This is a genomic window from Collinsella sp. HCP28S3_E12, assembly GCF_052065595.1.
Taxonomy (GTDB): Bacteria; Actinomycetota; Coriobacteriia; order Coriobacteriales; family Coriobacteriaceae; genus Collinsella.
The window spans coordinates 115343-160405 of sequence record NZ_JBQHTS010000004.1 but is presented as its reverse complement, the minus strand read 5'-3'; the positions used below and the strand labels follow the sequence as shown (position 1 = coordinate 160405).

37 protein-coding genes, 2 tRNA genes and 1 rRNA gene (1 of these 40 running past the window's edge) are annotated in these 45063 nt (G+C 58.0%); 11 read left to right on the top strand and 29 right to left on the bottom strand.

The annotated features are described in order from the left end of the window. Positions 1 to 81: 81 nt before the first annotated feature. The 11 genes from ACTNBY_RS02970 to ACTNBY_RS02920 all read right to left on the bottom strand — a co-directional run bounded on the left by ACTNBY_RS02970 (position 82) and on the right by ACTNBY_RS02920 (position 11083). Positions 82 to 1587 (bottom strand): 16S ribosomal RNA (locus ACTNBY_RS02970). 775 nt (positions 1588 to 2362) lie between these two features. Further along, a tRNA-Lys gene (locus ACTNBY_RS02965) sits at positions 2363 to 2438 on the bottom strand. A gap of 28 nt (positions 2439 to 2466) precedes the next feature. Then, positions 2467 to 3747 carry an aminopeptidase gene (locus ACTNBY_RS02960; RefSeq protein ID WP_441063298.1) on the bottom strand — a complete coding sequence of 427 codons (1281 nt, stop codon included), beginning with the start codon at positions 3745 to 3747 and terminating at the stop codon, positions 2467 to 2469. A 93-nt stretch (positions 3748 to 3840) separates the two neighbouring features. After that, positions 3841 to 4416, bottom strand: coding sequence for a hypothetical protein (locus ACTNBY_RS02955; RefSeq protein ID WP_427717870.1), 576 nt, complete (start codon positions 4414 to 4416; stop codon positions 3841 to 3843). Next, positions 4417 to 5295: a phosphoribosylaminoimidazolesuccinocarboxamide synthase gene (locus ACTNBY_RS02950; protein WP_154516897.1), complete on the bottom strand. Its 879-nt coding sequence runs from the start codon at positions 5293 to 5295 to the stop codon at positions 4417 to 4419. A gap of 118 nt (positions 5296 to 5413) precedes the next feature. Continuing rightward, positions 5414 to 6979: a sensor histidine kinase gene (locus ACTNBY_RS02945; protein WP_441063297.1), complete on the bottom strand. Its 1566-nt coding sequence runs from the start codon at positions 6977 to 6979 to the stop codon at positions 5414 to 5416. A gap of 11 nt (positions 6980 to 6990) precedes the next feature. Beyond that, positions 6991 to 7713, bottom strand: a complete 723-nt coding sequence (locus ACTNBY_RS02940; RefSeq protein WP_271744359.1) for a response regulator transcription factor — start codon at positions 7711 to 7713, stop codon at positions 6991 to 6993. Positions 7714 to 7865: 152 nt separating this feature from the next. After that, positions 7866 to 9077 (bottom strand): hypothetical protein, encoded by a 1212-nt coding sequence (locus ACTNBY_RS02935; RefSeq protein WP_427748135.1) that lies wholly within the window; start codon positions 9075 to 9077, stop codon positions 7866 to 7868. Beyond that, positions 9077 to 9340, bottom strand: coding sequence for a TIGR03905 family TSCPD domain-containing protein (locus ACTNBY_RS02930; RefSeq protein ID WP_427717875.1), 264 nt, complete (start codon positions 9338 to 9340; stop codon positions 9077 to 9079). The genes ACTNBY_RS02935 and ACTNBY_RS02930 overlap by 1 nt, the downstream gene beginning before the upstream one ends. A gap of 129 nt (positions 9341 to 9469) precedes the next feature. Next, entirely contained in the window at positions 9470 to 10816 is a 1347-nt protein-coding gene (gene purB / locus ACTNBY_RS02925; RefSeq protein ID WP_427729011.1) for an adenylosuccinate lyase, read from the bottom strand. A 192-nt stretch (positions 10817 to 11008) separates the two neighbouring features. Then, positions 11009 to 11083: transfer RNA gene (locus tag ACTNBY_RS02920), tRNA-Gly, on the bottom strand. A gap of 298 nt (positions 11084 to 11381) precedes the next feature. Here ACTNBY_RS02920 and ACTNBY_RS02915 point away from each other — a divergent pair. Further along, positions 11382 to 14813 (top strand): SpaA isopeptide-forming pilin-related protein, encoded by a 3432-nt coding sequence (locus ACTNBY_RS02915; protein WP_441063295.1) that lies wholly within the window; start codon positions 11382 to 11384, stop codon positions 14811 to 14813. Between the two features lie 62 nt (positions 14814 to 14875). Here ACTNBY_RS02915 and ACTNBY_RS02910 read toward each other — a convergent pair whose 3' ends face one another. Together ACTNBY_RS02910 and ACTNBY_RS02905 are read right to left on the bottom strand one after the other, a co-directional pair. Beyond that, a complete protein-coding gene (locus ACTNBY_RS02910) occupies positions 14876 to 15094 on the bottom strand; it encodes a hypothetical protein (protein ID WP_427729007.1) in 219 nt (72 codons plus the stop codon). 20 nt (positions 15095 to 15114) lie between these two features. Continuing rightward, entirely contained in the window at positions 15115 to 18225 is a 3111-nt protein-coding gene (locus ACTNBY_RS02905) for a hypothetical protein (RefSeq protein ID WP_441063294.1), read from the bottom strand. A 198-nt stretch (positions 18226 to 18423) separates the two neighbouring features. On the opposite strand from ACTNBY_RS02905, the gene ACTNBY_RS02900 reads away from it, so the two are divergent. Both ACTNBY_RS02900 and ACTNBY_RS02895 read left to right on the top strand, forming a co-directional pair. After that, positions 18424 to 19446, top strand: coding sequence for a helix-turn-helix transcriptional regulator (locus tag ACTNBY_RS02900; protein WP_441063293.1), 1023 nt, complete (start codon positions 18424 to 18426; stop codon positions 19444 to 19446). Further along, a complete protein-coding gene (locus ACTNBY_RS02895; RefSeq protein ID WP_441063290.1) occupies positions 19433 to 20350 on the top strand; it encodes a helix-turn-helix transcriptional regulator in 918 nt (305 codons plus the stop codon). Before ACTNBY_RS02900 ends, ACTNBY_RS02895 begins: the two co-directional genes overlap by 14 nt. Here ACTNBY_RS02895 and ACTNBY_RS02890 read toward each other — a convergent pair. Both ACTNBY_RS02890 and ACTNBY_RS02885 read right to left on the bottom strand, forming a co-directional pair. Continuing rightward, positions 20347 to 23241, bottom strand: a complete 2895-nt coding sequence (locus tag ACTNBY_RS02890; protein ID WP_441063289.1) for a helicase C-terminal domain-containing protein — start codon at positions 23239 to 23241, stop codon at positions 20347 to 20349. The genes ACTNBY_RS02895 and ACTNBY_RS02890 overlap by 4 nt on opposite strands. Further along, positions 23235 to 24200 (bottom strand): D-alanine--D-alanine ligase family protein, encoded by a 966-nt coding sequence (locus ACTNBY_RS02885; RefSeq protein ID WP_427748142.1) that lies wholly within the window; start codon positions 24198 to 24200, stop codon positions 23235 to 23237. Before ACTNBY_RS02885 ends, ACTNBY_RS02890 begins: the two co-directional genes overlap by 7 nt. 85 nt (positions 24201 to 24285) lie before the next feature. Here ACTNBY_RS02885 and rlmN point away from each other — a divergent pair, with 85 nt between their 5' ends. Then, positions 24286 to 25338, top strand: coding sequence for a 23S rRNA (adenine(2503)-C(2))-methyltransferase RlmN (rlmN, locus tag ACTNBY_RS02880; protein WP_154516799.1), 1053 nt, complete (start codon positions 24286 to 24288; stop codon positions 25336 to 25338). Between the two features lie 191 nt (positions 25339 to 25529). Here rlmN and ACTNBY_RS02875 read toward each other — a convergent pair whose 3' ends face one another. The 9 genes from ACTNBY_RS02875 to rpmH all read right to left on the bottom strand — a co-directional run bounded on the left by ACTNBY_RS02875 (position 25530) and on the right by rpmH (position 30565). Next, a complete protein-coding gene (locus ACTNBY_RS02875; RefSeq protein ID WP_441063287.1) occupies positions 25530 to 25784 on the bottom strand; it encodes a hypothetical protein in 255 nt (84 codons plus the stop codon). Beyond that, a complete protein-coding gene (locus ACTNBY_RS02870) occupies positions 25774 to 26652 on the bottom strand; it encodes a ParB/RepB/Spo0J family partition protein (RefSeq protein WP_441063285.1) in 879 nt (292 codons plus the stop codon). Before ACTNBY_RS02870 ends, ACTNBY_RS02875 begins: the two co-directional genes overlap by 11 nt. A 19-nt stretch (positions 26653 to 26671) precedes the next feature. Further along, the gene (locus tag ACTNBY_RS02865; RefSeq protein ID WP_427729019.1) at positions 26672 to 27472 is read right to left on the bottom strand and encodes a ParA family protein; all 801 of its coding nucleotides are present in this window, start codon (positions 27470 to 27472) and stop codon (positions 26672 to 26674) included. Between the two features lie 130 nt (positions 27473 to 27602). After that, positions 27603 to 28340 (bottom strand): 16S rRNA (guanine(527)-N(7))-methyltransferase RsmG, encoded by a 738-nt coding sequence (gene rsmG / locus ACTNBY_RS02860; RefSeq protein ID WP_441063284.1) that lies wholly within the window; start codon positions 28338 to 28340, stop codon positions 27603 to 27605. Between the two features lie 96 nt (positions 28341 to 28436). After that, a complete protein-coding gene (locus tag ACTNBY_RS02855; RefSeq protein WP_154516793.1) occupies positions 28437 to 29006 on the bottom strand; it encodes a Jag family protein in 570 nt (189 codons plus the stop codon). Positions 29007 to 29050: 44 nt separating this feature from the next. After that, positions 29051 to 29821, bottom strand: coding sequence for a YidC/Oxa1 family membrane protein insertase (locus ACTNBY_RS02850; RefSeq protein WP_441042215.1), 771 nt, complete (start codon positions 29819 to 29821; stop codon positions 29051 to 29053). 29 nt (positions 29822 to 29850) lie between these two features. After that, positions 29851 to 30075, bottom strand: coding sequence for a membrane protein insertion efficiency factor YidD (yidD, locus tag ACTNBY_RS02845; RefSeq protein WP_154516787.1), 225 nt, complete (start codon positions 30073 to 30075; stop codon positions 29851 to 29853). Then, positions 30072 to 30410 (bottom strand): ribonuclease P protein component, encoded by a 339-nt coding sequence (gene rnpA / locus ACTNBY_RS02840; RefSeq protein ID WP_441063282.1) that lies wholly within the window; start codon positions 30408 to 30410, stop codon positions 30072 to 30074. The genes yidD and rnpA overlap by 4 nt, the downstream gene beginning before the upstream one ends. A 20-nt stretch (positions 30411 to 30430) precedes the next feature. Continuing rightward, a complete protein-coding gene (gene rpmH, locus ACTNBY_RS02835) occupies positions 30431 to 30565 on the bottom strand; it encodes a 50S ribosomal protein L34 (RefSeq protein WP_019127408.1) in 135 nt (44 codons plus the stop codon). Between the two features lie 345 nt (positions 30566 to 30910). On the opposite strand from rpmH, the gene ACTNBY_RS02830 reads away from it, so the two are divergent. The 7 genes from ACTNBY_RS02830 (at position 30911) to gyrA (ending at position 42013) form a co-directional block, all read left to right on the top strand. After that, entirely contained in the window at positions 30911 to 32287 is a 1377-nt protein-coding gene (locus ACTNBY_RS02830) for an ATP-binding protein (protein WP_441063281.1), read from the top strand. Between the two features lie 15 nt (positions 32288 to 32302). Next, a complete protein-coding gene (locus ACTNBY_RS02825; protein ID WP_441063280.1) occupies positions 32303 to 34006 on the top strand; it encodes a DnaA ATPase domain-containing protein in 1704 nt (567 codons plus the stop codon). Positions 34007 to 34244: 238 nt separating this feature from the next. Then, positions 34245 to 35348 (top strand): DNA polymerase III subunit beta, encoded by a 1104-nt coding sequence (gene dnaN / locus ACTNBY_RS02820; protein WP_427748154.1) that lies wholly within the window; start codon positions 34245 to 34247, stop codon positions 35346 to 35348. A 9-nt stretch (positions 35349 to 35357) separates the two neighbouring features. Further along, entirely contained in the window at positions 35358 to 36464 is a 1107-nt protein-coding gene (gene recF / locus ACTNBY_RS02815; protein ID WP_441063278.1) for a DNA replication/repair protein RecF, read from the top strand. After that, positions 36451 to 37014, top strand: a complete 564-nt coding sequence (locus tag ACTNBY_RS02810; RefSeq protein ID WP_441063276.1) for a DciA family protein — start codon at positions 36451 to 36453, stop codon at positions 37012 to 37014. Before recF ends, ACTNBY_RS02810 begins: the two co-directional genes overlap by 14 nt. Positions 37015 to 37118: 104 nt before the next feature. Then, on the top strand, positions 37119 to 39149 hold the full coding sequence (gene gyrB / locus ACTNBY_RS02805; RefSeq protein WP_427717924.1) for a DNA topoisomerase (ATP-hydrolyzing) subunit B: 2031 nt from the start codon (positions 37119 to 37121) through the stop codon (positions 39147 to 39149). A 209-nt stretch (positions 39150 to 39358) separates the two neighbouring features. Next, on the top strand, positions 39359 to 42013 hold the full coding sequence (gene gyrA, locus ACTNBY_RS02800) for a DNA gyrase subunit A (protein ID WP_441063300.1): 2655 nt from the start codon (positions 39359 to 39361) through the stop codon (positions 42011 to 42013). Between the two features lie 148 nt (positions 42014 to 42161). Here the strand turns inward: gyrA and ACTNBY_RS02795 are convergent, their stop codons facing one another. From ACTNBY_RS02795 to ACTNBY_RS02775, 5 genes are all read right to left on the bottom strand, one after another. Beyond that, positions 42162 to 43106 (bottom strand): IS3 family transposase, encoded by a 945-nt coding sequence (locus ACTNBY_RS02795; RefSeq protein WP_441063274.1) that lies wholly within the window; start codon positions 43104 to 43106, stop codon positions 42162 to 42164. After that, positions 43034 to 43351 (bottom strand): helix-turn-helix domain-containing protein, encoded by a 318-nt coding sequence (locus ACTNBY_RS02790; protein ID WP_441063273.1) that lies wholly within the window; start codon positions 43349 to 43351, stop codon positions 43034 to 43036. Before ACTNBY_RS02790 ends, ACTNBY_RS02795 begins: the two co-directional genes overlap by 73 nt. 2 nt (positions 43352 to 43353) lie before the next feature. Next, positions 43354 to 43524: a hypothetical protein gene (locus tag ACTNBY_RS02785; protein WP_441063272.1), complete on the bottom strand. Its 171-nt coding sequence runs from the start codon at positions 43522 to 43524 to the stop codon at positions 43354 to 43356. Positions 43525 to 43608: 84 nt separating this feature from the next. Next, positions 43609 to 44682: a type IV pilus twitching motility protein PilT gene (locus ACTNBY_RS02780; RefSeq protein ID WP_441063269.1), complete on the bottom strand. Its 1074-nt coding sequence runs from the start codon at positions 44680 to 44682 to the stop codon at positions 43609 to 43611. A gap of 17 nt (positions 44683 to 44699) precedes the next feature. After that, positions 44700 to 45063: the 3' portion of a hypothetical protein gene (locus tag ACTNBY_RS02775; protein ID WP_441063268.1), read on the bottom strand. 137 nt of this gene lie beyond the right edge of the window; the window shows 364 of its 501 coding nt (coding positions 138-501); the start codon falls outside the window, past its right edge; it ends in the stop codon at positions 44700 to 44702.

Below are 45063 nucleotides of genomic sequence, written 5' to 3'. Positions count from 1 at the left end.
ATCCGGGCCAGACATCAACCGGACGGGCTCCTGCCCCTATTCGAGTTAAAGTGTTCTCTCTCTAAGAATGTGTCTCCCTAGAAAGGAGGTGATCCAGCCGCACCTTCCGGTACGGCTACCTTGTTACGACTTCACCCCCCTCACCCTCCACACCTTCGGCGCCTCCCCCCTCTCGGTTGGGCCGGCGACTTCGGGTGCAGACGACTCGGGTGGTGTGACGGGCGGTGTGTACAAGGCCCGGGAACGCATTCACCGCGGCATGCTGATCCGCGATTACTAGCAACTCCGACTTCATGGGGGCGGGTTGCAGCCCCCAATCCGAACTGGGGCCGGCTTTCCGGGATCCGCTCCCCCTCGCGGGGTGGCATCCCTCTGTACCGGCCATTGTAGCACGTGTGCAGCCCAGGGCATAAGGGGCATGATGACTTGACGTCGTCCCCGCCCTCCTCCGCCTTGACGGCGGCGGTCCCGCGTGGGTTCCCGGCATCACCCGATGGCAACACGCGGCGGGGGTTGCGCTCGTTGCGGGACTTAACCCAACATCTCACGACACGAGCTGACGACAGCCATGCACCACCTGTATGGGCTCCTCTCGGCCACGGGGTCTCCCCCGCTTCACCCATATGTCAAGCCCTGGTAAGGTTCTTCGCGTTGCTTCGAATTAAGCCACATGCTCCGCTGCTTGTGCGGGCCCCCGTCAATTCCTTTGAGTTTTAGCCTTGCGGCCGTACTCCCCAGGCGGGACGCTTAATGCGTTGGCTGCGGCACGGGGGGATCGTCCCCCCACACCTAGCGTCCATCGTTTACGGCTGGGACTACCAGGGTATCTAATCCTGTTCGCTCCCCCAGCTTTCGCGCCTCAGCGTCGGTCTCGGCCCAGAGGGCCGCCTTCGCCACCGGTGTTCCACCCGATATCTGCGCATTCCACCGCTACACCGGGTGTTCCACCCTCCCCTACCGGACCCAAGCCGCGGAGGTTCCGGGGGCTTCGGGGGGTTGAGCCCCCCGCTTCGACCCCCGGCCTGCCGGGCCGCCTACGCGCGCTTTACGCCCAATGAATCCGGATAACGCTCGCCCCCTACGTATTACCGCGGCTGCTGGCACGTAGTTAGCCGGGGCTTCTTCTGCAGGTACAGTCTCGTCTCTTCCCTGCTGAAAGCGGTTTACGACCCGAAGGCCTCCGTCCCGCACGCGGCGTCGCTGCGTCAGGGTTGCCCCCATTGCGCAAGATTCCCCACTGCTGCCTCCCGTAGGAGTCTGGGCCGTGTCTCAGTCCCAATCTGGCCGGTCGGTCTCTCAACCCGGCTACCCGTTGTCGGCACGGTGGGCCGTCACCCCGCCGTCTACCTGATGGGCCGCGGAGCCATCCCCTCCCGTCGGGGCTTTAGCCCGGGCGCCATGCGGCACCCGGGGGTATCCGGTATTACCCGTCCTTTCGGGCGGCTATCCCGGGGGAGGGGGCAGGTTCTCCACGTGTTACTCAGCCGTTCGCCACTCGCCTCTATCCGAAGATAGGTGCCGTTCGACTTGCATGTGTTAGGCGCGCCGCCAGCGTTCATCCTGAGCCAGGATCGAACTCTCCGTCCAAAGTAAATGGGCTTCGAGCCCGTCCGGTCCTCTCAGTCATTCGCTGATCGGTTCCGTTCGATTCATATGGTTCTGTTTGATAGGAAAAGGAATTCCTCGGGGCCGCCTCTCGGCGGCCTTGCGAAAAACGAATCCAAGTCAGACCATTTCAAATGGTTCGATGTCTGCCCGGATGCGACACATCATGTGTGTCCATCCTCGCAGTATCCGGTTCTCAAGGTGCACGCCTGCGCCGGTTCCCGGTTCGACCGGGCCGCGCGGCAAGGAGATATATTGCCAGACCGGAGGGGCCCGCGGGGCAGGAATCACGCACTCCATATTTTGTTCACAAATAAATTGATCCTTCAGCTGTTCCACTGAAGTCATATCTGAAGCATCGGCTTCCGGTATTGGCGATGACCAGCTGGTTTATAGGTGTTGAGGTATCGGTCATCTCTGGTGCGCTACTTTACTCTAACGGCATCTGGTTTTGGTTTCCTGTCGGTAAAAGGCTGGTTTTGGCCGCCAGGCGTCCTTATATATAGAGAAGATCGGGTTCGAACCCGTGCACCGGCAACAAAAAAGCGGCCGGCATCCGCCAGTCGCTTTTCTATTCTATGGTGGGCCGTCAGGGGTTCGGGCCCGCTGCGCGGGCGGCCGCTTCGGCGCCTCCGCGCCTCGCGCGCTGCGCTGGCAAACGCTGACGCGTTTCCTCAGCTCCGCGCCCTTTCGGGTTCGAACCCGTGCACCGGCAACAAAAAAGCGGCCGGCATCCGCCAGTCGCTTTTCTATTCTATGGTGGGCCGTCAGGGGTTCGAACCCTGGACCTTGGGATTAAAAGTCCCCTGCTCTGCCAGCTGAGCTAACGGCCCGCGGATGGCATTGTACCACGGTCTGAGACTATTCCCAACTCCATTGGCCGTTCTGGAAAATCACAATTTCACGTCCATCAGGTGTAATGCCCGTAATATCGATGTCGTCCGTGCCAATCATAAAGTCAACGTGCGTGCTCGAAACGTTGACGCCATGCTCCAGAAGTTCCTCTTTGGACATGTCATACCCGCTTTCGATGCACTCGGGAAAACCGACACCCAACGCAAGGTGACAGCTGGCGTTCTCGTCATAGAGTGTGTCGTAGAATAGAATGCCGCTTTCACGAATCGGTGTGTTCTTGGAAATAAGCGCGACCTCGCCCAGATGAGCAGCACCTTCATCGGTTTCAATAATGCTCGCAAGCGTTGCCTTACCCACGCGAGCGTCATAGTCCACTACGCGGCCGTTCTCGAACTTAATCCAAAAATCGTCAACCTTATTGCCGTGGTGAATGAGCGGCATAGCCGAGTACACGATGCCGTCGGCGCGCATACGATCGGGCGAGGTGAAGACCTCCTCGGTGGGAATGTTGGGGAAGAAAGGGTGACCGTCGGGAGTTTTTCCCTTGCCGCCGGCCCACTCATGGCCTTTCGTCATTCCAATCGTCAGATCAGTTCCATTCGAAGCGGTGTAGTGCAGGCAATCAAATTGATTATCGTTTAGGAAGCGCAGGTTCTTTTCGAATGTGGCGTCATGGAGCTCCCAGTCGCTCTCCGGGTCCTGGCCATCAGCACGAGCGGTGTGCAGAATCGCATTCCACAGCTTATAGACCGCAACCTCATCGGCGTCTCCCGGGAATACCTCGCGCGCCCAAGCAGCGACCGGAGCGCCGGCGATGCACCACGGGTTAATGTTGTAGTCCAGTCCACGGCGGAAGACCTTACACTGCATGTTCCTCGCCTTAGAAGCTGCGGCAGGCCTAGCGGGATCGATGCCCTTGAGGGCAGCAGGGTCCGTGCCCTCAATAAAGATAAAGCAGGCACCGTCCTGGGCAAACGAATCCAGCTGTATGCGCTTCCACTCGGGAGTCTGCTCAAAATAGCTTTTCTCGACATGCTCGTAGGTAAGCCTCGTCACGGCATCGTCAGCCCAGATGACCGTCACGTGACCGGCACCGGCGTCATAAGCCTCCGCAACCACCACGCGCGCAAATGACGCGCACTCGACGGGAGACTGAACGACGACCTCCTGACCGGGCTTAACGTTGACGCCCTTGCGGACAACGAGACGCGCATAATTTTTAATCTTGGGCTCCAGGGACTTCATACCCTCCAGAGCCTCTTCGACCGTCAGGGCAGCTCGAATCATGTGCCACTCCATCTATCTACAGAACAGTAAAAAGGCACGCCGCAAAAAACGACGCGCCTTATATCTTAGCGATATCTATAGGTTGTAACGCTACTACTTCTTCTTGGAGGCCTTCTTGTCCTCTTTGGCAGCCGAGCGCTCGATGATAGCGTTGAGCTTGTTATCGGACATGCCCTCGGCCTGCGCGCGATACATATTACGCAAGGGACGGATGCGCACGAAGTCGTAGATGAAGTCACCCAGAATGACGATGTAGGACAAAACAATGCCGGCCATCTGGACGGGGCTGGACACCATGCCAGCGGGAGCGAAGTACAGCGAAGACCAAATGGCCACGACGAGCACCATGCCGATAGTAAGCACGGCCCACCAGATGCGGCGGCGCTTGGTGTAGTCCTCATCCTGCTTGAGAAGGATGCTCGACACCGTGTAGATGCGGTCCTCCTTGGCGCGCCGCTTAGCCTTGCGGGCGCGCTTCTCCTCTTTAGAGAGGCCCTCAAGGCTCTCGCCCTTCTCGAGCTCCTTGCGGCGTGCCTTGGATGATGCCGGCACGACGCGAACAGAACTCGCTGCCTGACGAGCTGGCTTGGCGGATGCGGCGGACTTGCGCGCAACCCCGGTAACCTCGTGGGATTGCGTGCGCTTGTTCGTGGCGCTGCGGGTACTCACTTACGCGTTCTCCTTCATGCTTGTAAACTGGGAGCCCGTGATGATCTGGAAGGCCTCGCGATAGCGCTCGGACGTGCCATCGATGACCTCGGCGGGCAGATGCGGGGTCTCCCCCGTCATATCCCAGTTGGCCTTGAGCCAATTGCGGACGAATTGCTTGTCGTAGCTAGGCTGAATCTTACCCTCCTCGTAGCTGGCGGCAGGCCAGAAACGGCTGGAGTCGGGCGTGAGGCACTCGTCGATCAGCGTGACCTTGCCATCGATGACACCAAACTCAAACTTGGTGTCGGCAATGATGATGCCACGGGTCGCTGCATACTCGGCGGCAGCTTTGTAGATCTTAAGAGACAGATCTCGGATCTGCGTGGCGATGTCCTCGCCAACGATCTCGCAGCAACGCTCAAACGAGATATTCTCGTCGTGATCACCGATCTCGGCCTTCGTGGACGGGGTGAACAGCGGCTCGGGGAGCTTGGAGGCCTCGGTCAGGCCCTCAGGCAGCTGGATGCCGCAGACGGTGCCGTTCTCGTCGTAGGTCTTCTTGCCCGAACCGGTCAGATAGCCGCGGACGATGCACTCGATAGGAATCGTCTGGGCCTTCTTAACCAGCATGGCGCGGCCTGCGAGATAGTCACGATACTCGGCAAACTCCTTGGGGAAATCCGCCGGATCGATGGAGACGAGGTGATTGGGGACGATATCGGCAAACTTGTCGAACCAGAACGCCGAGATACGGTTGAGCACCTCTCCCTTAAACGGAATTTCGTCGGGAAGAATAAAGTCGAACGCAGAAATGCGATCGGTGGCGACCATCAACAGGTTTTCGCCGGCATCGTAGATATCACGAACCTTGCCACGGGAATCCGGACGACGCTCCATCGTTGTCACGTGAGTCACTCCTTACCTAAATACGATAGAAATGCGGGTTCTTTCCCGCACGTTTTCGCAAACTCGGAGCGGCAGGGACGCGGCCCCTCCTTCACCGAATAGCGAAAAGCTAGTGCTCCATTGTAGTAGATGCCGCGTCCGCCGTGTGCTCGCGGGACAGATGAATCGTAAAAGTCGTACCCTTTCCAAGCTCCGACTCCACGGATATGTAGCCATGGTGACGCTCGACGATCTGTTTAGTTACGGCGAGGCCGACGCCCAGGCCGCCAGCTTCGCGGGCGCGGCTGGCATCGGCGCGCCAAAATCGTCCGAAGATACGCGACAGATCGTCCTTGGCAATACCGATACCGGTATCCGAAACGGCAATACTGACATGCTTGCGGTCACTGAGCACCGACACTACGACCCAACCACCCTCGGGGGTGTAGCGCATGGCGTTGCTCATGAGGTTGATGACGCATTGCGTGATCATGTCGGGATCGGCCTCGACGACATCGTCGTGCCCCTGGGTTTCATCTGCAAAGCGAAGGCGAAGGTCACGGTCGGCAAACAGACGCTCCTGGCCGTTCACAATCGATCGCACGAACGGAACCATGTCCACCGGTTCGAGATTGAGCGGAGCCGTGCTGTTTTCCATACGCGATAGGTCGAGCATCTGCTGCACCAAACGAGCGAGGCGACGCGTCTCGGAAGCGACCGTCTCCAGATGCTCGTCGTCGGTGGGGTACACGCCGTCTTGCATGGCCTCGACCGTTGCAAGCATGGCCATGAGCGGTGTACGAAGCTCGTGTGCGACATCCGAGGTCAGGCGCTTTTCGTGCTTCATATCTTTCTCGAGCGAGGTGGCCATCTCGTCAAAGGTCTCACCCAGCTGATCGATTTCGTCATCGCCGCGCAAGCCCGTACGAGCAGACAGATCGCCGTCGCGAATTTGCTTGGCTGTGCTCGTAATACGATGAATCGGCTTGGTAAGCATGCGCGACACGAGCGATCCGATAACGACCGAGATGCAGATTGCAACAACCGCGGCAAGAGCCATGGCGTTAAAGGTCTTCTCCCTAAACGCAGAATCTGCCTTAGTGAGCAGAGCGTCGGAGCCGATAGCCCATAGCTTTACCTGTCCGACATGCTCGCCAGAGGACGTAACGATTTCGACGTTGGCAACGCTATCGGAGTCGGTGGGCGCTGACGAGACCGGGCTATGCGAGGCCTTTTTACCGCTCGAGCTGCTCGACGGCAATTCGCTCTCGCGCACATCGGCGGTCGCACTTGCCGAAGGCCATGAGTCGTCATAAACGACAACGCCCTTTTTGTTGACGACCTGCATACCCAGGTCGTCGGACACCAAGCTCGATGTCGCGACCGTGCGCAGCTCGCCCGCAGTCCAATTGCCGTTTTCCCCATACGACGTCGCAAGCTTTTCGGCAGCAGAATTGGCGATCTCGACGATATTGGAGCGCGTGTAATCTGAAAAGACGGTGCCCCACACAACGGAGACAACGCCCACCAGCACCAATACCGTCATGAGCGATGTCAGGGCAAAAGCCAAAGCCATACGCGAGGGATAGCTCATCGCCGGCCGTGAATCGGAACGAGGCGTGTTCCAACTTGCCTTGGAACCCGCCTCGTTCTCCTGCTTGTGCTTTTGTCCGATTTCAAAGCGCGCAGGTGTCATATGTGATTTACCTATTTCTCGTCCGGCTTATCGGTCTTGGCCGGAGCCTCGAAGCGATAACCGACGCCGTGAACGGTATAGAGCCACTTAGGCTTCTTGGGGTCGTCGCCCAGCTTGGCGCGAAGGTTCTTCACGTGGCTGTCGATGGTGCGCTCGTAGCCCTCAAAGTCGTAGCCGAGCACCTTCTCGACCAGTTCCATACGGTTATAGACGCGACCGGGATGGCGAGCAAGCGTGGTAAGCAGCTTAAACTCGGAAGCGGTCAAATCAACTTCCTTGCCCTCGACCAAGATCTTGTGGCCCGAGATATCGATGACCAGATCGCCAAAGTCGAGTACCTCAACGGCGGGCTCGTCTGCCTGGTGAGCACGACGGAACAGGGCGCGAACGCGGGCGACGAGCTCGCGCGGCGAGAACGGCTTGATCAGGTAGTCGTCGGCACCAAGCTCGAGGCCGATGATGCGATCCTCGATCTCGCCCTTGGCGGTAAGCATGATGATGGGCACATCCGAGGTATCGCGGATAGTGCGGCAAACGCGCTCGCCGGGGATCTTGGGGAGCATAAGGTCGAGCACAACCAAGTCGAACTGGTGCTTCTCGAACTCCTCGATCGCAGACTGGCCATCGCCAACGCCAACAACCCAGTAGCCCTCGCGCTCGAGATAGGCAGCGACAGCGTCACGGATCGCCTTCTCGTCCTCGACCAGCAGAATCTTTTTTGCATCTGAAGCCATAACACGGCCCCCCTGTCTCAATTAGCTAAGAACAAGCCCATTTTAACGCACCTGAGCCCACCGGGCATCGCATGGGCGCGACAGCTCGGCGGGCGGTACTCACGGTTACAATGGGCTTATTCCCCCGTTGGCGCCTTTTTAACCCCTCGGCGCTAAAGAGAGAACAGGCGAGCGGTAACCGTCTCGGGAATTCCTTGGCTATTACGCACCGTGGCATAGGTTAAAAACGTATTCGATTTTCCCGCCGTAGCTGGATAGTCGCCATATTCGAGAGCGCGGTCGGGCGACAGCAGCGAACCATAGGTTTTAGCGGAGGTATCGATCAGAAAATGCGACGCCTGAACCTTAACCAGATATTTGCCCTTCCTGCCGGCGGCGCACGCAAGCGGTTCGCGCGATAGAAATTGATACGGGCCGCCCTCGTTGCCAATGTAGGTACCCATATTGCCCAGGCCGCCCACGCCGGCATAGGTCGCCTCAATGGAGAACACAAACGTATCGCCCATATATACGGCCTCGAAAGGTGACACCGACGAAGGAAGGACCAGCTGAGCCCTCTTGGTATTGTTGCCGTCCGTCAGGTCGATCGCCGTCATGCCGTAGTAGACGCCCTCGTCATTGCGCACGCGGGGTGAGATAGTCAGGATGCCATCGCTCACGCGCGGTGCAGACGCAAAGCGGCCTGTCGACTTCCAGATTGCCTCCGCTTTAGATTCATCGAGCGAACGGCGGTAGCAATATGAATCGCTGCCGGTCTTATTGCCACCGGTCGAAGGCATCTTGTACCAGATGACCGACGAGTCAAAGGCGGTAAACAGCGGAGGGTCGTAGTCCTCACCGCCGCGATCAAGCTCAACGGCATTACCAGTAAGCGCCGCGCCCGACAGGGTTTGCGCATAGAGCTTCCACGACGAATTCGCGTAGTTCATCTCAACCCACGCAAACACGCTATCGGTGGCGCGAACGTCGTAAAACGCATAACCGGAACCCTCGACAGGATCGTCAATCAACGTGGTGAGTGAGCCGTCCCCCATGTTGAACACGCCAAGCGTGTTGGCATGCAGCGCAGATGCGGGCGCCATCATCGCCGCAGCGTAACCGCCATCGCAGTAGTACAGGAGCGTCCCCAATGGCAACGTCCACGACGCCGTCGGCTTAAGATCAATGTCGACGGCCTCATACTCTTCGGTAATCGAGACGATCTTGGAATCATCTTTGATAACCTGCGGCTCACCGGCAGCATCATCGCTGGTGCCCGTTTTTTTCGAGCACCCCGCAAGCAGCGTGGCAGCACTCGCGGCAGCACCACCCAACACAAATCCTCGGCGCGTTACCCCATTCTTAACGCGATCAAAAATACTCATTAGGCAATCTCGGCACGCGCGGCCTCGATGGCACGCGTAAGCTGGTCGGCACAGGAGGTCTTTTTCGTGCCGCACGTATTGCCGGCCAACACCTCAATCACACGATCGGAAGAAACACCTTCGACCAATTTAGAGATGGCCTTGAGGTTGCCGTTGCAGCCGCCGGTAAACTCAACGCCCAGCACTTTGCTGCCGTCATCGGAAAGATTGAGGTGAATATTGCGAGTACACACGCCCTGGGGCTTGTAATCAAACGAAATCATGCGATCTCCTTCTCAGAATGTCATTCGAGACGACTATTATCCCCGTCTTTCCATGAATGCAACGAGGCGCTTTACCGGCAACACACATTACCAGCAAAGCGCCCTAAAAAGCTAACGTTATGCCCGAACCTACTCGAAGCTCAGCTGCTCCAGACGATCGAAGACCGTATCGATGCGGGTGAGGAAGTCCCACGGATCAAAGATCTCGTCGAGCTTCTCCTGGCTGACGGTGCAGCGCGGATCGGCCTCGAGGCGCTCCTTGAAGGTGGGGCCGGAAACGCAGTCCTGCACCTCATGCCAGGTCGCCATGGCGTTTTCCTGCACGATTGCGTAGGCGTCCTCACGGGTAATGCCCGTATCGACGAGGGCCAACAGAACCTTGGAGGAGAAGATGAGACCGCGGGTCTTGTTGAGGTTGGCCATCATGCGAGCCGGATACAGCTGGAGGCCATCGATAACGCGGATAAGGCACTGGAACATGTGGTCAAGCGCGATAAAGCTATCGGCCTGGGCGACGCGCTCGGCAGAAGAGTGCGAAATGTCACGCTCATGCCACAGGGCAACGTTGTCGAAGGCGACCTGGGCGTTGGACTTCACGATGCGCGACAGGCCACAGACCTTCTCCATGGTGATGGGATTACGCTTGTGCGGCATGGCGGAACTGCCCTTTTGACCCTTGCGGAACGGCTCCTCGGCCTCGAGTGTATCGGTCTTCTGCAGATTGCGAACCTCGGTAGCGATGCGCTCGCAGGTGGCAGCCGTGGTGGCAAGGACGCCGGCGAGGTAGGCATGATGGTCGCGGCTGATAACCTGCGTGGACAGCGGGTCGTGAACCAAACCCAGGTGCTCGCAGACATACTCCTCGACAAACGGCTCGATGGAGCTGTAGGTGCCAACGGCACCCGAGATGGCACCGAAGGCGACGTTCTTGCGAGCGTCCTCAAGGCGATCCAGATCGCGCTTGAGCTCCCAGGCCCAAGAGCCAAACTTCATACCAAAGGTCATAGGCTCGGCGTGGATGCCGTGAGTGCGACCGGCGCAGAGCGTGTTACGCTCCTCGAAAGCGCGACGTTTGCAGATCTCGCCGAGTTTCTTGACGTCCTCGATAATTAGGTCGCAGGCCTGGGTGAGCTGATAGCACAGGGCCGTATCGCCCAAGTCAGAGCTGGTCATGCCATAGTGAACCCAACGGCTGGGTTTAGGCTCGCCCTCGGGAACATCGGCGTCGATATACTCCTTCATATTGGTCAGGAAGGCAATGACGTCATGGCGCGTGACTTCTTCGATCTCGTCGACCTTCGCCTTCTCAAAGTTGGCGTGGTCGCGGATCCACTGAGCTTCTTCTTTAGAAATACCGATCTTGCCGAGCTCCGCCTGGGCCTCGCAGGCCAGAACCTCAATCTCCTGCCAAATGGCGTACTTGTTCTCGAGGGAGAAGATGTGTCCCATCTCCGGGCGGGTATAGCGATCGATCATAGCGGCTCCTTTTTGGTTATTGGCACGTTGGTCGTAACTCAACCATTGTACCGTGCGCAGGTGCAAGTATAGGCAGCAGGTATTAACCTAACATTTTGCCATTTGCCTAACGTTCACACCCTGTCGGGTTCGAGTCCCGGCACTTTATTGAAAAAAGCACGGTACCGCAGCGGTGCCGTGCTTTTATTTTTTTGGAGCGGGCAACGGGACTCGAACCCGCGAGTGTCAGCTTGGGAAGCTGATGCCTTACCACTTGGCGATGCCCGCATATGTGGGGGATAGTATAACGCGGTTGTCTTGTTTGATACAAGGGCGCTAACCCTTGTTTTACGCATGGAAAATCATCTTCTTGTTGCTCGAATTGCGAAAACAGGGACTCGAGTAACCTGTTTTACACCGTCTTCTACCTGCTTTTTTGTTTGATTATCTAAAACCGGTCTCCATTTGTTGGGAACTTGGCAAGTTCTTGGTCAGCTCGCGGTACTTACCCGTATGACCCCCGGCGCTAATCTCATCCCACGCGCCGCAATCTCCCAGCGCGGCGCACAAAGGATAAGGAGCAGCCATGTCCAATGCACCCACGCACTCTGTCCACAGCGCAATCGCAACAGCACCGCTGCTCCTATTCCTCTTGTTGTTTCTAGCCTGCGCCACGCCTGGTACCGCCTGCGCCGTCGATGGAAACGATACGCTTAGTTTTCGCACCATCAGCGATATGTGCGGACCGTTTGGCATTGGCAAGTACGAGGCACAAGACGCCTCGATTTCTTACTGCATGAACCAAGACTGCCCCGGCCCCAGCAGCCCAGGAGGACCATGGCGGACCTACAATCAGGGTTGGACATGGCTCGACAACGAGTTTGCCGCCGTCATCTGCCATGGATACCCTTCCGCCACATCATTTGGCGGCCATAACCTAACGGCCGAACGCGCCCGCGCCGCAACCCAGATTGCCGTGTGGATGCTCAAAGGAACCACGCGCCCCGACGGCTCTTTTGCGTATACAAACAACGCCGGCGTTGCCAAAAGCGGCAAGTTCGATCAAGACGCCGAGGTTGTCGCGGCGGCGCGCTGGCTCTACGACAACGCAAAAGCCGGAAATATTAAGGCCGACCCGCATCGCGCCAGACGCTATCACGGACCCGTCTCTAACGAAGGCCGTCACCAGGATATGCTCTACGTTTTGCCCACCATCAACGTATCCTTTGAAAAAAGATCTGCAAACACTGTCATTACCAGCGGGAACGATACGTATCAGTTAGGTGGGGCGACGTTTAACATCTTTGAGAAAAACACGGACAAACACGTCGGCAGCATCAAAATGGACGGCAACGGTCGTGCACGGGCAACGCTTTTGCCCAACACGGCATATTACCTAATCGAAACCAAAGCGCCGACAGGCTATCTGTCCCGACGCGATCGCATTGACTTTACCACCGGAAAAAGCGGCGGACATGTCACAATCAACGAGCAGCCAGGTTCTATCACGCTGCGTGTCGTCAAAACCGATGCCGCCACGAATGCCGGAGCGCAGGCGGGAACCTCGCTCGCCAAAGCCGAATTTACCTGTGTCTCGCAGTCTACCCCTGGGTGGACGCGCACCTTCACGACCGAAGACGATGGCCAGGCGACCTTAAGCGGCATTCCCCTGGGAACCTTTACCCTCTACGAATCGAAAGCACCAGAGGGCTACCTGCTCCCCCATGACAGCTGGACCTATACGGTCGGCCCCAATCAACTAAACGACATGGGCGTCGTTGAGCTCGAACGCCGCATCCCCAATACTCATGTTGCGTTTGACATCGAGATTTCCAAGTTCAAGGATTACGGGAACGGCGAGCAATCGGGATTAGAACAGCCAGCGGAAGGCGTCGTCTTTGAAATCGTCAGCAACAGCTCTAAGCAGGTCGTAGGCACATTGACGACAAATATCTATGGCTTCGCATCCACCAAAGACCAGCCCAAGGCCTGGTTTGGCGCGGGCACACGACCGGACGGCGTCCACGGCGCCATCCCCTACGATCGTGAGGGGTATACCGTTCGCGAGGTCCCGGAAACTGTTCCCACAGGCTTCAAGCGGGCAGAGGATTGGACCATCACGCCCGAGCAAATCGCCGACGGAGCCAAGCTTCAGTACATAGTGGACAATCACACCCTTTCGACACATCTCCAAATCATCAAACGCGATGCCCAGACGGGAGCTTCCGTCCCCCTTGCCGGCTTTAGTTTTCAGCTGCTCAACAGCAACCGTGAACCCATCTCTCAAACATGCTGGTATCCGACGCACAACGTTATGAACACCTTTACCACCAATGCGACCGGCACCGTCACGTTGCCAGAATCGCTCAAGCCGGGCACATATTACGTACGAGAAGTCGCAGCCAAAGCGCCCTACCTTGTGGGCGACGAACTGAAGGTGACGATTCCTGCCGATGCAGATCTCACACCTATCGCCGCCGTCTCGTATTTCAACAGCGCGGCAACCGGAAGCATCGAGATCGCGAAGGCTGACGCAGTAGACGGCAGTGCCCTATCTGGTGCCAAGTTTGAAATTCGCGCTGCCGACGATATCGTTTGTCCCGATGGCCACATTGCCGCCCTTGCCGGTGAAGCCGTTGCCGCCGTCACAACTGATGAACAGGGTAAAGCTCGCGTAGACAACCTTTCGCTGGGTTGCGGAACGGCACGATACGAAGTCGTTGAAACCCAGTCTCCCGACGGCTATCTACTTGATCGGACAGCACATATCGTTGAGCTTACTTATATCGACCAGAAGGTCCCCGTGGTCGAGTCGCAGATCGAATTGCCTAATGATTACACCAAGGTCGATTTCTCCAAGGTCGATATGACAGACAAGCATGAAGTTAAAGGCGCCCGACTGGTCTTATGCGACGCCGATGGAACAGAAATTGATTCTTGGATATCATCCGAGCAGCCCCATCGCGTGGAGCACCTTGCACCCGGTTCTTATACCCTACGCGAAACAATGTCCCCGCGCTCCTATGACCTCGCTGAAGATGTATCCTTTGAAGTCGAGGATACGGGGAAGATCCAGGCCGTAACCATGACGGATGCACCGATTGAGATTAAGGGGAGCGTCGACAAGCGACAAGAAATCGCGCGGCCAACCGCAAAGGGAACAGTGGCGAACGGCGACGGTAAAAACCGGGCGGCGACGCAACCCGACAGTAAGGGCTCCTATTCCTACACCATCGACGCTCAAAACGAATCGAGCACCTGGGTCGACGAGTTCACCGTCACCGACGATCTCGAATGTGCCAAAGACGGCACGGCCAAACTTGTCGCCATTAAAACCCCGATCGCCGTCGGCGACTTAAACGGGCTCTGCAATGTTTGGTATCGAACGTCACCGGCAGACAAGTTGGGCATAAAGGAAAAGGCCAACGCCACACTTGACGATGAACACACCAACCCGTGGCTCGAGACAGCCGAGGTCGAAGAGCGGCTGGGCGAGGATGTGCGGATTGTCGATTACGACGGCTGGAGTCTTTGGAAAGCCGATGTCTCGACCACAGAGTCTTCCACCCTCGAAGTAAAGGACCTTACGCTTTCGGACGACGCTGTTATCACGGGGATTCGCTTTGAGTATGGCTCGGTTTCCGCAGACTTTACGACCCGGCGCGACAACGATTCTTGGAATCGCAATGGGCTTAAAGACGAGCATGACGACCTTGACGACGCGACGGCATCCCTCAAATCGGATTTACACGGAGCAATCATCCGGATGTGTGCAACCTCATCCTATACGCCCCAAACCGCACTCGCCAACAGTGCCCGTGTTGACCTTTGCCGCAACGGAGGAGGCGAAAAACTCGAGTCGCACGATAAAGATCGTGTTGTTCAAAAATGCGCCATTCCGCAGGATCTTCCAAATACGGGCAATGCACCCATCATCTCTTTTCTCACCGCATTATTGACCGCCGGTGGCACAGCAATTTGGCTCACTTGGCTAAGCTCGGCATCAAAAGAGGAGTAGGTAGAAATAACGGGCGAGCCGATATGCCGGCTCGCCCGTTATCTGGCGTATGTAACCAAAGGCTATTCCGTAGACGCAGACCCGCCGTCAACAAGTTCCAGATCGCCATCCGAAATGCCGTCGGCACCCAAACTCTGCTCTTGCTCCACCTCTTCGCTCATCGTGGACCTGGGCGTCGACCCCTTAGCGCCCACGATATATGCGGCCCCCAGACCCATAGCGATGGCGATCAAAAACAGAACCACATAGACGGGCCAATGGCGTTTGATGTATGAAAACACGCTAACTCCTTAGAGGTCCGCTACGAACGGCGGATGACCTCGGTGACAACCTCGGACACCGTAGCGATGTTCGTCGGGTTGACGTTGTACGGCAAATCGTCTTCGGTGCGCGCGCAGGCAAGACGCGGGCCATCGACACCGGCAATTGTGAGGGCGCGACGGCTCGCCTCGAGCGCGGCATAGGCATCGGTCTTGGCATAGGGCATCTCAAACGCGCCACAATCAACGTGGAACGACTTGCACACCTTGCTGACCAGATTCATGATGCGGCGATCACCCTTGAGCAACTGCTGCTCGCCTTCGACCGTCACGACCGAAAGCCTACCGGCTCCAATGGACTCAAGATTGATAAAGAACACACCACGCAGCTTATCGCGATGGGCTTCGAGGAACGCCTTCATACCGGCGCCGTCACAATCCGAGGCACCCGTTGCCACAAACCAGATATCGTGACCAAGCAGCTCGTCATCACCCATGGAGGCAACAGCCGAAAGCATGTCCTCGGCAGAAGCGCCGTCAGAAGAGGTGGCACCGCCCTTCCAGCCGTTATCATCGTCCTCAAAGTTATCCCAAGAGCCGATACCGCGGCCAGACTTCTTGGCATCGTAGTCATCCTCGACGCCCAGCCAGTCGCTCATGCTGTTCTGCTCATTCTTCTTTTTGCGTCCGAACAAGCCGCCCAGACCGCGCTTCTGAGGCTTTGCCTCCTTGGCGACGGGAGCCGAGATGGTTTCGATGGGCTGAGCGCCCGAAGAAACGAGCATGGAGGGGGCAACCGGTGCCGACGTGGGCTCGGGCCCCTGAGCCGTCGCGAAAGGATCGTCGGCCTGAGCCGAGGGGTCAGGGAGATCGAAGAGGGATGTGCGGGATGCGACGTTGGCCTGCTGCATCGAGGGCAGCGACGGATCGGGGACCGAGGCAAGCGGCGAAGAAGAAGGTGTGGGCACCGGAGCAGAAGCGGGATCGGGGATATTCATCTGCGGACGCGGTGCGGCCTTTGACGAAATCTGTGCCATGAGCGAATCAACCGTCTCGACCTGCGCCGATGCGGGGTTGGCAACCGTGGAGCCGGGATCGCTCGGGGCAGGCATGGTAAAGATCTGCGTAGAGTACGGCCTGGACTCATCGGCGTTAGAAATCACCGGGGTCTCTTCTTGCTCAACGACGACCGTCGCGTCGGCTTCAATCTCGTCGGCGGTGTTCGTCTCGGCGTCAACGTTCTCAACCTGCTCGGCATCGAAACTCTCAGCCGGCTCGGCTTCGGGCGCCTCGATCTCATCTGCAGCATCCTGGGACTCATCGGAAACAGAAAGGGGATCGGCGATGGCAGTACCCTGCTTCTCGAACGTTATCGTGGCATCGAACTTCGCGGCATCGAGCGTCTCGGTGGCGTCGATTGGCTGCTGGGCCTCAAAGGACGTCGTAGCCTCGGCGACCTCCGTCGCGGCAGGCTGCTCAGCCTCATGCTGTTCAAATTCCCGCGCCGCACGCTCACGCTCGGCCTCGGCAGCCTGCTGGTGGGCAATAGCCTCCTGCTCTGCCACCTCGCGCGCAGCGGCACGCTTTTCCTCAAGGTCGTCGACAAGTTTTTTACCCTTAGCGAGTGCGCCCTTAAAGAAGCTTGAAGCGCTGGCTCCAATCGAAGAGAACGCAGATGCTATATCGGCATGGGGCGTCGCGACCGGTAGATCGGCCGAAAAATCGGTATCGCTCTCATAGGAAACGCGCTGCGGATACTCATCGTAATCGCTGGCGGAATCGTCGTACACATCCTGAACCACCGGAGCGGGTGCAGCGGTGTCCGGCTCGGGTGCAGGGCTGGGCTCGGGTTCCGTCTCGGGCTCGGTATCGACGACGGGCTCGTCGGCGGGCGCGGCGACAGGTTCAACCGAAGCAGGCGCGGGATCGATCGTCGGCTCCTCGCCCTCTTCGTAATCAAGCGTGCACGACTCGGGAAGCATCCCCAAGGCACGAATGGCATCAGAACCAAAGCGAATATTACCGGCAGCATTGCGATACAGCTTGGGCTCGGGCTCGCTCGGCCCAGCGACAGCGGGCGCCCCAATCGACTCGACGACATCCTCATCCGCGACCGGCTCGGCAGCAACCTCGGCTTCGACCTGAGCCTCGGGAGCAATGACACCAATCAGGGTTTCGTCAGCTGAGGCACCCTCAAAGCCATCGATCTGCTCGTCAAAAACTTCGCCCTGCTCGGATTCGGGAGCGATCGGCTGGCCAAACTCGTCCTCGGTGTAGGAGGGCTCTTCATACTCGATCGTGTTACCGTAGTCGTTTTGCTGCTGGGCAGCGGCATACTCAGCCGCCGCGCGCGCCATCTCCTCGGCACGACGCTTTTGCTCACCAAAATAGTCATCAAACGGAATGTCGTTGGGGAACTCGTTTTCGCCCTGGTAAGGGGCAACGTTATCCATGACACCGAGCATCGCGGCTACAGAAGACTTATTGCAGACCGCACCGGACGTATAGGGAAGAACAAAACGGTTGGCAATGATATTGGCCGCGTTGGCGAGCGCCACAAGAGAGGCGAGGATCGCAACGATCCAAAGCAGAACCTTAAGAGCGCCGGGGAGCGGCAGAATGCGCAGAATGGCGACGGCAGCGGGGACAATCGTGGCGACCGGCAGCATCTTGGCGATGAGTGCGCGATACGGCGCATACGGTTCGCGAGCGAGGAGCTCGGCACGCGGAGAATCGTAATGGGCGACAACAACCACCGGACGGTTGCGCGGAGATGCAAGCGGACCTGTGGCCTTGTGATAGGCAATGACATTTTGACTCACGCCCGTCTTGCCCAGGCGAGAAATAACAGGGCGACCGGTACGCTCGAGCACATACAACACGGCACCGACGATGGCCAGCAGAACACCGATTAAGCCGATGCTGCCGCCAATACCCATAAGCAGGGCACCGGCAAAAGACAGAATGCCTGTGACGGCAAATGCCAGCCTGCTGGGTGCAGGAGCGTTAAATTCCTGGACTTCGGGATCAAAGCCATGATTGCGGAAGATCTGGGCGATATCCTCGGCAGCCAAACGCTCTTCTTCGCTGCACGCCGGCGTGATGCCCGTGCCCTGTAGCAGATGATTGATATAGTTCTGGGTGTTCGCCATGTGCGCTCCACATCCATAATCCGACAAATAGGCCCAATGCTTGCACATTAGAACCGTATATAGTCGAAAGTATACCCCGAGCGAACGCAATCGGCCGAAATCTGGGCATCTTAACGCACTGAGCGGACAAGGATATAGCCTAATCTCCATATCGGATTAAAATCATGGCATCAAATAACCTTCCCATGCGAGGATTCTATGACGGTAAGCGATATGACCGCGACAAACAAAACAAATGCGCCAGAACCCGGTTTCGACAAAACCGCCCAGCGTATCCTCAACCTTTTCTTTGTCCTCAACAGTTCCCCCGAGCCCTTAACTACCGAGCAGATCGTGCTGGATTCTGACCTAGGCTACGGATCGGGCAACGTCGACTCGGATAAGCGAAAATTTCGCCGCGACCGCGACAAGCTACTCGAGCGGGGCATTGTGATCAAGGAAGTTCGCGCCGCGGGTGCCCAGGAGACCGAGGAGAGCGCCTGGACAATCGACCGTGAGCATACGTTTGCCGCGGGCGGCTTGATCACCGCAGACGATGCCGACATTCTGCTAAACGCTATCGATCAGACCCTCACCACGGGCTCTTCGGCCTTTGCAACCCCGCTCGCCGACATACGCTCCAAAATTGCCTATCTTACCGGCGAGACGAATACGGCCGAGCACCCCGTTCTTCACTCGCCGACGGTCGATGCGGTATGGAGCGCGTTTGCCGACCGATGCGCGCTGCGTTTTTTGTATCAAAACGGACGGGGTGAGCAACGACAACGCACTGTTTGCGTCTACGGCATGTTCGAGCGTGAAGGAACAGCCTACTTTTGCGGCCTAGATGATGCCACCGGAAAAATCAGAACCTTTCGCTGCGATCGCATCGTTCGTGCGTGGCGCCCATCGCGGGCCTACGCCATTCCCGCAGACTTCAATCTCAACGATTACCTCTTCTTTGAATTCGATTTCTCCGATTGCCAACCCGTCACGGCAACTTTCTCGTTTGCTCCGCAGGCTCAATCCGACATGGTCCACGGCCTCACACGCGGGCGAGGCAGGCTCGAGCACGCCAAAGACGGCTGGACCTGGACCGTTAACGTTCGCGACCTGAATGCGGCGGCGTCATTTTGCATGGAACACAGCGTTGACGGTATGAGGCCCGTAGAGCCCAACGAACTCAAGCAGGCGTGGAACCGCCTCATCGAAAGGACAGTGAGCGCTCATGGCCGTGCGTAAGCTCACCAGCGAACAAAGGCTCTCGCGCTCCATCGACATTATGGAGGCACTCTATGCCGCCGGCGAGGCGGGCATGACGCGAGACGAAATCTGCAGTCGCTTCGATATCTCCGGAGCTTCGCTCGACCAGATCATCGGCATCATCTCGACGCTCGCAGACCGCGAATCGGGCGCGCGCATCATTTGCGAATGCCACGATGAACGTGTGGTTCTCATCGGCGATGCGGGCCGTGTGCTGCCGCTTCGCCTGAGTGCCGCCGAGGGCGCCGTACTCAATCATGAATTGGAGTCACTCGGAATCGAAGAGTGCGCGGCGGCGCGCATCCGGCGCGCACTCCTTCCGGCGGAACTCGGATACAACCAACGCGTTGACGATACCGTCGCCCGCGGATCTTATTGGCAGCAACTCTGCTGTGCAATTCAGGATGGCGTGCGATGCCTCGTCACCTACCGCTCCCTGGACGACCAGCATCCACGCAGGCGATTGATCGACCCCCTAAAGATTACGACCAACGGCGACCAAACGTACCTGATTGCCTGGGATGTCGAGGCAGACGGGCAGCGCTCCTACCGTATGGACAAGATCGAGGAGCTTCTGCTGACGGAAGACTCCGTCGTGCGTCACACGACCGAAACCACGTCCCTGCACGATTCCCTTGCACAGGCAAGCCAGAGCGTTAAGCTCCTGATGCCGCTCGATATGGCAGAACGCGTGAGGTGGGCAGGTATCAGGTCAATTAAAGCCGATGGGGAGGGTACGGCAAGCGTGACCGTTTGCTATAGCTCCGAAAACTGGCTGTTTAGCCAGATTATCGCAGCGGGCGGAGCCATCCGCATCGCAGACGACCCCGCCCTTTCAAAGCGTCTATGTGATGCCGCCGAGGCAATGGCCTTCCGTTCTTAGCGATGGCGTTCGTGCGCTTGGCGCCATAACTGAAGATAGTGGCCGATCTGCGCCGTTTCGATGCGCTGATACGAGCTCGTAGGCAGCGATGTCAGAAATTTCTTTCCGTAACCCTTCGTCACCAGACGCGGGTCGGCCAAAATCAACACGCCGCAATCGGTCGATGAACGAATCAGGCGACCGGCCGCCTGCTTGACCTCGAGAACCGCCTCGGGCAGCGAGTAGCGTACCCAGGCGCGGTCCTCGCGCAGATTGCGCTCGCACGAGAGAGGATCGGTGGGGCTCGAGAATGGCAGCTTGGGGATAATGACGCATCTCAGCGTCTCGCCGCTGGCATCGAAGCCCTCCCAAAATGCTTTGAGAGCAAAGAGCGACGAGGTCGACTCGTTGATAAAGCGATCGCGCAAGCGACGGGGAGACGAATTGCGCTGCTGACAATTGAGTTCCAGGCCGGCACGCGCCAGCTTGGGCTCAACCCGAGCGTACAGGTCTTCCATATCGCGGCGATTGGTGAACAGCGTGAGTACCGACCCGCCCATGGCAAGATGGGCATCGACCAATACGCGCTCGAGCGCGGACAGATAGCCCTCGCGGTCGCGAGGGTCGGGAATGTCCCCCGCCACGACTACGGCCATGTTCGAATCGAAGTCATAGCTCGAATCCAGGTGCAGTGACGAGGATGCCGAAGCGCCAATGCGATCGAGGCCTACGGCATGGTTAAAGTGCTCAAAGCTCTTGGACACCGTCATGGTTGCCGAGGCAAAGATGGCCGTATGCACCTCGGGCAGCCACTCGTTCGCCAGGGCCTCGCCGATGTCGATGCGCTCGGCGGTCATGGATTCTCCGCCCGCACGTAGGCGGCGGTTGACCTGCAGCGAGTACACATAATGCTCGTCGGTGCCGTCAATGATGAGCTTGAGGTTCTCGGCCAGCTCGTGCAGACGGCGCGAAATATCGCCCAGGTCGACGACGACCTCGGGTTTATCGGCAGCGAAAGCCTGCACCAGCGCGGCAACATTTTTATCCGCCTGCTCCAGGGCATCGATAGCAGCGCTGGCAGACTGCAAGAAGTCATGCCAGTCATCCGACTCGCGCAACTCGGGGCCAATCCACAGATTTGCGCTGTCATAGCCACCGCGGGCGCGACGGCCGAGCTCACGCACGCCGTCAAACACCTCGGCGAGTGCCATGCTCGCGCGTGCGACCGTAGACGTCGCCTTCGCGGTGAGCCCCAGATAAAGCGTGGAGCCTTCGGATGTCGCCAAATCACGAGATACCTGGCTCAATGCACCGGAGCTCGACCCGCCAAGGCGCTCAAATAGCACGCGAGATTCGTCTGCCGAGACCACGCGCGCCCACTGGCGGCGCGCCTCGCGCTCGATGGAATGGGCCTCGTCGATTACCCAGTGGCGGATGGGAGGCAAAATTCTCCCTTCGGCCGCAACGTTGCGAAACAGCAGGGAATGATTTGTGACCACGACATCGGCATGCGCCGCGCGACGACGGGCACCGTGGACGAGGCATTTATCGGGGAAGAACGGGCACAGGCGGCGAGCGCATTCGCGTGAGGCCGTCGTAAAGTCGGGACGGTTGACGCTGCGCCAGCGAATGCCGAGCGAATCGAGGTCACCATCGGCAGATTGGCACACATACGCCATGATCACCGCAACCGCTGTGAGCGTGTCGGCAGGATCGCGCTTGGTGGTAATCTCGGCCTGACTTCGGCTCATGCGCTCGAGTTTGCGCAGGCACGGATAGTGGTCATATCCCTTGAGCGCACAGAATGACAAGCCTCCGTCCAGCTGTTCGGCGAGTTTTGGCAGCTCGTGGTACATAAGCTGATCGGCAAGATTATTCGATTTGGTCGCAATGCCAACGGTAATGTTGTTTCGGCGGGCGGCCTCGGCAAAGGGCACGAGATACGCCATCGATTTACCGACGCCCGTACCGGCCTCTATCACGCGATGCGTATCCGTAACCAACGCGTCGCGTACCTCGAGCGCCATGGCAATCTGCTCGTCGCGCGGCTCATAAGTGGGATACATGCGATTGACTAGACCACCGGGGGCATAATCCGCCTCGATCTCTTCGCGGCTCGGCATGTTAAGAACCGGCAGCTCGTCGGCATCCACGCGATCATCGGCGCGATCGGCCTTGAGCACGTCGGCGCGGGCGGCGGCAAGCGAGAAAATCGAGCCGGGGTTTTGACCTGCCAAAAACGAGAAAATGGGACGATAGGACCAAGGAACATCCGCGTGCATATCCGCCAGACGCGCCATAAGGCCCTGCGGCAAGTCCGTAAGGGCAACCAGCAGCACGCGCCACACCCCACACAGGGCATCGACATCGGCATTTGCACGGTGCGACACGGAGTCGCAGCCAAACAGATCGGCCATAAAGGACAACTTGTGCGATGCCAGGCGCGGCAGCGCGATACGGGACAGCGCCAGCGAATCGATCCAGATGTCGCTGACGTTGACACCGCCCTTGACCGATTCGATGAATGATCGGTCAAACGTGGCATTGTGCGCGATAACCGGGCACCCGCCCACAAAATCGGCGAGCGCAGCCACGGCCTCTACAGCCGAGGGGGCATCGGCCACATCGGCGTTTGTGATGCTTGTGAGCTCAGTGATTTCGGCAGGGATCAGCTGCTTGGGATGCACAAACGTGTCAAAGCGGTCAACGACCTCGCGGCCCGAAAGACGGGCCGCGGAAATCTCGATAAGCTCGTTGTCCTGGACCGAAAGACCCGTGGTCTCGGTATCGAGGACGATAACATCCTCCTCGATAAGGCCAAACGATTGTGTGCGGGCACGCTCGGCAAGCGTTGCATAGGAATCAATGACAAACTGCGGCGTTCCAGGAGATACAGCATCCTCGATTAGCATGCAATGCCCGCTCGACGGAGACCCATGCGAATCAGACTGTCACAGACCTGCGGGAAGGTCATGTCTTTGGTATGACGAATCTCGTCCGGATACAGCGACGTATCGGTCATACCGGGAATCGTATTGGTCTCGAGGATGACGGGGCCGTCCTCGCTCACGATAAAATCGCTGCGCGAAATGCCCAGACAGCCGAGGGCTTTGTGAGCCGCACAGGCTAGTTCCTGGGCACGAGCATAGTTTTCGGGCGAAATCTGCGCCGGAATACGGTGGATATCCGTGGGATCGACGTACTTCACATCCAGGTCGTAGAACTCACAGTCCTCAGGCTTGCGAATCTCGACGATCGGCAGGGCGCGCACGTCATCCTCGCCGTAGACTCCTACGGTAATCTCGGTTCCCTCGATGCACTTTTCGACCAGCACCTTATCGCCGTACTCAAAGGCCTTGGCGATGGCGGCAGGCAGCTCAGAGGGCTCGTGTACCAGGGAGATGCCGTAGCTGGAGCCGTTGACGGCGGGCTTTACAAAGCAACGCTCGCCGCAAATCTCAACGATGCGATCGATATCAACCTCGTCGCCCGCCTCAAGCGCCAAACCGGGGGCAATGGGGATGCCTGCCTTGGCATACAGAAGCTTTGAAACCTCTTTATCGGCGCCACACGCGCTGGCGAGCACACCCGACGCCGTATAGGGGATACCCAGCGTCTCCATGGCTCCCTGCATGGCGCCATCCTCGCCGCCGGCGCCGTGCATGGCGATAAACGCCACGTCAAAATCGCCAGTTGCCATAGTCACCATAAAATCATCGGCAGCCGTATCGAGCAGCTCCACCGAAGTGTAGCCAGCCTCCTTTAGGGCCACCACGACGTTCTTTCCCGAATTGAGCGAAATCTCGCGCTCGGCGGAATGGCCGCCCGCCAAGACCGCTACGTGCATGTTCTCTAGGCTTTTACCCGGCATGGGCAGACTCCTCCTCTATGATTTCTGCAGCTGATACCATATTGTAGCGATACCCCCTACGTTTCCCCAAAATCGAAAGGCTTCCATGAATCCCAGGACTAAATCTCAGGACATTCGCGACTTGAGCCAAAACGATATTCGCGAGCTCGTGGCCGAACTCGGCCAGCCCGCTTTCCGCGCGAAGCAGCTCATTGAATGGGTTTTTGAGAAGAACGTTTGTTCGTTTGACGATATGACCAACCTTCCCAAGGCTTTCCGCGAGCAGTTAAAGGAGGCATTTGCCTTCGACACGCCGACCGAGCTCACCAAGCAGGTGTCCAAGGACGGCTCTCGTAAATACCTACTCGAGTACCACGATGGCATTTCTGTCGAGACCGTCGGCATGCCCCGTCGTAACAAGCTCTCTGTCTGCGTATCCACCCAAGCCGGCTGCGGAATGGGCTGTGCTTTTTGCGCTACCGGTCTCAACGGCCTCAGGCGCTCGCTGACCGCCCAGGAAATCGTCGACCAGGTACTTCACGTTTCCAATGACTTTGGCGAGCGCGCGACAAGCGTAGTGTTCATGGGCCAGGGCGAGCCTTTTGCCAACTACGATGAGGTTCTTAAGGCGCTGCGCATCCTTAATGACCCCGACGGTATCGGCATTGGAGCGCGCCATCTCACCGTGTCTACCAGCGGTGTTATTCCTGGCATCCGTAAGTTTGCCGACATTCCCGAGCAGTTCACCCTAGCTGTCTCGCTGCACTCCGCCATCCAGTCCACACGCAATAAGCTCATGCCCGGTGTCAAGAAATACACACTCCTGCGCCTTCACGAGGCACTGCAGCTCTACACCGAGAAGACCGGCCGCCGTCCGACGTACGAATATGCCATGATCGAGGGCGTCAACGACACCAACCCCGAAATGCAGGCGCTCTGCGACTTCTGTGAGGGCACACTGTGCCACGTCAACCTGATTCAGCTCAACGATATTGAGGGCAGCCCGCTCAAGCCGTCACCGATCCATAAGGTAGAAGACCTTCAACGCCGTCTTGAGTCCCGTGGTATCGAGACCACGATCCGCAACTCTCGTGGCAACGATATCGATGCGGCTTGTGGCCAACTCAAGCAGCGTTTCAAAGTTCAGAAGAACGCGTAGGGGAGACCAGCCTAAACGTTTCATGTGAAACATCAGAAAGCCCCGGTTGCTTAATTGCAACCGGGGCTGTTTCATATTCATCGATTATCTGCATCATACGATTGTCCAGCATTTTTTAGGACGAAATTAGGAATCCCTGTTCTAGTGATCAGACAATGGCCACTCAGAATAGGCGATTAATTGTTAGGTACCTAAAAGCCTACATTTTCCCATTGATGATTAACCCAATCTTGGTTGATCTTGGGATTCTTAGTCATCTGGGCCGTACGCATGGCAACGTCCTCGGTCATAACATCCATTTTCTTTTTTGAGGTATCAACGATATCCTGCGCTCCGCGAAGTAAACGGCCACGCAATTCATCATCTGTCGCAATCTTATAACCGGCAAAAGCGCCAACTGCAACAGTAACAGCCAAAGCGACAGCAGTCAGAACTTTATTCCTCATCCTGACCTCCTTGATCACACTGAATGATTTCGCCAAGAATGCGAGAGAGTTCCTCTTCATCCTTAAATTCAATCTCGATCTTGTTCTTGCCGCGCGAGCTCTTTACGCGAACGTTCGTGTTAAACACCTGACGCAGAACGCGTGCCGCCTTCTTAAAAGACTGAGGCGTTGCGGTTCGAGGCGTTTTTGGTGTCTCTCCGGCAGAAAACAACGGAGCAAGATTTTCTGTCGCGCGGACGGACAATCCTTCCGTAACAACCTTCTCAGCTAACTTAATGCGTGCATCTTCGTATGGAACTGCAAGAATTGCACGAGCATGGCCAGCAGTCAGCTTACCTTCAAAGATCATCTGCTGAACAACCTCTGGAAGATCAAGTAGGCGCAGCGAATTGGTGATTGCAGAGCGAGACTTGCTAACAGCCTTCGACAAGGCCTCTTGAGTCATACCACTCGTATCGATGAGCTGTCGATATCCCTTAGCCTCTTCGACGGGATTGAGATCAGAGCGTTGCAGATTTTCAATCAATGCAAGCGCAAGCATCTGTTCATCATCAACATCTTTTATGATGACAGGAACTTCCTCAAGTCCAGCGAGCTTAGAAGCCTGATAACGGCGCTCACCCGCGATAATCTCATAGCCATTACCGTGCTTGCGTACAAGAAGCGGCTGAAGAACACCATGCTCCTGAATCGACTCACTCAACTCTCGTAGCTCGGTCTCATTAAAATGAATTCTGGGTTGGTTGGGGTTTGGAACGATATCTTCGATTGGAAGTTTAGTTTTCGAAGCAGTATTGGATGCGGACGTCGCAGATCCACCGGTCTCATATTCTGCTTCGGATACCAATGCATTGAGTCCGCGACCCAAACCGCCACGCTTCCTAGGACTAGGCACGCTTGATCACCTCTTTGGCAAGGTTCATATACGCCTTTGCACCCTTATTTTGCGGCGCATATGTAATTACCGGCTCACCGAACGATGGTGCTTCTGATATTTTAACCGTACGCGGAATCAAGGTCTTAAATGCCTTATCGCCAAAGTACGACTGCACTTCTTCGACAACCTGATTTGAGAGCGATGTGCGCGAATCATACATCGTCATAAGCACACCATAGGTATCAAGGCTCTTATTTAGGCGTGTTTTGACCATTTTCATCGACTCAAGCAGCTTCGTGACACCTTCGAGTGCGTAATACTCGCACTGAATCGGAATCAGAACACTGTCCGCCGCCGTCAACGCATTAATGGTCAACAAGCCAAGTGAAGGCGGACAGTCGATAAATATGAAGTCAAACTCATCCTTAACAGGCTCAAGCAGATCCTTCAAGCGTGTTTCTCGTGCAATTGCGCTTACAAGCTCAATTTCGGCACCTGCAAGCTGGATAGTAGCCGGAATTACAAATACCTTACTGCAATTTGTATCCAGAACAAGCGATTCTGCCGGAACATCATTCAGCAATGCATCATAGATGCAGTTATCGAGTTCTTCTTTTTCGATTCCAAAGCCGCTCGTGCTATTACCCTGTGGATCAAAATCGACAATCAGCGTCTTTCGACCCTGTTCACCCAGTGCTGCTGCAAGGTTTACTGCTGTGGTGGACTTACCCACACCACCCTTTTGATTGATGATTGCAATGATACGCGTGTCTTTTGCGCTCTTTGAACGCTTAACGTCGCGAAATCCCACGGTCCCTCCTGGTGTATTTTAAGCTGTTAAACGGAGGATGTTTCACGTGAAACATTCCGATTCATCATCTGTTATGTTTCACGTGAAACATAACAAGTAATTACTATCCATTATGTTTCACGTGAAACATCTAGGCAAGCGGATTCTTCTTCGCCATGCCATTAGCACGTGGAAGCGAAATAGCTGCCGGACGAGATTTTTTTAGAATGATAAACTCGCGATGACCCAAGCCATTTGGCAAATCTAAATCATCTGTCATAAGTGTGGTGAACCCGCATATGCTAGCGGCGGTTAGACCAGACTGAAGTTCGACGTCTGACGGGTTTCCCTTCGTGATAACAAAGAGACCACTATCTATTAGAAATGGTGAAGCGTACTCGACGAGAACTGGTAACGGTGCAAGTGCACGAGCAGTGACAACAGCAAACTGTTTCTTATGGCTTCGGGCATATTCTTCAAGACGATCATGAACCGCGTAAGCATGCTTGAGACCGAGAGCCTCAACAAATGAGTTGACAGCATCAACCTTCTTGCCAACCGAATCGATATAGGTAGCCTTACGTCCGCAAGCAATTGTCAAAGGGATACCAGGAAACCCAGCACCAGTACCCATGTCTAACAAAGCGCCTTCTGGAGCTATGTCAATATAGGGAAGCAACACAAGCGAATCAAGAATATGAAGAACAGCCGCATCTTCGATATTTAGGATGCGCGTAAGATTGGTGGTCTTATTAGCCTCCAAAACAAGATCAAGATGCTCAATACAGGAGCGTAGGGCATCATGGGAGACCTTCAAAGAATAGTCTTCGCAATACGAAATTAGACGACTAAGCATCTGGCTTGTCTGCTTATCGGTTAGTACAAACAAGACAAACTCCTATCTGACAAAAATCAGTGTATCAAGAACTTTTGACAAAAAAAGGGGACGTGGAAACCACGCCCCCTTAAGATAAGCTCGTTTAGGTTATCGAGCAACAATCACAACATGACGATCGGGGTCAGAACCCTCAGAATGCGTGTCGACGGCGTCGTTGCCGCGAAGAGCAATATGAACAAGACGGCGCTCGTAGGCATTCATGGGAGGAAGTGAAACGCTTTTGTGAGTGCGAACTGCCCGCTCGGCAGCAGACTGAGCCATAGAGGCAACCTTGTCCTGGCGGCGGCTCTTATATCCCTCGACGTCGACGACAACCGGATACCTAAAGCCAAGCTTGCGGCTCACCAACAGCGAGAACATAACCTGAAGGGCATCAAGGGTGCGACCATGACGACCAATTAGGACGGCAAGGTCGGGAGCCGTTACATCAAGAATCAGTTCGCCCTCGTCGCCCTCATACTCATCGATAGGAGAGTTGGCGGCGTCGAAATGCGAAAGGATGGAACGAAGAATAGAAATCGCAACATCGGCAATGGTATCGAGCTCTTCATCCGTAAGCTCTTCACCAGCCTTGTAGCGCTGTGCAATCTCGAGATAATCGCCCGCGGCCTGCGGGGCAACCTCCTCAAGCATATCCTCGACGATCTCTTCAGACATAACGTACTCCAAAAGTTAGGTACCTAAATAAGATTACTATACCGCTACTTCTTCTTGTGCGGGCGCGGCTTCTTCTCGCGACGCGTGACCTCAACCTGCAGCGGGGCGTTCTTAAGACGCTCCTCCTCTTCGGCCTTAGCCTTCTCGATAACCTTCTGCGTCACAAAGATCTGCTGGATGACCTGCCAGGCAGAAGACACGTCGTAGTACAAAAGAACACCAACGGGCAGGCTCCAACCCATCCAGAGCATCATGACGGTCATGACGACAGCCATCATGCGCATGCTCTGGGCTTGCTGACCGGTCTGATTGCGCGACATGTACAGCTGCGGAATCAGGGTCAGGACAGCAAACAGAATCAGGCAAATCAGCGCAGGCAGTGCGACCATAAAGCCATCGGCAAAAGAGGCACTCGGCGTGGTAGTCAGATCGGGCAGAATGTTGAAGAACGAGAAGGTGCCCTCGTTAAAGTACTGCGGCAGGTTGCGCAGAAGTGTAAACAGGGCGATGAGGATAGGCATCTGAATCAGAAGCGGCAGGCAGCCGGACAGCGGATTGAACTTGTTCTCGCTGTAGAACTTCTGCATCTCCTCGGCCTGACGTTGGGGATCGTCGGCGTAGCGCTCCTGGATCTCGAGCATCTTGGGCTGCAGCACCTGCATACGGGCCGTCGACTTGGTCGACTTGAGCATGAGCGGCGTCAGCAGCAGACGGACGATGACCACTAGAATAATGATGGACAGGCCCCAGTCGACCGCAAAGGTCTGGATGAGCTTAAGCAGCTCGAAAAGGATGTTAACGATCCAATCCCACATGTAATTTTTCCTCCGATAGCGAGTGCCCGCTAGGGCACAGGGTCATAACCGCCGACGTGCAGGGGATTGCAGCGAGCGATGCGCCTCACGGCAAGCCAGCAGCCTCTACAAACACCGTATTTCTCGATAGCCTGAACGGCGTAATGAGAACACGTTGGATAATAAATGCAGGCGTCAGGCAATAAGGGCGAAATAACCTGTTGATATATGCGAATAGGAGCGATGGCAACACGTCGCAAAACGTGATTGCTCATCGCTCCTCCCCGGCAACGCCGGCGCGTATCACAAGCGAACGCAATGCCTCGTTCATCTCCTCCGGCGACGAGATCCTCGTCTTGGGGGTCGCGAACAAGATGATGTCATAACCCGCAACGGGAAATCCGCAGCTGCGGGCGGCCTCGCGCATCACACGCTTAGAACGATTGCGCACAACTGCGCAACCGAGTCGTTTAGCACCAACGAAGGCGACCCTTCCAGAGTCGCCTTCGCCAACCGATTCACATATGGTCATTCGAATCAGAGGGTGATTGAAACGACGCCCCTGACTGAACACATGCTCGAAATCTAGCCGAGACTTAATAGTCTTCATGCGAGATGTGTGTATCGCTGCTAGACAGTGAGACGCTTGCGGCCCTTGGCGCGGCGACGGGCGAGCACGGCACGACCACCCTTGGTGGCCATACGGGCACGGAAGCCATGGGTCTTGGCACGCTTACGCTTATTAGGCTGATACGTACGCTTCATCTTAAGTTCCTCCTGCTGCATTTCGAGTGTCCGCGAGGGCGCGGACGCAGATATAGACACGTGAGCTTGAAGATTGTAGGGAAATCAATGTTCAAATGTCAAGAAATCAAAGGTAAAAGGTTGCGCAGTTCACACGGTTCCGCCATAAGCCGGATGTGTTTTTGAGTATGACTCCAACTTTTCACGATATTTCACCGAGTTTTCAACAGGTCATGTTGCCAATGTTGAGAACTTTTCGCCCATTTTCCAAAGTTTTCAACATGTTTTGAAAACTTGTCGAAAGATGAGAAACATTGCGCGGTGAGCTACTATTTATCCGAAACCTTTTGAAAGATTGCGAGCGGCATGTCTGACGACTTTTACACCATGGTCGATTCCGGTGACCCGGCACCCGACAACGAGCACATCAACGGCGTACGCGAAGAGCGCAAAGAGGGCGAGCAGACATCGAAACAGACACCGAAAACCATGTATGCGGCGCGCATCGCCGTCTATGACGACATGCTTTCGACCCCGCGCGTGATCGTCATCGAGCCGCAAGACATCCGCACGTATCTGGAAGAGACGACTAACACCGTCTACCAGTGCATGAAAGAGCAGGGCGGACACATCTCACTCATGGTTATCCGCGAGATTGTCGAAAACTTTATCCACGCCCACTTTGCCGAGCCCATTATCTCGATCCTGGACGGCGGGGAAACTATCCGCTTTGCCGACCAAGGTCCGGGCATCGACGACAAAGAGCGCGCCTTCGACTTTGGCGTCACCAGCGCAAACAGCAAGATGAAGCGGTATATACGCGGCACCGGGGCAGGTTTTCCCATGGTGCAGGAATACCTGGAAAACGCCGGCGGGGCAGTCTCCATCGAAGATAACATGGGCAACGGCACCGTCGTCACGGTGAGCCTCGATCCCAAGCGCGTGCAGGAAATTGAGCGCGCGGGAGGGCGCGGGGCAGCCGTGCGCCCCGAGGCCCAGGGGTCGGAATACCCACTGCCGGGAGCATTTCCACAGCAAGCAATGATGACTCCGCAGCAAACCGTGGCCGCGTCCCCACTACAACGGCCCATGGTTTCGCAGCAGATGCATCAACCCGGCATGCCGCCCATGCAGGACCCCCAGCCCGCGGGACAGACGACAACTCAAGGCTCGGCAGAGTCCATGGTCCCGGCCGATTCGGATGCAGCCGCGATGCAGCAGGTGACGGGCATGCAAGGAGCTCGGCAGATGGGCTTCCAACCGTACCCGCAGGCATATCCGGGACAATATATGCCGCAGCAGGGATACTCCCAGCAATATATGCAGCAGTATCCCCAGGGCTATCAGCAGCCGTATCAGCAGATGCCGCAGCCGTACAATCCCTGGGCCCAGCAGATGCCGCCGCAGCCATACCAACAGTGGCCGCAAAGTTTTCAACAGCCGATGCCAACCATGCAGAGTTCTCAACAACCAGCAGCTCAAATGATGTATCCTAATGCGGCGAATCAATACGCACAGCCGCAACCGGACGTATTTGTGAGCGAGCGCGGCAACGCGGCGCTGGGATATCTGGCTCAAAACCAAGAGTGCGGCGCCACCGACCTGGCGCGAGCATTTGGAAACTCCGCGCCCACGTGGTCACGCACACTCAATGACTTGGCGCAGGCCGGCTTGGTAATCAAACACGGCCAGAAATACCATCTGACCGAACTCGGCAGCGCTCGCATGCGTGCCCAAAGTTAAGGAACGGGAGAGACAGTGGACGAGGAAGCAAGCATCATCCTGGAGGATGCCATCGCCTTTTGCCAGCGCGACGGCCAAGATGCACGCCTCATCAACATGTTGGGGCAATCGCGTGCCGTGAGCTTGACCGAGGACACCTTGACCATCGAGGCACCGTCGCGCTTTGCCATTGCGCAGCTCAAAAAGCACCAGCCGACTATCGAGCACTACCTAGAAGAGATTGCCTTTGCGCCGATCGCGCTCAACATCGTGGCCCCGCAGGGTCCCACGACAGGCGCCACAGGGGCGGCACCCGTCACTCCCCCTTTGACGACCGTCGCCCCCGTGGCGGCTCCGGAGACCAATGCGAGCGATGTTTCCCGTGAAACCATGCCCCACGCAACAGCCGTGCCGGTAGCAACCGCTCCCAGTGTTTCGCACATGCCCGTCGCGCACGACGCGACGCCGGGCGAAGAACCGGGCGTCGCGATCAAAAACACGCTGTCGGCCGACGATTTCCGCCGCATGATGAATCAGATGAAGGGCGTGGCACCCGCCAAGAGCGCAAAACCAGTCTCGACATCGCCTGTGAGCGTGCCTGCGGCTGCGGCGCCGGGCGAGCAGAACGCCGATGGCGCGCCCCTCGTGGCCAACTCAAAATTCACCTTCGAAAACTTTGTCTACGGCCCCGAAAACAGCCACGCCTATCGTTCGGCGCTTAAATTCGCCGCACTCGCAGACGAACGCGGTACTTGCACATCCCTGTTCATCTATGGCAAATCGGGCTTGGGCAAGACCCACCTGCTGCTCGCCATCAAAAACGAGCTCGCCGAGAAGTCGCCCGAGATCAAAGTGAAATACGCCAACTCACAGGCATACATCGATGATCTGATGACAGAATTCGACCGCCAAAAGAAGAGTAACGCTCCCATCATGCAGGCATACCACGGCGTGGACGTGCTCATCATCGATGACATCCAAAACATCATCGGCAAGCGCGCGAGCGTGGATTACTTTTTCCAGCTCATGGACGAGTTTATCCGCAACAACAAGAAGGTCGTGATTGCCGCAGACCGTGCGCCCAAGGACCTGAACATGGACGAGCGCCTGACCAGCCGCTTTAACGCCGGCATGCTCTGCTTGGTAGCAGAGCCCAGCTACGAGATGAAGTACAAGATTCTGCAGCGCTATTACGAGAACACGATCGCGGCGGTGCCCGAGGCGGGCGACGACTCGCTGCTGGCGGTCTACGGTGGCGACAGCGGACATCTAACTGACGAGCACTTTAAACACATGGCGGAGGTATCGGGCACCAACATCCGTGAGCTCGAGAGCTTCTGCGAGCGCTGCGCCGGGGAGGCGGGCGACCGCGAGCGCGAGGGTAGCGAGCTGAGCTTCGACGACATCGATGCCATCGCCAGCCAGTACTTCGACACGTCGGCCAAAAAGATCAACGTGCAGACAGTTCAGTCTGTTATCGAGGAGCAGTACGGCGTGACGCATGAGGAGCTCATTGGTCCGCGCCGCAATGCCAATATCGCCAAGGCGCGCCATATCGCCATCTACCTAGCGATCGAGATGTGCGAGATGACAACCACCGCCGTGGGTGCGGAGTTTGGCAACCGCAACCACTCGACCGTCAGCACGAGCTACAAAAAAGTCCAGAAGATGATCCAGGAAGACCGGACCGTGACCGAGGACCTCAAATCGCTACGAGACAAAATTACACTGCGCTCGTAGGGAAATAGGCACACCTGTTGAAAACTTGTCGAAACCGCGGGCATAAGGTGTCTAAAACCCAGCCCGCTCCGATGAAAAGTTTTGCGCAGGTTTTGAACGTGGAAAACGACCCCTGTTGCACACAGGGAACTGTCGATTCTCTTTTTGGGTTTGACCTGCATGTTTGGGAGTAATCAACAGTTTCGTCAGTACTATTACTATTATTAAGATATTTATATCTATAGAAAGGTATTAAAAGATGAAGTTCACCGTCAGCCAGAGCTCGCTTACGCAAGCAATCGGCGTCGTCATGAAGGGTGTCGCTTCGGCATCCACCCTCCCTATTCTGTCGGGCGTGCTCATCAAGGCACAAGACGGCATCTTGGAATTCCAGACCTCTAACTACACTATCTCGATTCGTCACCGCATCGCGGCACATGTGGAAGAGGAAGGTGAGATGGTAATCCCCTGCAAGATGCTCTCCAACATCACCAAGACCCTTCCCGATGCCCCAGTTACCTTTGAGCTTTCGGAGCGCCAGGTGCTGATCGGTTGCGAGAAGAGTTCCTTCCGCCTGAATACGCTCGATGCCAACGATTTCCCCGAGTTCCCGGCCTATGCCATCGAGAGCGCCGTTGAGCTCCCGACCGACATTCTGTCCGAGATGGTCAGCCGCGTGTGGCGCGTCACCTCGACCGACAAGGCCCGCCCCATCCTGGGCGGTGTGCATATGAGAGTCGAAAACAACACCGTGCGCCTGGTGGCGACCGACTCCTTCCGTCTGGCCGTGTGCGATACGCAGGTGGAGACCTCGACGCTCGAGGGCTCCTTTGAGCTCAACGTGCCGGCCGATGCCTTCAACGACGCCCTGAGCATCATGGCGAGCCAGGCGACCATTATGATCGGTGCCACCGACACCCAGGTTGTCTTTGAAGCCGGCAACACCACCTACGTGTCGCGCCGCATAGAGGGTGTGTATCCCAACTACAAGCAGCTCATCCCCGATTCGTGCGTAACGAGCGTCAAGATCGACGTGGCGGCTTTTAATGCCGCCCTCAAGCGCGTGGCGGTCATCGCGAGCGCCAACCCCGCCGTCAAGTTTGAGATCGATGTCGAGAACGGCCAGATGGGCCTGTCCTCCATCTCCAATGACCAGGATCTGGCGCAGGAGACGATCGATGTCGAGGCTGAGGGCGAGTCGGGTACCATTGCCTTTAACTACCACTACATCTTTGGCTGTCTCAACGCCCTGTCCAAGGAGAAGGAGATCACGCTGGAGCTCAAGAGCTACTCGCAGGCCGGCATCTTTAAGTCCTACGACAAGATCAACTATCTGTACCTGGTCATGCCGGTGCGCATCTAGCGGCGCCCTATGGCCATGTTCGCCCGCGATCTTTCCGTCGCGCGCTACCGCAGCTTCGATAGCTATCGCCTGGAACTGAGCGATGGCGTGACGGTGCTCGCGGGGCCCAACGCGGCGGGAAAGACCAACCTCATAGAGGCGCTGCAGCTGCTAACGAGCGGCACCTCGTTTAGGCATTCCACTGCCGTCGAGCTTGTGCACGACGGCACGGGTTTGTGCAAGGCCGAGCTTAGGCTCGAGGGCGATGGCCGCGTGCTGGACATGGGCCTATGCGTGGAGGACGGTAAGCGTTCGTTTAGCCGCAACGGCAAGCGATGTGCCGCCTCTGGTGTGCGCGGCGTGCTGCCGAGTGTTTTGTTCTGCCCCGATCATCTGGATATGGTTAAGCGCGGTGCCAGCGTGCGTCGCGCCGCGCTCGACGACTTTGGTGTGCAGCTGAGCGCCCGCTATGCCGATCTGGCAAGCGCCTACGGCCGCTGCGTGACGCAGCGCAACGCCCTGCTCAAAGAGACATGGTGCTGCCGTGAGATGCTCGGTGCGTGGAATGAGTCGATTGCCCGCGCCGGATCGGCCCTGCTGGTGCACCGCTTAGCCTTGCTCGATCGCTTGGATGCCCACGTGCGCAATGCCTACGGGCTGGTTGCGTCCGGGGAGGAGGCCGATGTGGCCTATGCGTCCACGTTGGGGGAGCTGCCCCAGACCGATGACCGCGAGGAGCTGAGGGGCTGGGCATACGAGCACATGCTCGCGGCGCTCGACGAGCGCGCCGACGAGGAAATCCGCCGCGGCGTGACACTCGTGGGTCCGCACCGCGACGAGATTGAGTTTTCGGTCGCCGGCCGCTCGGCTCGCTCGTTTGCCAGTCAGGGTCAGCAACGTACGTTGGTTCTGGCTTGGAAGGTGGCCGAGGTGGCCGTAGCCCGCGATATTCTGGGTACCGCCCCGCTGCTGCTTTTGGATGACGTGATGAGCGAGCTCGACGGCGATCGCCGCGCCGCTTTTTTGCAGCTGATCGGCGACGACATCCAGACAGTCATAACCACCACCAATTTGGGATACTTTACCGATGAGTTACTTGATCGAGCCAAGGTGGTGAGCATGGGTGAGGCATGCTAATTACGAGCGTGAGAACGGCACGGCTGCCTTCAGTGACTTTTTGGGTGCCGAGCGCCAGCGCATCTTGGCGTCGGCTACGCCCGAGCGTCGTGCGCAAATGGAGGCCGCCGAGGAATCGCGTACGGTCTACCGTGCTTGGAACGCGGTGTGCTCGGGCACGCGCGAGGGCCGGCACGTGACGGGGCTACGTTATCTTCCCGAGTCCAACGAGCTGCTGGTGTATCTCGATTCGCCCTCGTGGACACAGGAGATGACACTTTTGCGCGAGATAATCCGCGCACGCATGGAGCGTGCCGGCGCGCATGTGGATGGCCTGGTATTTAAGACGACCCGCCCCGGCCACACGCCGCCCGCGGCAAAAGAGCGCCTGCGCCCGGTCGCGCCCCCGCGCCCGCCCGCGCCGCATGCCGACCTGAATGAAGCCGCGCGCGCCGAGATCGAGCGCCAGGTGTCGCCCATCGAAGACCAAAAACTGCGTGAGGCCCTCCAGAACGCCATGAGGGCCAGTGCCGAGTGGGCCAAGGGCGTGCAGAGCAAAAAAGAGTCTTAAATCGCATCTGGTGGCCTTGTATAGGCAAATACCCTCGTCCCCGAGGGTATTTTTTACGATAAAATAGTAAGGCTATACAGATTTTCTTAACCGAAGGAGGACGTGTGGCAAACGAAAACGATTACGATGGCGGCGAAATTAAGATCCTCGAGGGTCTCGAAGCCGTCCGTAAGCGCCCGGGCATGTATATCGGCTCGACGAGCGCCAGCGGTCTGCACCACCTGGTGTGGGAGATCGTTGACAACTCCGTCGACGAGGCCATGGCCGGTTTCTGCACCGAGATTCAGGTGACGGTCCACGCCGACAACTCCATTACGGTCGTCGATAACGGGCGCGGCATCCCCGTCGACGAGCACCCTGTCAAAAAGATTCCGACGCTCGAGGTCGTCATGACGATCCTTCACGCCGGCGGTAAGTTCGATAACTCGGCCTATAAGGTTTCCGGCGGCCTGCACGGCGTGGGCATCTCCGTTGTCAACGCCCTGTCCAAGCGCGTGGTCGTGCAGGTGCGCCGCGACGGCAATATCTACGAGATGGAATTCTCTCGTGGCAAGACCGTCAAGAAGATGGAGGTCGTGGGCACCTCGGATTCGACGGGCACCACCGTCTCCTTCTGGCCCGACGACGAGATCTTCGAGACCTGCGTCTACGATTTCGATACACTGCACAATCGTCTGCAAGAGACGGCGTTTCTCAACAAGAACCTCAAGATCGTGCTGACTGACGAGCGTGAGGCGGCTCCCCGCGTGGAGGAGTTTTGCTACGAGGGCGGCATCATCGACTTCGTCAAGTTCCTCAACGACGGCAAGGACGTCCCCGAGGCCTTTAAGGAGCCCATCTACATTGAGGGCAAATCGGACCCGGATGCGCCCGTGGCCAAGATGGGCGAGGTCGAGGTGTCCCTGCAGTGGAACGCCGGTTATGGCGAGAACGTCATGTCATTTGCCAACGACATCTACACCCCCGAGGGCGGCATGCACCTCGAGGGCTTCCGCACCGCCCTCACCCGCGTGATTAACGATTACGCCCGCAAGCAGAACCTGCTTAAGGAGAAAGAGGCCAACCTGAGCGGTGACGACGTGCGCGAGGGTCTCTCGGCCGTCATCTCGGTCAAGCTGCCCGATCCGCAGTTTGAGGGCCAGACCAAGGCCAAGCTCGGTAGTTCCTACATGCGCGCGCTTACGCTCAAGATTGTGACCGACGGTCTTGCCGACTACCTTGAGGAGCACCCCAAGCCCGCCCGCGAGATCGTCAAGAAGGCGCAGCAGGCCTGCAAGGCCCGCAACGCCGCCCGCAAGGCGCGCGAGGCGACCCGTCGCAAGAGCCTGCTCGAGACGGCGTCGCTGCCCGGCAAACTTGCCGACTGCTCGGTGCGCGATGCCGAGCTGACCGAGCTCTTCATCGTAGAGGGAGACTCGGCAGGCGGTTCGGCCAAGGACGGCCGCCGCCGAGACATCCAGGCGATTCTGCCCCTGCGCGGCAAGATTCTGAACGTCGAGCGCGTGGGTGACCATCGTGCGTTCTCGAGCGACACCATCCAGTCGCTGATCACCGCGATCGGTTGCGGCGTCACGACGAGCGCCGGCGACGGCGGCGACTTCGATATCACCAAGGCGCGCTACCACAAGATCATCATCATGACCGATGCAGATGTCGACGGTGCGCATATCCGCATCCTGCTGCTGACGTTCTTCTACAAGTACATGCGTCCGCTGATCGATGCCGGCTATGTCTATGTTGCCTGCCCGCCCATCTTTGGCATTAAGGTGCGCAACAAGATCCACTACGTGTATCCCAACGGCCGACAGCCCGAAGACGAGATTCTGCGCGACACCATTCAGAGCCTGGGCCTGAACCCCGACGACAACGACGAGGACGGCAAGGCCAAGGATGGCAAGATCACCAAGAAGCGCAAGGGCTATACCGTCCAGCGCTACAAGGGCCTGGGTGAGATGGACCCCAAGCAGCTTGCCTCGACGACGATGGACCCCAAGACCCGCATTTTGCAGCGCGTGACGATCGAGGATGCCGTGGTGGCGGACCGTGCCGTACGCGAGCTCATGGGTTCCGAGGTGGGCTATCGCCGCGAGTACATTGAAAAACACGCGCATGATGCACGCTTCTTAGATGCCTAACCTGTTCGGCTTTCCCAGCCACCGCACCTTCGCCCTCAATCGTCGGTCGCGTACCCAAGTACGCTTCCCTCCTCTTTCGGGCGAATCTGCGGCACCTGGAAAAGCCGTCTCCGTGGTAGGGAACTAATGGACCACGCAAACCATGAGGAGGTAACGTGGCAGACGATATCAACAACAACGAGGGTGTGGACGAGGCCGGCGACGCCGGTATGCCCGATGATCTGAAGCGCCTGCTCGCCCGCGCCGAGCAGGGCGAGGACGGCGATCCGGATTCCTACAACCCCGATGTCGAGGATGAAGAGGAAGAGGATGACGACGCCGAGCTCGAGGAGAGCTTTGGCGCGGTCGATCGCGGCGCCTCGGCCGGCGAGGACATCAACGGCGGCCAGCTCCAGATTTCGGAGTTTGGCCGCGAGATGAAGCAGTCGTTTATCGAGTACTCGATGTCGGTCATTACGGCACGCGCCCTGCCGGACGTGCGCGACGGCTTAAAGCCGGTGCACCGCCGCATCCTGTACGCCATGAACGAGAGCGGCATCTACCCCAACCGCCCGCACAAGAAGTCGGCCTGGACGGTCGGCGAAGTTATCGGTAAGTACCATCCCCACGGCGACTCCGCGGTCTATGAGACCATGGTTCGTCTGGCGCAGTGGTTCTCCATGCGCACGCCGCTTATCGACGGCCACGGCAACTTTGGCAACATCGACGGCGACGGTGCCGCAGCTATGCGTTACACCGAGAGCCGTCTGGCAAAGCCCGCCATGGAGCTGCTCCGCGACCTGCAGAAGGATACCGTCGACTGGCAGCCCAACTACGACGAGTCGCTCGCCGAGCCCGTGGTACTGCCCGCACGCTTCCCCAACCTGCTGGTTAACGGCAGCCAAGGCATCGCTGTAGGCATGGCCACCAATATCGCCCCGCATAATCTCACCGAGGCGATCGAGGCCACCTGCTACCTGATCGACAACCCCGACGCCACCGTCGACGAGCTCATGCAGATTATGCCCGGCCCGGACTTTCCCACCGGTGCCATCATCATGGGTAGCGCCGGCATTAGGCAGAGCTACGAGACCGGCCGCGGTTCCATCACCGTGCGTGCCAAGGCCCATGTGGAGTCCACCAAGACCGGCCGCAGCCGCCTGGTCTTTACCGAGATTCCCTACATGGTCAACAAGGGCACCCTGCAGGAGAAAATCGCCCAGCTCGTAAACGACAAGCGCATCGAGGGCATCTCGGACATGCGCGACGAGTCCAACCAAAAGGGCATCCGTCTGGTCATTGAGCTCAAGAAGGGCGTTATCCCGCAGGTCGTACTTAACAACCTGTATAAGTACACCTCGCTGCAGACCACCTTTGGTGCCAACAATCTGGCGCTCGTCAATGGCGTTCCCAAATGCCTGAGCCTGCGCGAGATGCTGCAGCACTACATTGACCACCAGGTCGACGTAGTCACCCGCCGCACCCACTTTGACCTTAAAAAGGCCCAGGCCCGTGCACATATCCTTGAGGGCTACCTTATGGCCCTCGACCATATCGACGAGGTCATTAGCATCATCCGCTCCTCGCAGACCGATGACGAGGCCAGCAGCCGCCTGATTGAGCGTTTTGGCTTTACGCCCGAGCAGACCACGGCCATCCTCGAGATGAAGCTGCGTCGCCTGACCGGCCTGGAGCGGGACAAGATCCAGGAAGAGCTGGACGGCCTGCGCCGTGCTATCGCCTACTACGAGGACCTGCTGACGCACGAGGAGAAGATTCTGGGCGTCATCAAGGAAGAGATGCGCGAGATCTCCAAGAAGTTTGGCGACAAGCGCCGCACCGAGATCAGCCAGGTCGAGAAGGATCTGGACGTCGAGGACCTCATCGCCGACGAGGACATGGTCGTGACGATCACCCACACCGGCTATGTGAAGCGTATCCCGGTGGCCGCTTACCGCGCCCAGAAGCGCGGCGGCAAGGGCGTGTCGGGCGTCAACCTTAAAGAGGACGACGTTATCGACGAGATGTTTATCGCGTCCACCCACGAGTATGTGCTGTTCTTCTCGAGCAAGGGCAAGGTCTACCGTCTGAAGGTGCACGAGCTGCCGGTTGGTACGCGCCAGGCGCGCGGCACCGCAATCGTCAACCTGCTTCCCTTTGAGGAGGGCGAGAAGATCGCGAGCGTCATTAGCTGTCGTGAGTTCCCCGCCGATGAGTACCTGATGTTTGCCACCAAGAACGGCATGGTCAAGAAGACCGTGATGAGCGCCTATGATCGCAGCCGCCGCGATGGCCTAATTGCTATCAACCTGAGGGACGACGACGCGCTGCTCGCCGTGCGCCGCGTGCGCGAGGGCGACAAGATCATCATGGCCACCACTGCGGGCAAGGCGATCATGTTCCCCGAGGACCAGGTTCGCGCTACCGGCCGCGACACCAGCGGTGTCCGCGGCATTGGCATGAAGGACGGCGCGAGTGTCTTGGGCATGGAGGTCACCAACGGCGAGGGCGACCTGTTTGTCATTACCGAGTGCGGCTACGGCAAGCGCACGCCGGTCTCGGATTATCCGGAGCAAAACCGCGGCGGCCAGGGTGTCTACACCATCCAGATGACCGAGCGCAAGGGCAACCTTGCGGCCATGAAGGCGGTCGGCCCGCAGCACGAGCTGTTTATCGTGACGGAGGGCGCGACGGTCATTCGCGTCAAGACCGACGAGATCAGCCAGACCGGTCGAACCACGCAGGGTGTCAAGATGATGACCGTCGACGACAACGACCGCGTATGCGCTGTGGCCCGTATGGATGCCACCAAGGAGAAGGACGCCGAGGGCGAGGATACGGCGGAGCCTACGGAAGACATTGTTGAGCCTATGCCCGAGGCATAAAAGAGCTTCTGACGCGGGGCATATAAGCCAAGATCGGGGCCGGGTGCAGTTCGAATGGACTGTGCCCGGCCCTTTTGTATCTCGTTAAAGAAAAAGCCCGCCCCCAGTGATGAACTGCGCCCCAAATCTTGGACGCCCTAAATAGCGACTAGGCCGCAAGGGCCTGATTCCGGAACTCCTCCGGGGTCAGGCCCTTCAATCTTACCTGCCTCCGGCTCGTGTTCCAGTGGACTATGTATTCCTCCAGGTCGCGTTTGAAATCCTCGAACGTCTTCCACTCGCGGCCCCTGTAGAACTCGTCCTTGACGTGGCCGAAGAGCTGCTCGGTGGCGGCATTGTCGATGCAGTTCGCCTTCCTGGACATGCTCTGGACGATGCCGGCGGCCTCGAGCCTGGATGTGTACGAGGCGTGCTGGTACTGCCAGCCCCGGTCCGAGTGCATGGTCGGGGCGGCGCCCTCGGGGATCTTGGGCAGCAGCTCGTCGAGCATCCTCGCCTGCTGGGCCATGTCGGGCGTGGTCGATATGTCGCTCGCCACGATCTCCTTGGTGCAGAAGTCCAGCGTCGGGGCCCAGTAGGCCTTACCGCCAGCCACCTTGAACTCGGTGACGTCCGTCCCCAGCTTCTGCCACGGGGCCCCGGCGTCGAAATCCCTCGCGATCACGTTCTCGAACGTTCTGCCGACGACGCCCCTGTACGAGTTGTACCTGTGGTAGGCCGTCTCGCGTCTGATCCCGCAGCGAATCCCCATCTCGCGCATCATCTTGAGCACGGTCTGGTTGGCTATCACGGCCCCCTCTTCCGCCCTGAGGCACATCGCTATCTGCCGGTGCCCGCAGCCGTTGGCGGTGCGCGAGAAGATCTCGGCGGCCGCCTCCCGGAGCTCGGGGCGCGTGGGCCTCGGCGGGTGCGCGAGGGCGTAGTAGTAGGTCGACCTCTTGAGCTCGGCGCATGCGAGCAGGTGCCCGAGTGCGTGCCCCTCGGCGCTCAGGGCCGCGACCGCTTCGGCCTTCGCCCTGGTCAGAGTCCGTCCCTCTCGACCAGGGCGCGTAATTTTTTTAGGTAGGCCACCCCGCCCTCGAGCCTGCGGCACCGCTCCTCGAGCTCCTCCTCGCGGGTCCGCGGCCTCGCCCTGGAACCGCTCGGCCGGCCCTTGGGCCTCGGGCGCAGGGCCTCCGCGCCGCCCCGGCGGTATAGCGCGTACCACTTCTTGAGCGGCGACATCGACATTATGCCGAACGCCGCCATCGCCTCGGTCTTCGTCATGCCGCCGTCGACGACGGCGGAGGCGGCGGCGACCTTCTGCTCGTATGTGTACCTGCCCTGCTTTCCGTCCATGCTCAGAGCACCTCGCTCCCGAACGCGCGGTATATCTCCTGCCATCTTCTCACGGCTTCCGCGGGAAGCGAAAGGGCAATCGCGGCAGATTTATACCCGTGCCCGAGCTCGAAGAGCCCTATGGCCGCCTTCCTGGCCTCGATGTCGTGCTTCACCCTCAAGTCGACGCGCATAAAGAAAGCCTCCCATTTCTCATGTCCAAGAAATGGGAGGCAGTTCATGACTGGAGGCGGGCTGTCTGCCTGCGATGCGGGTCTTTACATGCCCTCTGCTGCGAAGCGGCGTGCGAGGGCTTCCTGATGGTTTGCGTGCTGCAGGGCGACGTCTTTGGCGACGACGCCCTGTTTGACGACGTTGAACAGGGCCTGGTCCATGGTCTGCATGCCATACGCGCCGCCCGCAGCAATGACGGAATCGATCTGGTGGGACTTCTCTTCGCGGATTAGGTTGCGGATGGCGGTGTTCATGAGCATGACCTCGAACACCGGCGTGACGCCGCCGTCGACGGTGGGCACCAAACGCTGGCTCACGATGGCCTGGAGCACCATGGAGAGCTGGATACGGATCTGGCGCTGCTGGTTGGGCGGGAAGGCGTCGAGGATGCGCTCGACGGTGTCGGCCGCGCTGGTGGTGTGGAGCGTCGAGAGCACGAGCTGTGCCATTTCGGCGGCGGAAACGGCGGTGCTGATGGTATCGGGGTCACGCATCTCGCCCAGCAGGATTACATCGGGGCTCTCGCGCATGGCGGAGCGCAGTGCCTCGGCATAGGTGGCGATATCCATGGGGATCTCGCGCTGCGTGATGATGCAGTTGCCGTGACGGTGCACGTACTCGATGGGGTCCTCCATGGTGATGATGTGGCCCGAGCGCGTGTGGTTCATACGGTCGAGGATGCAGGCGAGGGTGGTCGACTTGCCCGAACCGGCGGCGCCGGTGACAAGAACCATGCCGCGGTTGAGGTTTGCGAGGCTGAGAACCGTCTCGGGGATCTGCATCTTGCGGGCATCGGGTAGGCCAAAGGGGATGACACGGATCACGGCGCCGAAGGAGCCGCGCTGGCGGAAAATGTTCACACGGAACCGTCCCACGCCGGCCACGGAGAAACTGAAGTCATCGTCGTGGTTGACGTTGCCATGGAACAGCTCGAAATCGCGCTCGGCGATTCTGTAGATGGCACGCACGGCGGCCTCGGTGTCTGCCGGCTTGAGTGCGGGCGAGTCACTGCGCACGTGGATGCCGCTCTTGGAGTAGGACAGGGGCAGCCCGGCGATAATGAAGACGTCGGACGCCTTGGCGTCGATCATCTGCTGAAGCAGTTCATTGAGTTGCATGGAGCTTCTCCTTGTCGCTAGTTGGATGAGCCGTTGCCGGACCAGAGGCCCTGCTGCTCGGACTCGTGGGTACTGGTTACTTTCCATTGCGTGATGGAGTAGGTGAGGTTGTCGCTCACCGTGACACGTGCGTCGAGGCGGTGCCCGTCGCTATCGCTTACGGTGAGCACGATGTCGGCGTCCTGGGCGGAGATGTCGACGGTGAGGTTCTTGTCCTTGCAGGTCGCGACCGCATCGGCCGCGATACTGCTGCCGACCGCCTCGATGTCCGCAGCGGCGGTCGAGGCGTTGCCCGTCGCGCCCTTGAGGTGCTCGTCGATGCCAGCGAGCGCAGCCTGACCGCAGCTCTCGAGCTCATAGGTGCCCGTGACGGATGCCGAC

Bases quoted from the DNA above. Each gene is read 5' to 3' on its own strand.
- ACTNBY_RS02790 (WP_441063273.1), bottom strand. From the start codon at position 43,351: ATGGACGGAAAGCAGGGCAGGTACACATACGAGCAGAAGGTCGCCGCC.
- ACTNBY_RS02960 (WP_441063298.1), bottom strand. From the start codon at position 3,747: ATGATTCGAGCTGCCCTGACGGTCGAAGAGGCTCTGGAGGGTATGAAG.
- purB (WP_427729011.1), bottom strand. From the start codon at position 10,816: ATGATCGATCGCTATACCCGCCCGGAGATGGGACACATCTTCTCCCTC.
- ACTNBY_RS02905 (WP_441063294.1), bottom strand. From the start codon at position 18,225: ATGGCGAACACCCAGAACTATATCAATCATCTGCTACAGGGCACGGGC.
- ACTNBY_RS02900 (WP_441063293.1), top strand. From the start codon at position 18,424: ATGACGGTAAGCGATATGACCGCGACAAACAAAACAAATGCGCCAGAA.
- ACTNBY_RS02780 (WP_441063269.1), bottom strand. From the start codon at position 44,682: ATGCAACTCAATGAACTGCTTCAGCAGATGATCGACGCCAAGGCGTCC.
- ACTNBY_RS02850 (WP_441042215.1), bottom strand. From the start codon at position 29,821: ATGTGGGATTGGATCGTTAACATCCTTTTCGAGCTGCTTAAGCTCATC.
- ACTNBY_RS02935 (WP_427748135.1), bottom strand. From the start codon at position 9,077: ATGAGTATTTTTGATCGCGTTAAGAATGGGGTAACGCGCCGAGGATTT.
- dnaN (WP_427748154.1), top strand. From the start codon at position 34,245: ATGAAGTTCACCGTCAGCCAGAGCTCGCTTACGCAAGCAATCGGCGTC.
- ACTNBY_RS02930 (WP_427717875.1), bottom strand. From the start codon at position 9,340: ATGATTTCGTTTGATTACAAGCCCCAGGGCGTGTGTACTCGCAATATT.
- yidD (WP_154516787.1), bottom strand. From the start codon at position 30,075: ATGAGCAATCACGTTTTGCGACGTGTTGCCATCGCTCCTATTCGCATA.
- gyrA (WP_441063300.1), top strand. From the start codon at position 39,359: ATGCCCGATGATCTGAAGCGCCTGCTCGCCCGCGCCGAGCAGGGCGAG.
- recF (WP_441063278.1), top strand. From the start codon at position 35,358: ATGGCCATGTTCGCCCGCGATCTTTCCGTCGCGCGCTACCGCAGCTTC.
- ACTNBY_RS02950 (WP_154516897.1), bottom strand. From the start codon at position 5,295: ATGGAGCGTCGTCCGGATTCCCGTGGCAAGGTTCGTGATATCTACGAT.
- rlmN (WP_154516799.1), top strand. From the start codon at position 24,286: ATGAATCCCAGGACTAAATCTCAGGACATTCGCGACTTGAGCCAAAAC.
- ACTNBY_RS02915 (WP_441063295.1), top strand. From the start codon at position 11,382: ATGTCCAATGCACCCACGCACTCTGTCCACAGCGCAATCGCAACAGCA.
- ACTNBY_RS02895 (WP_441063290.1), top strand. From the start codon at position 19,433: ATGGCCGTGCGTAAGCTCACCAGCGAACAAAGGCTCTCGCGCTCCATC.
- ACTNBY_RS02855 (WP_154516793.1), bottom strand. From the start codon at position 29,006: ATGTCTGAAGAGATCGTCGAGGATATGCTTGAGGAGGTTGCCCCGCAG.
- ACTNBY_RS02940 (WP_271744359.1), bottom strand. From the start codon at position 7,713: ATGGCTTCAGATGCAAAAAAGATTCTGCTGGTCGAGGACGAGAAGGCG.
- ACTNBY_RS02830 (WP_441063281.1), top strand. From the start codon at position 30,911: ATGTCTGACGACTTTTACACCATGGTCGATTCCGGTGACCCGGCACCC.
- ACTNBY_RS02785 (WP_441063272.1), bottom strand. From the start codon at position 43,524: ATGCGCGTCGACTTGAGGGTGAAGCACGACATCGAGGCCAGGAAGGCG.
- ACTNBY_RS02945 (WP_441063297.1), bottom strand. From the start codon at position 6,979: ATGACACCTGCGCGCTTTGAAATCGGACAAAAGCACAAGCAGGAGAAC.
- ACTNBY_RS02890 (WP_441063289.1), bottom strand. From the start codon at position 23,241: ATGCTAATCGAGGATGCTGTATCTCCTGGAACGCCGCAGTTTGTCATT.
- ACTNBY_RS02885 (WP_427748142.1), bottom strand. From the start codon at position 24,200: ATGCCGGGTAAAAGCCTAGAGAACATGCACGTAGCGGTCTTGGCGGGC.
- rpmH (WP_019127408.1), bottom strand. From the start codon at position 30,565: ATGAAGCGTACGTATCAGCCTAATAAGCGTAAGCGTGCCAAGACCCAT.
- ACTNBY_RS02875 (WP_441063287.1), bottom strand. From the start codon at position 25,784: ATGAGGAATAAAGTTCTGACTGCTGTCGCTTTGGCTGTTACTGTTGCA.
- rnpA (WP_441063282.1), bottom strand. From the start codon at position 30,410: ATGAAGACTATTAAGTCTCGGCTAGATTTCGAGCATGTGTTCAGTCAG.